Here is a 55,792-nt window from a genome sequence, read left to right on the forward strand (position 1 = left end):
GCTCGCCGGCCAGCTGCGCGCCTTGATCGGCGCTGCATTGACGCTGGCAGAGCGCGAGAAGGCGACGCTGATCGTCGCCTATACCCATGGCCAGCCGGCCCAGCCCTCGACCCTCGGCCACTACCTCTCGGCCGCGATCGAAGTGATGCTGCGCGACCACCGGCGCCTGGTGCAGGCGCGCGAACTGCTCGACCTCTGCCCGCTCGGGGCCGCCGCGATCACCACCTCGGGCTTCCCGCTCGACCGCCACCGCACCGCCCATCTGCTCGGCTTCAAGGCGCCCTTGCAGAACTCCTATGGCTGCATCGCCGCGGTCGATTACGTCACCGGCGTCTTCAGCGCGGTCGAGCTGGTCTTCCTGCATCTCGGCCGGCTGATCCAGGACCTGCAGTTCTGGACCGCCTTCGAGGTCGGCCAGGTCTATGTGCCGAATGCTTTCGTGCAGATCTCCTCGATCATGCCGCAGAAGCGCAACCCGGTGCCGATCGAGCATCTGCGCCATCTCGCCTCGCAGACGGTGAGCCGCGCCCGGCTCGTGCGCGACGTCGTCCACAACACCCCGTTCACCGACATGAACGACAGCGAGGGCGAGACGCAGGAAGCCGGCTACCAGAGCTTCGAGAGCGGCGGACGCGTGCTCGACCTGCTGGCAGCACTGCTGCCGGCGCTTTCGGTAGACAGCCGCCGCGTCGCCGAGACCATCCGCCGCTCCTGCATCACCATCACCGAGCTCGCCGACACGCTGGTGCGCAAGGAGGGCCTCTCCTTCCGCGCTGCCCATGAGGTTGCCTCGGCGGTGGCGCGCGCCGTCGTCGCGGGGGATGGCGACCTGCCGCGCGATGGCTACGAGCCCTTCGCCGAGGCCTTCCGCCATGTCGCCGACCGCGAGCCTGGTCTCAGCCGCGAGGATTTCGCCACCGCCGTCTCGCCGGAGAACTTCGTCGCCCTGCGCGAGCGTTTCGGCGGACCGGGGCCGAAGGCGCTGGGCGAAGCCCTTGCCGGCTATCGCGCCGAGCTCGCCTCGGCCGAGGATGCCGCCAGCGCGATCGCCAGCCGCGAGGGCGCTGCGCGCCGCGAACTGGACGCCGCCTTCACCGCTCTTGCAGGAGCCGCCTGATGGCCGGGATCGCGATCGAAAAACTGGTCAAGCGCTATGGCACGACGCAAGTCGTGCACGGCATCGACCTGACGATCGAGGATGGCGAGTTCGTCGTCTTCGTCGGCCCCTCCGGCTGCGGCAAGTCGACGACCTTGCGCATGATCGCCGGGCTCGAGGACATCAACGACGGCACGATCTCGATCGGCGACAGGATCGTGAACCGGCTCGAGCCGAAAGAGCGGAACATCGCGATGGTGTTCCAGAACTACGCGATCTACCCGCATATGAGCGTCGCCGAGAACATCGCCTTCGGCCTCTACACCGCCAAGCTCGACAAGGCCCAGAAGCGCAAGCGCGTCGAGGAGGTCGCCGAGGTGCTCGGCCTGACACCGCTGCTGGAGCGCCGCCCCTCCGCGCTTTCGGGCGGCCAGCGCCAGCGTGTCGCCATCGGCCGCGCCATGGTGCGTGATCCCGCCGTCTTCCTGTTCGACGAGCCGCTCTCCAATCTCGACGCGCAATTGCGGGCGCAGATGCGGCTCGAGATCAAGCGGCTGCATCAGCGGCTCGGTACCACCATCGTCTTCGTCACCCACGACCAGGTCGAGGCGATGACGCTCGCCGACCGGATCGTGGTGATGCGCGACGGCCATATCCTCCAGGTCGGCGCGCCGATGGAGCTCTACGAGAAGCCGGCCGATGTCTTCACCGCGCGCTTCATCGGCTCGCCGACGATGAACGTCGTTCCCGCAAAGGCGACCGCAGAGGCTGGCCGCAGCGCGCTGCAGCTCGGCGAAGCGCCAATCGCCTGGCCTGCGGCGCTGCCGGAGGATGTCCTCGTCGGCGTCCGTCCGCAGGAGCTGCGCGTGCTCGGGCAGGGCGAAGGCGCCGATCTCGTCTTGTCCGGCACGGTCGCCGTGGTCGAGCCGCTCGGCCCGGAGACCTTCGTCCATGTCGAGGCTGAAGGCGGACTGTTGCTCGCCTCGGCCTCGGCCAAGAACCCGCCTGCCGTCGGCAGCGCTGTCAGGCTCGGCTCTCCGGCTTCGGCGCTGCGCCTGTTCGACGCCAAGAGCGAGCGCGCCTTGTGACGTCCCGGCTACCTCGGCCGGATGGGCTCGTGCTCAGCACCGGGCGGCTCTATTGCGATCTCGTCTTCCGCGGGCTGGACGCGATGCCGCGCCTCGGCGAGGAGCGCTTCGCCGAGGATGTCGCGGTCGTGCCGGGTGGCGGCGGCTTCATCACGGCAGCCCATTTCGTCGGGCTCGGCTGCTCCGCCGCTTTGCTGGCGCGCCTTGGCGAAGACCCGTTCTCGCAATCACTCCTGCCGGCGCTCGAAGGCAGCGGTATCGATCTTACCTTTCTGGAGCGTGCGGCCGATGCCGGCCCGCAGCTCACCGTCGCGATGGTGCAGGATGGCGAGCGCGCTTTTCTCTCCCGCCGCGCCGGTCCGGCCCGGCCAGCGACGCTTCCCGCCGCGCTCGGCGATGTCCGTGCCTGCCATCTGCATATCGCCGAGTTCGCGACGCTGGCTGAAATTCCGCGTCTGGTGACCGACGCCAGGCATCACGGCCTCACCGTCTCGCTCGATCCGAGCTGGGACGACGCACTGATCCGCTCGCCGGACCTCGTCGCGCGCTGCACTGGCGTCGACGTTTTCCTGCCGAACGCTGCAGAAGCGCGCGCGATCGCCGCCTGCGACGATCTCGACGCCGCCGGACATAAACTTGCCGGGCACTTTTCGCTGGTGGTGATCAAGGATGGCAGCGCAGGTGCCTGCCTCTACCAGGGCGACGAGTGCATCGCGCTTCCAGCTGCGCCCTGCCCGGCGGTGCTCGACACGACCGGCGCCGGCGATGCCTTCAACGCCGGCTTCCTCTCAGCCTGGCTTGCCGGGAAGGCGCCCGAGCGCGCCCTCGCCGAAGGTATCGCCTGTGGCACACTCTCGGTCCAGAGCATTGGCGGCGCCGGCCGCAAGCTGGACCCGCGCCAGGTCGCCCGCATTGCCGATCAGTTGCTCGAAACCCCGTTGCGTCGCCATGGCTAAGACCCTGCTCACCAGCGAAGCAGCCGAAGCCGCCGCCGTCGCGCGCCGGCAGCTTGCCGAGAACGCGGCGATCATCACCGATCTCGTCCAGCGCCTGCGCATCAAGCGGCCGGCCTTTGTCGCGACCTGCGCCCGCGGTTCCTCTGATCATGCCGCAACCTATGGCAAATACCTGATCGAGCGTGCGCTCGGCCTGCCTGTCGCCTCGCTGGGGCCCAGTCTCGCCTCGGTCTATGGCGGTGAACTCGACCTCTCACGCGCCTTGTTCATCGCCGTTTCGCAATCCGGCCGCAGCCCCGATGCGCTGCTGTTGACCGAGGCGGCCAAGCGGGCTGGTGCACTCGTGATCGGCTTCGTCAACGACGAGGGCTCGCCGCTTGCGGGGATGGTCGACATGCTCGTGCCGCTGCGGGCGGGGCCCGAGCGCAGCGTCGCCGCGACCAAGAGCTTCCTCGCCACCTGCCTCGCCTTTTTGCATCTGACGGCGGAATGGGCCCGGGACGACGCCCTGCGCGCCGCGCTCACGCAGGCGCCCGATGGGCTGGACGCCGCCGGGCGCTGCGATTGGACACCCACTTTGCTGTCCTGGCGCGAGGCTCAGAGCCTCTACGTGATCGGCCGGGGCTTGAGCTTCGGCATCGCCCAGGAAATCGCGCTCAAATTCAAGGAAACCTGCCGCATCCATGCCGAGGCCTTCAGCGCCGCCGAGGTGCTGCATGGACCGCTGGCGCTGGTCGGGCCCGGCTTCCCGGCGCTGGCACTCGACCCGGGCGATGAAGGCAGCGAGAGCGTACGCGCTGCGGCTAAAGCCTTCACCGGCCTCGGCGCCGATCTGCGCTATGCCGGCGGCGACTCCGGGGCTGGAGAGGGCCTGCCTCTGCCGCCAGACCTGCACGCCGCGCTGCTGCCGCTGGCGCAGGTTCGCGCCTTTTACGGAGCGCTTGCGGCGCTTGCACAAAGCCGCGGTCTCGACCCCGACCGTCCGCCCCATCTCTCCAAGGTGACGCGGACGGTGTGAGCCTGCCTCACTTGCCGAGCACGAGGTTCGGCAGCCAGGTCGTCAGCGGCGGCCAGAGCGTGATCGCGGCCAGCACCGCGAGCAGCGGGATCAGCCAGGGCACGATCGCCCGCGACATCGCCTCGAACGAGATCTTGGCGATCTTCGACGTCACGAACAGCACAACCCCGACCGGCGGCGTGATCGTGCCGATCATCAGGTTGAGCACGAAGATCAGGCCGAACTGAATCGGATCGATGCCGAACTGCGCCGCGGCCGGCGTCAGGATCGGGATCAGGATCAGCATCGCCGCCAGCGCTTCCATGAAGCAGCCGACGAAAAGCAACAGCAGGTTGACGATCAGGAGGAACATCAACGGGTTACCGGCGAGATCGACGATCATCGGCCCGACCGTCTGGGGAATGCGCGAAATCGACAGGCACCAGCCGAGCGCCGCCGCCGTCATCACCAGCGCGAGGACGACGCCGGTGGTCTCGACCGTCTGCACCACCAGCTCGGGCAGGTCGTTCAGCGAGAAGCTGCGATAGACGAAGAGGCCAAGCACGATGGCGTAAGCAGTCGCCACTGCCGCCGCCTCCGTCGGCGTGAAGATGCCTGCCATCATCCCGCCGAACAGGATGACTGGAGTCATCAGCGCCCAGTGCGCCTCCTTATAGGCGACCCAGAGCTGCGCCGCGCCGGGGAAGGGGTGGCGCGGCAGGTCGCGCTTTCCGGCGATATAGACCACCATCGCCATCAGCGCGCCCGCCATCAGCAGGCCGGGAATAACGCCGGCGAGGAAGAGCCCGCCGATCGAGACATCGGCCGAGACGCCGTAGATCACCATCGGCAGAGAAGGCGGGATGATCGGCCCGATCGTCGCGGATGCCGCCGTGATCGCGGCCGCCGTCTCGGCGTCGTAGCCCTCGTCCTGCATCGCCTTGATCTCGAGCGTGCCGACGCCGCCGGCATCGGCTACCGCCGAGCCCGACATGCCGGCGAAGATCACGCTGGCGAGGATGTTGGCGTGGCAGAGCCCGCCGCGCAGCCAGCCGACGCAGGCCGTGGCGAAGGCGAAGATCCGGTCGGTAATCCCGGCCGAATTCATGATGTTTCCCATCAGGATGAAGAGGGGCGCCGCCAGCAGCGGGAAGGAATTGGCCGATTGCGCGATCTTCTGCGGCACAATCCCGAGCGGGAAGCCGCCGAAGAAGGCGAAGGCGATCGCCGCCAGCCCCATCGAGACGAAGAGCGGCACACCCATCAGCAGGGCAATGAACCAGACCGGCAGGATTTGCAGCATCAGCGTCGTCATAGCGGCTGCGTCCCCGGCTCGGCGGTTTCGATCTTGCGGCCGGCGAGCACGTCGCCGATCTCGGCCAGCGCCTGCAGGATCAGCGCGAGGCCGGCGAGCGGCATCACCACGTAGAGCGCCGCGCTAGAGACCGGCAGCGCGATCGACTCGACATCCCAGGTCCGCTCGATCAGCCCGAAGGAATAGCGGACCAGGATCGCGGCGAAGAGGATGATCGCGGCTTGCGTCGCAATCTCGAACAGCCGGCCGGCCGATTTCGGCAGGAGGTCGGCGAAGACCGTGATCCGGATATGAGAGCGCCGCCTGGCAGCGATGATCCAGCCGACGAAACCGGTCCAAACCAAGAGGTACTGGGCCAGTTCGTCGGTCCAGGCGAGCGGGGCGTTGAGTTGGCGCGAGGCGACGCCGAGGAGAACCGCGACGAGCAGTGCGAGCAGCAGGCCGACCGCGGCGGCGCGGACGAGACGGTCGGAGAAAGCGACGAGGGATTTCATTGCGATCGGGCCTTGAGCCGCAGGGAACCCCTCTCCTGGAAGGGGAGGGGTAGGGGTGAGGTGTTCGGAGCGGAAACGTTGGCTTGAACCCGACCGCGCGGTGAGCGCTCGCGGAACTGGTCACAGGGCCTACACCTCACCCTGCCCTCTCCTTCCAGGAGAGGGTTCCCCACGCCCATCACGGCTATCGAGCAACCCGTCACAGCGCCGCGAGCGCGTCCCAGGTGCCCTTGCCCCATTTGCTCTCGAACTGCTTCGGCAGAGTGGCGAGCACCGGCTTGCTGAAGCTCTCCAGATCGGGCTCGGTGACGCTCATCCCGGCCGCCTTCAGCGTCGCGACGAGGCTGCCCTCCTGGTTCGCCAGCTCCGCATCCTGCCAGGTTACGCCGTTGGCGATGGCGGTCTCGACGATCGTCCGGTCGGCGTCTTTCAGACCCTTCCAGAACTCCTCGTTGATGACGATGAGGCGCGGCGTGATGATGTGGCCGGTCAGGATCAGGTGCTTCTGCACCTCCTGCAATTTGGCACTGTGGATCGTCGGCAGCGGGTTCTCCTGGCCGTCGACTGCGCCCTGGCTCAGCGCCAGATAGAGTTCGTTGAAGTTGACCGGCGTCGCCTTGGCGCCCCAGGCCTCGACCATGGCGCGGAAGGTGTCGACCGGCGGCACCCGCAGCTTCAGGCCGACCACGTCGGCGGCGCTCTTCACCGCCTTGGAGCCGGTGGTCAGGTGGCGCTTGCCGTAATAGGTCACCGCCGCCATGCGCAAGCCGCGCTTCTTGATGAGGTCGTCGTTCATCTGGGTGAAGACCGGCGCCTTGGCGACCTTGCTCATATGGGCCGGGTCGCGCCAGAGATAGGGCGCCTCGACCACCGAGAGCTGCGGCAGGAAGGAGCCGAGCGCGGCGGCGCCGTCCGTCGTCATGGTCAGTGCGCCCGAGGCGACCGATTCCATCATGTCCTTGCCGGAGCCGAGCTGCCCCGCCGGGAAGGACTGGATATCGACGCGGCCCGAGGTCTTCTCCTTCACCTCCTTGGCGATCCGGTCGACCATCTGCACCTGCGGATGGGTGGTCGGCAGCATCTCGCCCCAGCGCATCACGGTCGCCTGCGCCCGCAGCACAGTCGGCATCGCGATCATGGCACCGCCAGCGGCCGAGCCGGCGAGAAAGGCGCGTTTCGTCAGCTTGGTCATCGTTCTCTCCTCCCTAAGCGGCCGGTTCTCCGGCTCGGTATTCCAGCACCGCCCGTTGTGGGCCGGCGCCCGTTCGCTGGTCAGTAGCTCATCGCCCTCGTCCGGGCGTTGTTGATGTGCGCACTCATCTCCGCTGCAGCCGCCTCCGGATCGCGCGCCTCGATCGCGGCGATGATCTTGAGATGGTCCTGCATCACCGGGATCAGGATGTGGTTCTGGATCCGCGTCTCGTATTGCCGGATCAGCCTGATCTTCAGCCAGGTGACGCGGAAGGCCTGGCTGACGATGTCGTTGTCGAGATGGTCGATGATCATCTCGTGCATCAGCCGGTCGACATCCTCGGCATCCTCGATCAGCGTCTCGTCGCCGCCGGATTCGGCCCGGCGGATGATCGCCTCGTGCCGCTCGCGCTGCTCGGCGATCTCGGCATCGGTCGCGTTCCTGGTATAGGCGGCGGTCGCTTCCTTCTCGAGGAAGAGGCGGAACTGGAAGGCGTTGCGGATCAGGTTGAGGTCGACATGGGCGACCTGCATGCCGCGTTGCGGCACGGTCTTGATCAGCCCCTCCGCCTCAAGCCGCGGGATCAATTCGCGAATCGCCCCGAGCGGGAAGCCCGTCATCGCGACGAGCTCGCGCTGGGTGACGAACTGGCCCGGCCGGATATCGCGCGCGAGCAGCCGCTCGGTGAAGCTGGCATAAGCCCGCTCCCTGAGCTTCAGCGGCTCGCCCTCGCGATCCGGTTCGGACTGGCTCATCGTTCTCTCCCTCAGGCCGCCTTGGCTCGGGTGATCCGGTCGAAGGCGGCGAACAATGCCTTGCGCTGGCCCTCGTCGAGCGCGGTCAGCGGCGCCCGCATCGGGCCGTAGCCGGCATCGCCATGGATATGGCCGACCAGCGCCTTGACCGCAGGCAGCACCGGATAGGAGCAGATCTCGTCGACGAGCGCGTTCACCACCGCATCCTCGGCGCCCTCATAGACGATCGGACGCAAGAGGTGCGGCACGAGATTGGCGGCACCGCAGATCGAACCCTGCGCGCCGGCGCGCACGGCGCGGCCGAGCAGGCGCTCGTCGCCGACGAGGATGGCAAGCTCGCCATGCGCCTTCAGGAAGGCCTCGGTCGTCGGATAGTCGCAGGAGGAATCCTTGACGCCGGTGACGACGCCCGGAAACGCCGTCTTCAGCCGCTCGACCAGCCCGACCGAGATCTCGACCGCCGTCACCGAGGGGATGTGGTAGAGGATGGTGTTGCGGGCGGAGGCGCCGAGCTTCTCGAAGAACTGCGAGAACCAGGCATAGAGTCCCTCGTCGCCGACGCCCTTGAAGTAGAAGGGCGGCGCGACCAGCAGGCCCTTCGCTCCGACGTTCAGCGCGGTCTGCGCCTGGTCGATCGCCTCGTGCAGCGACGACGCGGCGACGCCGGCATAGATCTGCCTGGCCGGATCGATGCCGGCACCGACCAAAGCGCCGAGCATGGCGGTGCGGGCCGGGCCGCCGAGCGCCGCGCCCTCGCCGGTCGTGCCGAACAGCGTGACCGAGTCGCAGCCATGGCTAAGGACATGCCTGGCATGATGGACGAGCCGCGGCAGGTCGACGGCGCCGCCTTCCCGCATCGGCGTGGTGATGGCGCAGGAGAGGCCGAAGCGGTTGGGATTCAGAGCCATTGCGAAGCGTCTTTCCGTGAGATGTTCGATTGGAATGTCGGGGCAATCGGGCGAGGGGCGATGTCAGCCATCCTTGAGCCCTCCGGCGGAGAGGCCGGCGACGATCTGGCGCTGGGCGAGGACGGTCAGCAGCAGCACGGGCAAGGTGACGAGCAGGGCGGCTGCCGCCAGCGGCCCCCAGGAGATCTGCTCGAAGGTCAGCGAGTTGTAGACGGCGGACGGGAGCGTGCGGCTCGCCTTGCCGCCGAGCACGACCGAGAAGATGAAGTTGTTCCAGGAGAAGATGAAGGCGAGGATGCCGCCAACGACGATGCCGGGCCTGGCCAGCGGCAGCGCGACATGGCGGAAGGCCTGCCAGGTCGTGGCGCCGTCGATGCGGGCGGCGTCCTCCAGCTCCATCGGCACGTTCTCGAAATAGCCGATCATGATCCAGACGATGATCGGGATGGTGATGACGAGATGGGTGATCACCAGCGCCGTGATCGTGCCGACCAGCCCGGTGATCTGGAACAGCAGGAAGAGCGGGATCAGGTAGGACAGTGCCGGCGTCATCCGCGCGACCAGGATCAGGATCGCGAATTTGTGGGCCTTGCCGCGCGCGATGCCGTAGCCGGCGGGCACGCCGACCGCGAGGCCGACCAGCACCGCCCCGCCCGTGACCAGGATCGAGTTCCAGAGATAGAGCGCGAAATTGTTCTTCTCGAACACGTCGAGATAGTTCGCGAAAGTCGGCGGGCTCGGGATGAAGACCGGCGGAAAGGCGGTGTTGTCGAGCTCGTTCTTCAGCGACAGCGAGATCATCCAGAGGAAGACCAGCACCGCCGGCGAGACCAGCACGAAGACCGAGGCGTAGAAGCCGAGTTTGGTGGCGAGGCGCTTCATCACGCGTTCCACTTTGACTTCTGGCGCGCGTAGAGCAGCAGCAGCGACAGCATGATGATGATCACGAAGAAGATCACCACGACCGCCGAGGCGTAGCCGATCTTGTAGAACTGGAAGGCCTGCAGATAGAGGAAGATGTTGAGCGTCTCCGACGCCGTCCCCGGCCCGCCCTGGGTGATCACGAAGATCGTGTCGAAGGCCTTCAGCGCATCGATGGTGCGGATCACGATCGCCACCATGATAAAGGGCCAGACCAGCGGCAGCGTGATGTGGCGGAACATGTGCCAGGCATTGGCGCCGTCGATCAGCGCGGATTCGTAAGGTTCGCGCGGCAGCCCGGCCAATCCGCCGAGCACGATCAGCATGACCAGCGGCGTCCAATGCCAGACCTCGACCAGGATCAGCGTCGGGATCACGGTGTTCGGCGAATAGACCCAGGCCTGCGGGCCAATGCCGACCAGCGAGAGCAGATAGTTCAGCACGCCGAGTTGGGGATGGAACATCATCGTCCAGACCAGCGCGACGGCGACCGGCGTCGCCATCATCGGCATGACGAAGATGGTGCGCAGCAGGCCGCGGAACGGGAATTCGCGATGGAAGACCAGCGCCGCGGCCGTGCCGAACAGGATCGGCAGCACGACGGCAAGCACCGTGTAGTACAAGGTGTGCCCCATCGACTCGATGAAGCGCGGGTCACGCAGGAGCTCGACGAAATTCTGCAGGCCGACGAATTCCTGCCCGCCGCCGATCTTCCAGTCCTGCGTCGACATGTAGAGCGTGAACAGCCAGGGGAAGACGATCACGCTGGCGATGATCAGCACCGCCGGCAGCGAGAACAGCCAGTAGCGCGGCGTGAAATCCCGCGAGTCGGCCGCGGGAAGCGGCGTCGGGCTCGCGAGATCGCTGACTGGCAGGGTGGTGCTGGTCATTTGCTGGAACCGTCATGCCCGGGCTTGACCCGAGCATCTCTTTGAAACTGCGAACTGGTCATGAGATGGCCGGGTCAAGCCCGGCCATGACGCGTAACGACGAGCCTCAACCCTGCTCGCTCTTCACCAGCACCGGGGCGAAGGTTTCCGTCGCCTTCTTCAGCTCGGCCGCGACATCGGCGCCGCCGATCGCATTGGTCAGCGCCACCCCGAAGACGTCGCGGAACTCGGTGACCGGGACGATCTGCGGCAGCGCGGCGCGGGCGATCTTGGCCGAGTTCAGCAGGCAGTCGAAATACTGCTTGCCGAACTTCGACGCCTCGATCGTCGCGGTGTCGAGATAGGCCGAGGAGCGCGCCGGAGCGCCGGCACCGGCCTTCAGCATGGCGAGCTGCTGCGCCTTGTTGGTGATGAACTGGATGTAGAGCCAGGCGGCCTCCTTCTTCGCGGAGCCGCGCGAGATGCCGATGCCGTCGCCGAACATGCCGGCATGGTGCGCCTTCGGGCCGGGCGGGGTGACGCCGTAGCCGACCTTGCCGACGATGCGCGACTTGGAGGGATCCTCGAGCGGCGTCGCGAAGCCGATGCCGTCGAGCCACATCGCGGCGCGGCCCTGCATGAAGGTGGTCTGGCACTCGTTCCAGTTGAAGCCGACCGAGCCGACCGGGCCGGTGTCCTTGTTGAGCTTCTTGTAGAGCTCGCCGGCCCAGATCGCCTCCGGGGTGTCGGTCAGGAGCTTGCCGTCAGCCGAGGTGGTCTCGACGCCCTGGCCGAGCAGCAGGCAGGCCCAAACCGGGACGTTGGCGTTCTTCAGGCCGCGCGAGACGAAGCCGGCGACGCCCTTGGCCGGGTCGTGCAGCTTGGCGGCGGCGACCGCCATCTCGTCCATGGTCTTCGGGAAGGCGACGCCCTTCGCGTCGAACAATTCCTTGTTGTAGTAGACCATCCAGTAATCGACGAAATAGGGCAGCGTATCGAGCGCCCCGTCGGCCTGGCGGGCATAGGCGACCGCACCGGCGCCGAAATCCTCGAAATTGAAGTCGGGCGAGGTCAGCGAGGCGTCCTTGATCAAGGGCGACAGGTCGGCGAACCATTTGCCCTTGGCCGCCATGCGCTTCTGCACGTGCAGCGAGATCGCGCTGACGTCGAAGCTCGGCTTGCCCGAGGCGAACTCGATCACCGCCTTCTGGCGCTGCTGCTGCTCCGGCACCTGCTCGGAGGAGACCTTGATGCCGGTGAGCTCGATGAACTCCTTCTCGGCGGCCTGGAACAGGTCCGAGCGTGGGTTCTTGACCAGCAGCACGTCGATCGACTGGCCGGAGAAGCGCTTCCAGTTGAAGGCGGCCTGGGCATGCGCCTCGCGCAGCACCAAAGGCGAGGCGATGGCGCCGGTCGCGCCGAGCGCGGCAGCGCCGCGCAGCAGGCCACGCCGCGTCGGCTTCAAGATCTCGGTCATTGATGTCCTCCCCTGGACTGATGCGCGGCCTTTGCAGGCCGTCTTGATCCCGTTCCGGCAGACTGGCTCAGCATCGCCCGAGCCCGCCGGAATGGTGCGCACGCTAGTCCGGAACGGAGGCGGTTGCAAGCTGACATGTTGGCGTGCACATAGTGATGCAACGCGACCGAGCACCCGGCTTCCGATGACCACTTCCACGCTCCCCGTTCGACCGCTCGGCCGCTCCGGCCTCGCCGTCACGACGCTTGGCTTCGGTGGCGCGCCACTCGGCGATCTCTATGCCCATCTGGGCGAGGCGACCGCGATCGCGACTGTCGAGGCGGCGCTGGCGGCCGGCATCAACCTGATCGATACCTCACCGCTTTATGGCCATGGCCTCTCCGAGCATCGCATCGGGGCGGCCTTGCGGCGCTCGGGGCGCAAGGACGTGGTGATATCGACCAAGGTCGGCCGCGTCGCCGAGCCGTTCGCCGGCTGCGGCGACGGCTCGGGCTACCGCGGCGGCCTGCCGCACGGAATGCGCTTCGACTACTCCTATGACGGGGCCATGCGCTCGCTCGAACAGTCGGCGCTGCGCCTCGGCGTCGACCGGATCGATGTCGTGCTGATCCACGACGTCGATGTCTGGACGCATGGCGCAGGCATGATTGAGCGGCGCTTCACTGAAGCCATGGACGGCGCCTATCGTGCTCTCGACAAGCTGCGCGCCGCCGGCGCGGTCAAGGCGATCGGCGTCGGCGTCAACGAAGCTGAGATGTGCGAGCGCTTCGCCCGCGCCGGCGATTTCGACACCATGCTGCTGGCCGGGCGCTATTCCCTGCTGGAGCAGCCGGGGCTCGCCTCCTTCATGCCGCTGGCGCAGCAGAAGGGCATTGGCCTGATGCTGGGCGGCGTCTTCAATTCCGGTATCCTCGCCACCGGCCCGGTCGCCAGTGCGAAGTACAATTATCAGCCGGCCCCTCCCGAAATCCTCGCCCGCGTCGCGGCGATCGAGGCGGTCTGCACGCGCCATGGCGTGCCGCTGCGCCGCGCCGCCCTGCAGTTCCCGCTCGGCCATCCCGCGGTGGCGAGCCTGGTGATGGGCGCGGTCAAGCCGGAGGAGGTCATGGATCAGGTCACCGAGCTCTCTGCCCCGATTCCTGCTGCCCTCTGGACAGAGCTGAAGGTCGAAGGCCTGCTCGGCACCGATGTCCCGGTCCCGGTTTAGCGCCATGCGCATCGACGCCCATCAGCACTTCTGGAGCCTGGCACGCAGCGATTATGGCTGGCTGACGCCGGCGCTGGGCGTCATCCATCGCGATTTTGGCCCCGCCGATCTGGCGCCGCTTCTTGCCGCGCATGGCGTTGAACGCACCATCCTGGTCCAGGCGGCGCCGACCGGGGCGGAGACGACTTACCTGCTCGAGATCGCGGCAAAGACGCCCCTCGTCGCCGGCGTCGTCGGCTGGACTGATTTCGATGCACCCGATGTGGTGCAGCACATCGCGGCCCTGACCAGTGATCCGCTGCTCGTCGGGTTGCGGCCGATGGTTCAGGACATCGCCGACGGCAACTGGCTGGCGCGCCCTGAACTGGCGCCGGCCTTCGAAGCCATGATCGCGCACGGTCTCGTCTTCGACGCGCTACTGAAGCCGCGCCATATCGCGCCGATGCTGACGGTGCTGGAACGGCATCCGGGCCTCGCCTGCGTCATCGACCACGGCGCCAAGCCCGACCTCGTCACCGGCGATCTCGCAGCTTGGCGTGACGGCATGAGCGCCCTGGCCAGACATCCCCGCCTCACCTGCAAGCTCTCCGGGCTCGTCACCGAGGCCGGCCCGGACTGGACGCTGGAGACGCTGCGGCCGGTTGTCGAGCATCTCCTAGCCACCTTCGGGCCCGAGCGGTTGATCTTCGGCAGCGACTGGCCGGTGGTGACGCTGCGCGCCTCCTATGCGCAATGGATCGAGGCCTGCGAGATGCTGCTGGCGGGCCTCTCAGAAGCGCAGCGCGCGGCCGTTTTCGGCGGCAATGCCGCAGAACTCTACCTCTCGCAGCGCGGGCGTCAGTGACATGTTGAAGAACATCGACCCGGTCCTCTCCGCCGATCTGCTCTGGGTGCTCGCCGCCATGGGCCATGGCGACGACCTCGCGCTCGTCGACGCCAACCACCCGGCCGAGAAGATCGCCCGCGCGACGACGAGCGGCCGGCTGGTGCGCCTGCCGGGTCTCACCATGGCGCGGGCGGCCCGCGCCATCCTCTCGGTGCTGCCGATCGACGACTTCGAGCCGCAGCCGGCAAGGCGCATGCTGGTCGTCGGCGATGCCGCCGCGATCCCGGATGTCCAGCGCCAGGTCCAGGCCGAACTCGACCGCGCACTCGGCCGCTCCGAGCCGCTTGCCGGCATCGAGCGCTTCGCCTTCTACGAGGCGGCGCGGCAGGCCTTTGCCGTGGTCCAGGTCGGCGACCCTCGCCCCTATGGCTGCTTCCTGTTCCGCAAGGGCGTGATCGCCGGCCAACCTGGCTGAGCAGGCCATTCGGGTCCCATCGAGACCGAGCGCCCGACCGGATGATCCGGCATGGACGCAGTGAGCCGAGGGCGCCAGCTAGAGCATTTTCGAGCGAAGTGGACACCGGTTCGCGTGAAGACAATGCGATAAAACAAAGGTCTAGAGCAGTTGTGCGATTCGGAGAAACGCGGAACTGCTCTAGACGCGCGCCCGACCGCCAGGAAGGAGCCGAGCGCGATACGACAACGCCTTTCGCAGCTCACTCAACTGGAGCTGCGAGGCGGTGGTGTGCTTGATCGCCATTCGGACATCCCCTTCGAATGGCACATTGGCAACGATCTTCGACACAAACGGGCGGTACTTTGTCTTGTCCTGCCCATCGACCAATCCTCGCTGCAGCAAATACTGCGCAGCCTGACCATGATCATTCCAATCATGGCTATCGGCGCCATAGTGATCGAACACCTCATACTGCAGGGTTCCCTTGTAGGTGCCGTCAGGTTGTCCGACGAATTCGATCAGATTGACCCTGAGCCCCTGAATGGCGCCGAAGCCGTATGCCATCGCGTCACCCAATGCGCGCTTCTTGTCATTCTTGAAGCTGAAGTCGATGACCACGGCATGCCGTTCGAGCGTCGAGGGCTGCGATCCGATACGCAGAACCGAGATGTCCGCAAACTTTCTCTGATGATCGGCCATTTCAGAGATGACACGCGTTATCTCCCCGACGAGATTTTCGTGAGGCCTGATGAAACCCTTGTCCTTCTTCATCTGCGTTGACCAGAAATCCGCCACGCCGAAAACCCGGTCGCCTTCCATCCTAGGTGGTGCCGACGAGTTATCGATCTGGAATTGCGCCATGTCGGCGGCATTGATTCCGCCGATCCCCGCAAACCCCTTCCATATTCTCTCATAGTCGGACGGGCCCTTGGGCGGATTATGGTGCGTCATGAGCCCGATGATGAAATGAGCCTTCCTGGTGGCGGAGGCATCTGTTTCGACCGTACTGAGATCATCCTTGTCCGCCTGATGATCTCCCCTCTTCACGACCAGGGGAAGGGTCGGAACGCCGAACGTCCAACCGGCTGCACTCGGGTTCGGCGGCGGGGTCGGCGATGGAGCCGGCTTGGGTTTCGGACCGCTGGCCAGCAGGTCGTTGTCGATCTGTGAGATCGTCATACGGCCGATGATGTTGTCCACGCGCTGCTGGTGCGACCGCCTGACCCCGTTGAACTCCTTGTACCATTGCACCGCTGCCTTCGTGCCTTCGTCATAGGCTCCCGTTTCCGGGCTGCGCGGCATCCCCGGCGTGACACCATCAGGACCGACGCCCCACTGGAACTTGTCGCGAATGCCGTTCAGAGATCTTTGCAAAATCAAGATTGCAGCAGACAGCGTTTTATTTGGCTGGCTATGCGGGCCTATATTGAATGCATCACTCTCCAGGCACTGCTTCAGTCGACTTTTGACGTCCTGCGCCGGATCCGTCGCTAACCGGGCCGACTGAAGCTTAGCTTTGATTTGAGGATTGGCCATAGAACCCAAAGCTCCCCATCTTCCGTCGGCATATGCACCGTGCAGCAGATCAATCTGGCAGCAGATCGCACTCTCGGCATCATGCAAAAGAATGAGGGCATCAGGGTTTGAGGCGCCTGGGCGCGCGGCCCCGCGGAGCGTTCAGCCCCTGCTGTTGGGCGTGCCTCGACCACGCCGGCCCGCCCTCAATGGAGAATGGTGGGATACCTTCCGCGGCGGTTCCTGCCGAGCCAGTGCACGGCCCTATGGTCGCGACGCACTCTAAGAGTCGGGACTGGCAACGGCCTCGGATGAACGGTTGCTACGGCTTTGCTCCGCCCGCTCCCGGCATCGAGATCACCCGGCCGTCGGGCAGGATGACGTCGCCGGGCTTCTCTCCCGGCCCGCACTCGCCGACGCGCTTGGCCTCGACCACCAGCCTGCGCTCCACCGGCCCCGGCTGCCCCGGCATGCCGGTGAGCTTTGTGGTGCCTTCGGTACGCACGGTCGCCTGGAAATCGCCGGTGACCACGCTGTTGCCGACCGCCTTGATCTGGCCGACCATGCACTCGGTCGCGACCGTATAGCCGGCCCCGGCCTTCTTCACCTCGACCTTCGAACAGGCACCGCCGGTCATCCCGCCCAGCATGGCGCGATCGGTGCCCGGCCCGACGCATTGCTTGGCGACGGTCTCTCCCTCGGCGCTCGTCGACCTGGTCTCCCACAATCCCGGCTTGCGCTGCGGAAGTTCCTCGGCGAAGGCCGGAATGGTCGCCAAAACGCTGGCTGCGACGGCGATGGCGACTGCCCTCATGCGATGACTCCTCGTCTGTCCGTCCTGAACGATTCGGACGTAGACAGAGCCAGCGCGAACGGCGATTTTGGGGCGGCCGCCCGAACGAGGCGGCATACCGTTCCGTCAGGCGCCACCCTCTTTGCGGGCATCGAGCCAGACATGCTTGCGCCAGGTCGGCGGCAGGAGCCGGTCGCCGAGACCATAGCGCTCCTCCAGGCCGATCATGAATCGCTGCCCGGCATTCTTGGTCTTGCGGCTCTCATAAGCAGCGTTCACGGCGAAGACCTCGACAGGCTTCAGCCCGAGCATGCCGGGAAGCGCCTGGAACTCCGACAGCGTGTACTCGCGATGGTGGCCGATGAAGGGATTGCCCTCGTGGAAGAAGTAATCGAAGGTCTCGTGGACGGTTTTTCCGCGAAGCAGCCGCAGCCGCATGTCGATGCGGGCGATATTGGGCGTCGACAGGCACAGCCGGCCGCCCGGAACGAGCGCATCCACCATCGCGGTCAGCACCGGCTTCGGCGAATGGTCGAAATGCTCGATCGTCTCGAAGGCGACGGCGACGTCGAAGGTCGCGGGAGGCAACGGCGTCGCGAAGATGTCCGAACGCCGGATTTCGATGCCGAGCTTGTCGAACAGCGCCAGCCGGCGCCTGACTTCGTCCGGAAAGCCCGGCGTGTCGTCGTCGGCATAGGGCAAGGTGTCGACCACGGTCACGGCGGTGCCGAGCACATGCGCGACGACGAGATAGGCCGAGGTGCTGCCGCCGACATCGCAGAGCCGCCCGCCCGGATGCGCCGACAGCGCCGCGGCGACCTGCATGCGCGCGCTGATCGCGGACTGGTCGCCGAGCAGGCGAAGGGCTTCGGTGACGGCCGCGCTGAAATCGGCCACCGGAATATTGCGGCGGCGCAGAATTCTCTCGACTGTGGGATGCATGGCGCTGACCGTTGAATCCGGCCGGTGCCGAATTGTGGAGACTCGAACTGAATGGTGCCCCTGGCCGGAATCGAACCAGCACTCCTTGCGGAACTCGATTTTGAGTCGAGCGCGTCTACCAATTCCGCCACAGGGGCCCCTTTCGGGCGGGCGGACTATAGCGATCGGCAAGGGCCGGTCAATCTCGCGTGATCGTCTTTCCCCGTGGCGTCGGAGCCATGGACGGAAGGCCCGGCGCCCGCTAAGGGGCGGCATGTTCGAACGCCTCTATCTCTGGACGCTCTCGCTCGCCGCCCGCCGCAGCGCGCAGGCCTGGCTCGCCGTCGTCGCCTTCATCGAGAGCTCCTTCTTCCTGATCCCGGCCGACGTGCTGTTCGTGCCGATGGCGCTGGCCAAGCCCGAGCGGGCCTATCGCCTGGCGCTGATCGCGACCGTGTTCTCGACGCTGGGCGGCATCGCCGGCTATGCGCTCGGCTACTATGCCTTCGACGCGCTGGCGCGGCCGGTGCTCGCCTTCTACGGCAAGCTCGATGCCTTCGAGCAGTTGCGCGCCTGCGCCGGCCCCGACACCACGCTGCTTCTGCTCACCACCTCGGGCCTGGCCCATCTGCCGCCGATCAAGGTGGTGACGATCCTGGCCGGCGCCGTCCATATCGGACTCGGCTTCTTCATATTGTCCTGCATCCTGGCGCGCGGTGCCCGCTTCCTTGCCCTCGCCTTCCTGCTGCGCCGCTATGGCGAGACGATCCGGCACTTCATCGAGAAGCGGCTGAAGCTGATCGCGCTCGGCGGCGCGGCTTTCCTGATCCTGCTCTATTTCGGCCTCAAGCTGCTGACAGGCTCGGGCCAGATGTTCTCCTGCTGAAGCGACCCATGACCGGCTTCCTCCCGCGCCTCCTCGCCGATCCCCGCCGCCTGATCGCCCTGATCGGGCTTGCGAGTCTGGCCCTGATCGCCGGCGCCTGGTTCTTCGAGCTGGTCCTGCATCTGCGCCCCTGCAAGCTCTGCCTCGAGCAGCGCGCGCCGCATTACGCCGTGATCGGCCTCACCACGCTCGCCCTCATCTTCGCCCGCTCGCGTCGGCTCCAGGTCGCCGCGCTGATCATCCTCGCCTTGCTGATGGCCTGGAGCACCGGGCTCGGCGTCTACCATTCCGGCGTGGAATGGGGCGTCTTCGCCGGCCCTAACGATTGCGGCGGCACGCCTGCACCCGCAGCCGCCGGCGTCCAGGACCTGATGAAGCAGCTGCAGACGACCCGCATCGTCTCCTGCACGGAAGCCGCCTGGCGCTTCCTCGGCCTGTCGCTCGCTGGTTGGAATGCGCTGGCCTCGCTCGCGCTGCTGGCCCTCGCGCTTCTGGGGCTGAAGAGGGCCGCGCAGCGCTCGGAATTCCCGCAAAACTAGCCCGCCGAAGCGACCGCCGGCTGCCCAAGCCGAGCCGCTGCGCAACCGGCCGCCATCATCGGCGGTTGGAATAATCGCGCGAATCATCTGTATTGCAGCAGAGAATCGGACGGTCGGGCCGCATTGCCGATGCACAGCGGACAGTAAGCTCGCGTTAACCTGTATTAATCGATGGTCAACATATGACGATGCCGACCAGATTCGGACCGGCGCGCCAATGAACGTCGCAGGGCAGGGTCCAGCCATACGTTCGGGAAGGTGCCATCCGGCGCAGCGGCGCGCGGCGATATCTGTCGTGGCCGGCTGCCTGAGCTTGGCCGTCGCAGGCTGCGGCGAGCAGCGACTTGCCGATTCCGAGCTGGTCACCGCGACGCGCTCGCTCTCCGTCGACCCGAGCCGGGCGATGATCGTCCTGCCGCCCGGCAGCCCCCCCGTGGTCGGCGTCACGCAGCGCAGCTACGAAAACGCGGTTGCGCAGACGATCTCGCTGGCGACGCGCGGCCGGACGCCCGGCGAGAACACGATCCAGGTCGCCTTCTTCACCGCGGCCGACCTGCCGGAGAGCACCGGCGTCGAGGGCAACCTGCTCAAGCTGCCGGGGATCGACGACTTCGCCGTCGCGCAGGACATGGACGAGCACCTGCCTGGCATCGCCATGGCGCCATCGGCCGTCTTCGTCCAGAACAAGTATGGGCCGTTCGGCTACGCCTTCGGCCGTGGTACCGGCGGCGACGCCTGCCTCTATGCCTGGCAGCGCATCGCCGATGGCGACAGCGTCTTCCGGCCGAAATCGGGCGCAGTCTCGGTCCGCATGCGCATCTGCAATCCCAAGGCGAGCGAAGCCTCGCTGCTGCGCCTGGCCTACGACTATTCGCTGAACGCCTCGCTGCGGCGCAGCGGCTGGAACCCGGCCGGGGACGCGCCCGCCCCTGCGCCCGAGCTCGGCAAGGCCGGCGCGCCGATCTATCCGCTGCTGCAGGCGCCGGAAGCTGCTGCGCCCCGACGGGCCGCGCCGCCGCGGCCGGCGCGGGCTCCGCGGGCCGAAACCGACCGTCTCCACGATCCTCAGCCAATCTCGGACAGGCCGCTGGAGGGATACCCGACCGTTCCACCGCCCCCCACGCCCTGAGGTAAAGAAGCGTCACAACAACCGATGCGAACCGCGAGCTACATCATCTTCTGGGCCATCGCGACCGCCGTGGTCGTGGCGTTGATCACGCTGCCGATCAGCCTGCAGGCACATCTGATCGCCGGGACGATCGTGGTCGGGGCGATGATCCTGCTCAAGTTCCTGCGACCCTATGGCGTCTGGCGTCTGATCGCGCTCGGCCTCGGGACGGCGATGGTGCTGCGCTATGTCTACTGGCGCACGACGAGCACGCTGCCGCCTGTCAACCAGCTCGAGGACTTCATCCCCGGCCTGATCCTCTATCTGGCCGAGCTCTACAATATCGGCATGCTGTTCCTCAGCTTGTTCGTCGTGGCGATGCCGCTGCCGCGGCGCAAGAGCGCACCGCCGATCCCCGCCGATGCCCCGACGGTCGACGTCTTCGTGCCCTCCTACAACGAGGAGCCCGAACTCCTGGCGACGACGCTGTCGGCGGCGCTCGCCATGGACTATCCGGCCGGGCGCCTTACCGTCTATCTGCTCGACGACGGTGGCACCGACGAGAAATGCAACGCCGACAACTTCGTCGCCGCCAGCGCCGCGCGGGAGCGGCGGGCGCAGTTACAGAAGCTCTGCGAGGGGCTCGGCTGCACCTATCTGACGCGCGAACGCAATGTCAGCGCCAAGGCCGGCAACCTCAACAACGGCCTCGCCAATTCCAGCGGCGACCTCATCGTCGTCTTCGACGCCGACCATGCGCCGGCGCGCAACTTCCTGACCGAGACGATCGGCTATTTCGGTGAAGACCCGAAGCTGTTCCTGGTGCAGACGCCGCACTTCTTCATCAATCCCGACCCGCTGGAGCGCAACCTCAAGACCTTCAAGGCGATGCCGTCCGAGAACGAGATGTTCTACGGCATCATCCAGCGCGGCCTCGACAAGTGGAACGCCTCGTTCTTCTGCGGCTCGGCCGCGGTCCTGCGCCGCGCTGCGCTGCAGACGACCAGCGGCTTCTCCGGCCGCAGCATCACCGAGGATGCCGAGACCGCGATCACCCTGCACGCCACCGGCTGGAACAGCATCTATGTCGACAAGCCGCTGATCGCCGGGCTCCAGCCCGCCACCTTCGCGAGCTTCATCGGCCAGCGCTCGCGCTGGGCGCAGGGCATGATGCAGATCCTGATCTACCACCGCCCGATGCTGAAGAGCGGCCTCTCTTTGCCGCAGCGCCTGTGCTACTCCTCCTCGGCCCTGTTCTGGCTGTTCCCCTTCGTGCGCCTGACCTTCCTGGTCGCGCCGCTCTGCTACCTCTTCTTCGGACTGGAGATCTTCACCGCCTCGGGCGCCGAGTTCATCGCCTATGTCTTCAGCTACATGGCGGTGAACCTGATGATGCAGAACTACCTCTATGGCCGCTATCGCTGGCCGTGGATCTCCGAGCTCTACGAATTCATCCAGTCGGTCTATCTGCTGCCGGCAGTGATCTCGGTCCTGCTCAATCCCGGCAAACCGACCTTCAAGGTCACCGCCAAGAGCGAGGAGCTCGGGACGCGGCGCATCTCCGAGCTCGGCCTGCCCTTCTTCATCATCTTCGCCGTGCTGGCGCTCGGCGTCGTCGCCACCTATTGGCGCACCATCGCCCAGCCCTACAATGCCGACACCACCCTCGTGGTCGGGCTATGGAATATCCTCAACCTGCTGATGGCGGGCTGCGCGCTCGGCGTCGTCTCGGAACGGCCGGAAGGCCGCGGTGCCCGGCGTTTCCCGGTGAAGCGGCGCGGCGAGATCAGTATCGACGGCCGGACAGCGCCGGTGATCACCGAGAACGTCTCCGTCGACGGCGTCGCCATCCGGGTCCTGTCCAAGGGCTTCGACAAGCTGCCGGTGAACAGCAAGGGCGAGATCACCTTCGAAACCTCGATCGCGATGCCAGCAGGCGCCCTGCCCGTGCGCGTCGTCCGCCTCGGCGCGGACGAGAAGGGGCTGGTGCTCGGCTGCCGCTACGAACCGAGCGAGCCGCTGCACAGCCGTATCATCGCCGACCTCGCCTTCTCTGACGCCGGGATCTGGAGCAATTTCCAGAAGGCTCGGCGCCAGAACATGGGCGTCATCTATGGCACCTTGCGCTTCCTGCGCCTGGCCGTGTTCCAGACCAGCCGCGGCCTGTCCTATTTCTTCGGCCTCTCCCGCTTTGCCCGCTCCAACCCCTCGCGGAGACCGGCGGAATGAGGACGCGCTTCCTGCATATCCTCGCCGCAGCGGCGATCGTCCCGATCGGCAGCCTGAGCCTCCCGGCGCAAGAGGCCCAGCCGGCACCGCCGCGGGAGCCGGCACCGTTCATGATCGCGCCGCCGGGCCAGCAACCGGCGACCTCACCTTCGGCCGAGCCCAGGCCACCGGCCGTGCCGGCGCCCGTCGCGCCGGCCGTTCCCGCCAGCTTCGCCTTCAAGCCGCTGCTGCCGGCCCCCCGCGTCACGCTCGAAGGCGAGAGCGACACGCGCAGCTGGGCCTTCTACCTGACCCAGGACGAGGCGAGCGCCGATCTCAATCTCGACGTCGCCTTCCAGAATGCGCTGGTCGTGATGCCCGAGGCCTCGCGCCTGACGGTACGCATCAATGGCGAGCGCATCATGGAAGCGCCGATCGCCTCCTCCGACCGCCTGAAGCGGACCTCCACCGCGATCCGCAAAGGCCTGCTCAGGCCCGGCCAGAACACGATCCGCTTCGAGGCCGCCCAGCGCCACCGCACCGACTGCACGATCGCTTCCACCTATGAATTGTGGACGCGCGTCGACGGCGCCGGCACGCGGCTGTCCTTCCGGAATCCGGCGCAGCAATCGCGCCTGCGCAGCATCGACGACCTGCCGGCCGTCGGCGGCGACGAGACCGGACAGACGACGATCCACATCGTCGCGCCGGGCGCGACGCGTTCCGTCGCGGCAAACAGCATCCTCGCGGTGGCGCAGGGCGTCGCGCTGCGCGGCCGCTACAGCCAGGCGGCGGTGCGTGTCTCCGAGCGTTTGCCGGAGCGCATCCGCCCCGGCGTGCTCACCGTCCTGCTCGGCACGAGCAAGGAGCTGCGCGAGCTGCTCGGCACGCTGCCGGCGGAGGCGGGAGCCGGCAGTTTCCTCGGCTTCGTCGCCAATCCCAGGCTCGGGCCGGCCACTCTCCTTGTCACCGGCGAGACCTGGCCGGACCTCGAGGCGATCATCGCCAAGCTACTGACCGGACCGGTCTCGCGGCCGACCAACATCAACCGCAAGACGATGGACACGTCGAGCTGGCACGTGCCCGACGCGCCCTTCATTTCCGACCAGCAGGTGCTGCGCTTCTCGGAACTCGGCGTTTCGACCCAGGAATCCTCCGGCCGGCGCATGCGCGTGCGTGCCGTCGTCGCCATGCCGGGGGATTTCTACGCCAACGCCTATGGCGAGGCGACGCTCTATCTCGACGGCGCCTATTCGGAGGAGGTCCTCCCCGGTGCCAGCCGCATCGAGGTCTTCGTCAACGGCAATGTCGCGGCGACCGTGCCGCTCAATGCCGCCAATGGCGGGCTCTTCCAGCAATCCCCGATCACCATATCGCTCCGGCACTTCCGGCCCGGGATCAACGAGATCTGGTTCGAGACGGTCACGCTGACGCGCTCCGACCTCGCCTGCGGGCCGGGTGCGACCCTGCCCGGCAAGAACCGCTTCGCCCTGTTCGACACGACCGCGCTGGCGATCCCGGACTTCGCCAAGATCGGGGTAAGCCCGAACCTTGCCGCCGTGGCTGGCACCGGCTTCCCCTATTCGATCGCAGCGCATGTCGGGCTGATCATCGGCCGGCAGGACCTGCCCAATCTCGGCGCCGCCGCGACCCTGCTCGCCAGGCTGGCCCAGCGCGCCGACCGGCCACTCCCCATCGACCTCCTCGGCAGCGCCGCGACCGTCGGCAACCGCCCTGCTCTGATCGTCGGCGCTGCCGGCCAATTGCCGGCCGGGCTGCTGCCGCGCGTCGGCATCGCCGACAACATTCGCAACACCTGGCCGCAGCGCGCAGACGCGGTCGTCGTCGTGCCGGAAACCGAGGGTACCGCCGTGTTCGACGCGGTGATCAACCGCTTCCAGGGCCGGCAGACGACGCCGGAGGCTTCCGGCGGCGCCGCGCCGACGACCGACGCGATCCGCGACCGCTGGCGCGGTTCGCTCGGCGGCCCCCTCGCCCGCTACTTCATCGGCTTCGACCAATGGCTGCAGCGCACCTTCGACCTGTCCTTCGCGCAGCTGCGCACGCCTTCGCGCGCGCCCTCGCTCTATGAGCCGGCCGAAGGGGCCGAGCTGATCGCCGCCCAGGCGACCGATCCCGATACGCGCCAGGTCTGGACCGCCTTCGTGGTGCGCCAAGAGGAGGCTCTGGAGAAGAACATCGACAGGCTCGTAACCCCCGGCAACTGGGCCGGGATGGCCGGCAAGATCACGGCTTTCCGCAGCGGACAGGACAATCACGTCATCTCGGCGGACAGCACCTCCTTCGTCATGACCCGGGCGTTCAGCCTCGCCAATATGCGCCTCGTCTTCGCCAACTGGATGTCGAGCAATATCGGCATCTACGCACTGACCTTGCTCGCAGCCTGCATCGGCCTCGGTATCGGAACCTTCCTGTTGTTTGGCCGGCTGGGGAGGCGCTCATGAGACGGCTTCGCGCTGCCCTGGCCGCGACCCTGCTCAGCGTCACGTCCAGTGCGCAGGCAGCCCTGCCCGCGGGAGCCTGGGAACTCTACCGGCAGAAATTCGTGACCGCCGAGGGCCGCGTCGTCGACGATGCCAATGGCGGCATCAGCCACAGCGAGAGCCAGGGCTACGGGCTGCTGCTCGCCTGCCTCGCCGGCGATCGTGGCAGCTTCGCCAGCATCCTCTCCTTCACCCGGACCGAGCTGCTGATCCGCGACGATGGGCTCGCCGCCTGGCGCTGGGACCCGAAGACAACGCCCCGCATCAGCGACATCAACAACGCCAGCGACGGCGACCTCCTGATCGCCGAGGCGCTCGCCTGCGCCGGCACGCGCTGGGCGATGCCGGCCTACACCACCGCAGCCCGCCAGATCGCCCGCTCGCTCGCCAAGGCCGCGCTGGTGAAGCGCGGCAGCGAGACCTGGCTGATGCCGGCGGCCAAGGGCTTCTCGGAGCAGGAGCGTCCGGACGGGCCAGTGATCAATCCGTCCTACTGGGTGTTCGAGGCCTTTCCGATCCTGGCCCGCCTGACCAACGATCAGAGCTGGATGCAGGCACAGGCGACCGGCCTGAAACTGCTCGATGATCTCGCCAAGCGAAAGGCGCTGGCGGCCGACTGGCTCTCGCTCAAGGGCGAGCCGAAGCCGGCCGAGGGGTTTCCGCCGCAGTTCGGCTACAACGCGCTGCGCATTCCGCTCTATCTCCTGCGGGCCGGTCTCGCCGACAAGCAGCGCCTCGAGCCGTTCCGCCAGGCCTGGGCCAACGGCACCGCCGTGATCGACGTTCCGAGCGGCAAGCCGGTCGAACCGCTACCCGATGCCGGCTACCGCGTCCTGGCGGCCGCTATGGCCTGCGCGCTCGACCGCACCCCAATCCCGGCTGAGCTGAAGACCTTCCAGCCAACGCTCTACTACCCGTCGACACTGCACCTGCTCGCCCTCTCGATGCTCAGCGAGAGGTACCCGCAATGCATGTGAAACCCGCGCTGATCGCCCTCGCGGCCTCCGGCGCCGCTTTCTACGCTCTGGGCCGCTATGGCCATGACCTCACCTGGCCTGCGGCTCCGGTGCCCACCATCCAGCAGGCCCAGGCCGAGACGCATCCCGACCCCGCCCAACCAGTCGTGCCTGCCGCCGAGCCGGCCGAGACCGAACTGGCTCAAGCCCCCGCAGCACCCGGGCGGCCGGCAACGCCGCCAGGGCAGCAGCAGAGGGTCGACGAGACGGCTCTGCGCTATTTCGCGAGCCAGGGCGACACCCGGCGCTACGAAGCGGAGCTCGCCCGGCTGCGCGCACTCTATCCCGAATGGAAACCGCCGACCGATCTGAATACGCCCTTGCCAACCGGCGATCCCGAGCTGGAGCGGATGTGGCGGCTGTTCGCCGAGGGCAAGTTCGGCGAAGCGCGGGCAGCGATCGCCCAGCGCAGCAGCGCCGATCCGAACTGGCAGGCACCAGCCGACCTCATCGCCCAGATCGATCGGGCCGAGGCCGGCCAGCGCCTGGTCAACGCCGCCAATGCCAAGCAATGGGAGCAGGTGATCCGGATCGGCACCGAGACTCCGGCGCTGCTGACCTGCGCCAATGTCGACGCGCTCTGGCGCGTGGCGGAGGCCTTCGTCCAGACCGGCGCGCCGGAACGCGCGCGCGACGCCTATTCCTACGTGCTGACCAACTGCACCAATCCGGCCGAGCGGGTCGGCACCATGCAGAAGGCGCTCGCGACCTTGCCCGAAGCGCAGCTTGCCCCGCTGCTGGCGCAGGAGCGGCAAAGCGAATTCTCGGGAATCCGCGACGAGATCGCGCGGCGGCGCGTCGGCAAGGCGGCGGATGATCCCACGCTGACGGCGACGCCGGAGGACCTGCGCCGCATCGAGGCGCTCGCCAATGCGGCGACGACGCCGGACGATCCGATCCTGCTCGGCTTCTATTTCTTCCGCCACAACGACGCGGCCAAGGCGGTGACCTGGTTCCAGACCGCGCTCGCGCGCAATGGCGGCGCCAAGGCGGCGGAAGGAGCGGTGCTCGCGCTCGGCGCGCAACAGAAATACCAGGAGGCCGAAACCCTCGGCGCACAATGGCTCGAAGCCGGCCCGGCGAACCGGAAAGCCTATCTCGACGTCGCGACCGCGCTGATCGCCCAGGAACCGGCGCCGCGGCTCGAACGCGCCGTGATCGAGCGCATCGCCAGGACGGTCGGCGTCGACCGCTATGCTCCGGGCGGCGCCGCCCTCGGCTGGTATGCCTACAACTCCGGGCAGCTCGCCCCGGCCGAGACCTGGTTCGAGACCGCGCTTTCCTGGGATCGCAGCTATGAGCCGGCGGCCTATGGGCTCGCTCTGGTGCATCAGCGCCTGCGCGACCAGGGGGCCTTGCGTGCCATCATCGCCGAATGGCGCAGCCGCTCGCCGCGCATCGCCGACCTGCTGAACCCGGCGCGAAGGCGCATTGAAACGCGAGAAGCGCGCCCCCTGCCCGATGTTGGCCAGGGCGATCGGCTGGTTCCGGCGCCCGAGCCCGTTGAACGGGCACCGCGCCGTACCGTTCGAGCCGAGCCTGCACCGTCGACGCACTACGAGGACGACTTGCGCGACGCCGCTGTCGCGCGGCGCCCAGCGCCCGAACGGCCACGGAGCAGCTCTTGCGGCACGGGCGTGACCGGGGCGGCTGCGCTCCAGCGCGGCTGGTGCCTGCTCAACCTGAAACGGCCCGCCGCCGCGGCCGAAGCCTTCGACGCGGCGCAGCGCAGCGGCAATGCCCAGATCGCCGCCGACGCCGCCGCCGGCAAGGCCTATGCGAAGCTCCAGCAGGGACTGACGGCGGAGGCCGGCGCCGCGGCCGCCAGTACCAACCTGCCTCCAGCCCGCCGCAAGGAGCTGCAGGCTCTGCTCCTGTCCGAGCGCTTCTATGCCCAATACGACGCCAAGGATTTCAACGGCGCGCTGATCACGCTGGGCGCACGGGCGCGTTTTGCGTCCGAGAGCACCGACCTGATGCTGATGCGCGGCTGGTCTTACTTCAATCTCGGCCGCTTTGACGACGCCGCCCAAGTCTTCCAGGCGCTCTACCGGGCCAATGGCTCGCCCCAGGCGATGTCCGGCCTGACCGCGATCCGGGACATCACCCAGCGCAACCGCTACTGAGCTTCATTCCCCTCCACGGCGATCGGGAACGCGGGTAGCGGCCAGCACCATAACCACGCAGAATACCTCATCCCAGATTTCGACTTGGACAGACTGGGATGTCGGTCCCCACTATCGTGCCAATAAATGGTCGAGGGGATCAAACCATGAAGACGCATGTCGCCGGGCTTGCGGGCCTGATGCTGTTCGCGGGCCTCCAGGGACAGGCGCTGGCCCAGGAAACGATCCTCAGGGTCAGCTCCGGCGCCAGCAATGTCTCGACCCTCGATGCCCACCGCGCCAGCGCGACCGACGACAAGTCGCTGATCGGCTGGCTCTATAACGGCCTCGTCCGCTTCAAGCCCGGCAGCGCCGATCCCAAGGATCTGGAGCCCGATCTCGCCGAGCGCTGGGAGACTTCGCCTGACGGCAAGGCCTGGACCTTCCATCTGCGCAAGGGCGTCAAATTCCATGGCGACTGGGGCACGCTCAATGCCGACGACGTCGTCTATTCCCTGCAGCGCGCCGGCGACCCGAAGCGCTCGACCTTCTCCTCCGATTTCTCGGCGATCGACAAGGTGGAGAAGGTCGACGACCTCACCGTCCGCGTCACGCTGAAGTATCCGGATGTCAACTTCCTTGGCCGCGTCTCCAACTATCATGGCGGCAACATCGTCAGCCGCAAGGCGGGCGAGGAGCTGGGCGACCGCTACGGCGCCAAGCCGGTCGGCACCGGCCCCTTCATCTTTGTCGAGCAGGTGACGCAGCAATATGTGAAGCTCGCCGCCAACCCCGATTATTTCCGCGGCAAGCCGAAGATCGACACGATCATGATGCGCGCCATTCCCTCGGACAGCGCGCGCGAACTCGCCTTCACCTCCGGAGAGCTCGACCTGTTCTACGCCAAGCGCGAGCAGCGCTGGGTCGATTCCGCCCGCCGCCGCCCCGGCTTCAACGTCGAGATCTTCCAGCCCGGCGAGTACCGCTTGCTGCATATCAACCGCAGCCAGCCGCCGCTCGACGACATCCGCGTCCGCCGCGCCATCGCCGCTGCCGTCAATGTCGACGATCTCGTGCGCTTCGTCGGCAAGGATGTCGGCCCCAAGGGCTGCTCGATCGTCCCGCCCGGCTATCTCGGCGAGGATTGCTCGGTCCGCTACGGCTTCGACCTCGCCAAGGCGAAGGCCCTGCTCGCCGAGGCCGGCCACAAGGACGGCATCACCATCAAGGCGATCGTCTCCAACATCTCGGCGCAGCAGCCCTTCATGGAGATCATCCAGGCGCAGCTCGCCAAGGCCGGGATCAAGCTGGAGATGCAGGTCGTCGACCATGCGACCTATCAGAGCCAGAGCCGCAAGGACCTGAGCGGGCTGGTCTTCTACGGCGCGGCACGCTTCCCGATCGCCGACACCTATCTCAGCGAGTTCTTCCACTCGCGCGCGACGGTGAACACCCCGACCGCCGCGACGAACTTCTCGCACTGCGCCGTGGCCGACAAGGAGATCGAGGACGCCAGGGTCGCAGCAGACCCGGAGGCCCAGAAGACGCTCTGGAAGGAAGCCCAGCGCAAGATCATGGATGATGTCTGCGCGATTCCCCTGTTCGAGCTCCGCCAGGTCTGGGCCCGCAGCGACAAGCTAGATTTCGGCTATGAGCTGAAGGGCGCGCTCAACCTCGCCCCACCGATCACCGAGGCGACCACGCTGAAGGCACGCTAAAACCTACCGATTTTTCACGGAACCTCGCTGTCATCCCGGGTGCGCTTCGCTCCGCCCGGGATGACCCGTGTTTCCACGAAGACGCAGCGCGCCCCAAGCCTCGCGAAAATCAGGCTGGGTTCGGCGTCAGGACCGTCCTCGATATCTCCGTCGCCGCCTCGCGCGCGCTTGCCAGGAAGGCATCGACCAGCCTTGCATTGCGGCTATCGCGGTTGCGGCAGAGCTGGAATTCGAGCTGGAACTCCGGCTCGAAGCGGCGGATGGCGATCTTGCCGCGCAGGCCGCCGACGATCAGCGGATGCACCAGGGAAACGCCGACACCGGCCGCGACGAACTCGCACAAGGTCGGCGAGACGTTGGCGACCATCACCACCTCCGGCGTGACGCCATGACCTTCGAGCACCCGGCTGATGCTGCGATGGGTGTGGCTCTCCGGATCGAACGAGATGAACGGAACCCCGGCGAGATCCTCGGGAACGATGACCTCCTTCGCCGCGAGCGGATGGCCGAGCGGCAGGATGCAGACCACCGGATGGCCCATCATCGGCTCGGCGGCGACATAGGGGTTGTCGACCGGGGCGATGATCAGACCGACGTCGAGCTTGTGGGTGACGAGGGCGTCGGCGATCCATTGCGAGCTGCGCGACTGGACCGAGCAGAACACGCCGGGCTGCCGCGCGAGGAAGCGCGAGGTCGCCTCCTGGATGAAGGAGCCGGAGAGCGCCGGCATGACGCCGATCAGCAGGCGGCTCTGATCGTCGCGCCGGATCGCCTCCACGGCATTCTCGACCTGGCGCACGCCGGCAAAAATCCGGTCGATCTCCTCATAGAGCCGCATGCCGCGCCGCGTCGCCACCAGCCGCCCCTTCACCCGGTCGAACAGGCGCAGGCCCGTATCCTCCTCCAGATGGGCGACGAGCTTGCTCATCGCCGGCTGCGAGACATTCATCATCTCGGCCGCGCGGCTGACGGTGCCGTACTCAATCACCGCCTTGAAAGCCTCGACCTGCCGCAGGTTGAGCCGCCTCACCATTGCATAACCCCTGGGAATAGAGCCGAGAGAAAAACGACTTTGACGAAATACAATGTCGCTCCCTAACGTCCAAGAGCGCGTTCCGATCAGCTTGCCGCGCAAGCAGATCGGAACGCGCTCAAAACTCTGAGTGAGAGACGGATTCACCGATCAGGCTGCATCAGCCTGATCGGATCCGGCTCTCGCCAACGAGGGAATTTCATGCGGCCGGACATCGTCGTCATCGGGGGAGGAACGGTCGGCGCCGCCATCGCCTACGGCCTTAGCCGCAAGCGGCAGAAGGTGCTGCTGCTCGACGGCGACGACGGCGATTTCCGCGCGGCGCGGGCGAATTTCGGGCTGGTCTGGCTGCAGGGCAAGGGTCTCGGCATGCCGGCCTATCAGGCCCTGACCCGCGACAGCATCGCGCTATGGCGGGACTTCACTGAAGAATTGGAGACCGAGACGGCAATCGATCTCGCCTATGAGCAGAATGGCGGCCTCGCCTTCTGCCTGGGCGAAGAGGCCTTCGAGAAGCGCCGTGTCGACCTCCTGCGCCTCCATAACCAGCGCGGCGACAGCGAGCCGGATTGGGAGATGCTGGATCGCCCGGCGCTGGAGCGTCTGCTGCCGAAGGTGAGGCTCGGCCCGGATGTCGCCGGCGCCAGCTTCGGGCGGCATGACGGGCACGCCAATCCCTTGCGACTGCTGGCCGCCCTGCATGCCGGCGTCCTCAGCCATGGCGGCGCGCTGCGCCATCGCGCCCGGGTGCAACGGATCGAGCGTGCCGGCACTGACTTCAAGCTCGTGCTCGACGGCGAGACGCTGGTGGCGCCGCGGATCGTCATTGCCGCCGGGCTCGGCTCGCCGGAACTGGCGCGTCAGGTCGGGCTCGACGTGCCGCTCCGGCCGGAGCGCGGACAGGTGCTGGTCACCGAGCGGCTCGAGCCTTTCCTGCCCTTGCCGGCGAGCGGCCTGCGCCAGACCGGCGAAGGCACGGTGATGATCGGCGCCACCAAGGACGATCCCGGCTTCGACGTCTCCACCACCGGCGAGGCGGCGGCGCGGCTCAGCCGCAAGACGGTGCAGATCGTCCCTGCGCTCGCGAAGGTCGGCCTCGTCAGGCAATGGGCCGGCCTACGCATCCTGACGCCGGACAGCTACCCGATCTATGCGCAGTCGCAGAGCCATCCCGGCGCGTTCGTCGCGCTCTGCCATTCCGGCGTGACGCTCGCAGCCTTCCACGCCGAGGTGTTGGCCGAGGCCATCGCCGCAGGCAGTCTGCCCGCGCGCTTTTCTCCCTTCCACCAGAGTCGCTTCGATGTTCCGCAAGCTGCATGACCCCGGACCGCAGGCGGTCACCATCTTCATCGACGGGCGCCCCGTCGTCGCCGAGCTCGGCGAAAGCGTCGCTGCGGTGCTGCTGCGCCAGCAGGAAGGTTGGAGCCGGACCACGCCGGTCTCGGCAAGCCCGCGCGCGCCCTATTGCATGATGGGCGTCTGTTTTGAATGCCTCGTCGAGGTCGACGGGCAGGGCTCGGTGCAGAGTTGCCTGACGCCGGTCGCCAACGGCATGCGCATCGCCCGCCAACAGGGCCGCCGGAGCCTGTCGGCATGAGCGATCACACCGATCTCTTGATCGTCGGCGCCGGCCCGGCCGGCATGGCCGCCGCGATTACCGCCCGCCGCCACGGCCTCTCCGTCCGCGTCGTCGACGACCAGCCGGCGCCCGGCGGCCAGATCTGGCGGGGAATCGAGACCGTCGCCGCGACGCCGCGCGCCAAGCGGCTCGGCGAGAGCTATCTTTCCGGTATTGAGCGCGCCGCCCCCTTCCGCGCCTGCGGCGCTACTTACGAGCCCGCAAGCCAGCTCTGGCAGATCGAACCGGGCTTCCGTGCCTTCTTCACGCGTGGTGGCAAGGCTCGCTCGGTGACCGCTGAGGCGATCATCCTTGCGACCGGCGCACAGGAGCGTCCCGTACCCTTCCCCGGCTGGACACTGCCGGGCGTGCTGACCGTCGGGGCCGCGCAAATCCTGCTGAAGACCGCCGATTCCGTACCGGACAAGCCGGTCTGGATCGCCGGCTGCGGACCGCTGCCGCTGCTTTACATGACCCAGCTGTTGGCCGCCGGCGGCCGCATCGCCGGCTTCCTCGACACGACCCCGCGCGGGCGCCTCGGTTCGGCGCTTCGCCATCTGCCGCAGGGCCTCGGACGCCTCGGCGACCTCATCAAGGGCCTGTCCTGGTCGCTGGCACTGCGCCGGGCCGGCGTCCCGATCATCCGCCATGTCACCGAGCTGCGCGCCGAAGGCGAAGGCCGATTGCAGCGCCTGCGTTATCGCACAGAGGCCGGGCAGGAAACCGAGGTTCCCGCCGAGGTGCTGCTCGTCCATGAGGGCGTGGTGCCGAACATCCATGCGCCGCTCGCGCTCGGCTGCGCGGTGAGCTGGCATGCCGGCCAGCACTGCTATGTCCCGGTGCTCGACGCCTGGGGCGAGACCTCGCAGGCCAATATCTTCGTCGCGGGCGACGGCGCCGGTATCGGCGGGGCAGAGGCGGCCGAACCGCGCGGCCGGCTCGCGGCGCTACGGGTCGCGGCAAAACTCGGCCGGCTCGACGACGCCACCGCCGAAGTCGCCGCGGCGCCCGAACGACATGCCCTCGCCAGTGCGCTCGCTTTGCGGCCCTTCCTCGACGCGCTCTACGCGCCGCGTTCGCAGCTCTATGCGCCGCCGGACGAGACGCTGGTCTGCCGCTGCGAGGAGGTCACAGCCGGCGAATTGCGGGCCCGTGCGGTCGAGGGGCGCCCCGGCCCCAACCAGCTCAAGGCCTTCACCCGCGCCGGGATGGGGCCCTGCCAGGGCCGGCAATGCGGCTACACCATGGCCCACATTATAGCAGCCGCGCAGGGCCGATCCGTCGAGGAGGTCGGCTTCTACCGGATCAGGCCGCCGCTGAAGCCGGTGACGCTCGGCGAGCTCGCCAGCCTCGACGAGCAGGAGCCGGCGGCATGACCGACGCCGTCTTCGACGTCATCGTGGTCGGCGGCGGCCTGCATGGGCTCTCCGCTGCATTGCATCTGGCGCGCGCCGGCCGGCGGGTGGCTCTGGTCGAGCGGCGCTGGACCGGTCGCCACGCCTCCGGCGCCACGGCTGCGGGCGTGCGCACCCTCGGCCGCGACATCGCCGAGATCCCGATCTCGCTCGAAGCGATGGCGATGTGGCACCGGATCGAAGCGATCGTCGGCGACGATTGCGGCTTCCACGCCCATGGCCAGATGCGCGTCGCCGAGAAGGCGGAGCATATGCCGGCTTTGATCGAGCGGCAGGCACGCACTCGCGCTCTCGGCTATAGCCATGAAGAGATCATCGACAGCGCCGAACTGCGCCGGCTCGTGCCGGCTCTGAGTCCGCATTGCGTCGGCGCGCTGGTGGCGCGGCGCGACGGCGCAGCCGACCCGCATCGCACCATTGCCGCCTTCCGCCGTGCCTGCGAAGCCGAAGGCGTCGTCATCGCCGAGGGCTGCGGCGTCGAGGCGGTCGATCGGCAAGGCGACGATTGGCTGCTTGTCTGCGGCAGCAGGCGCTTTCGCGCGCCCCAGATCGTCAACGCCGCCGGCGCCTGGGCCGGGCGGCTCGCGGCCCTGTTCGGCGACGCGATCCCGCTCGGCGTCCGCGCCTCGATGATGATCGTCACCGAGCGGCTCGCGCCCCTGCTCGACCCCGTCGTCAGCGTCGTCGGCCGCGCGCTCTCCTTCAAGCAGGCGGGCCAGGGCACGCTGGTGATCGGCGGCGGCCTGCAGGGCTCGGCCGATCTCGACCGCGAGCGCAGCAGCGTCGACTTTCGCCAGCTCGCCAGGGGCGCGCGCGCCGCCAGCGATCTCTTCCCGGCCGTGCAGGGCGTGCGCATCGCCCGCTGCTGGACCGGCATCGAGGCTGAGACGCGTGACCACATACCGGTCATCGGCCTGTCGCCGAACGCGCCCGGCCTCGTCCACGCCTTCGGCTTCTCCGGGCACGGCTTCCAGCTCGTACCCGTCGTCGGCTCGATCATTGCAGACCTCATCTGCGAGGGGCGGACGCGCCGCGAGATCGCCGCCTTCGCGCCGGCGCGGCTGATGCAGGAAAGGGCGGTGGCATGATCGGCAATCTGGTCAGGCGAATCCTGCTCGCCATCCCCACCCTGTTCGTAATGCTGACCGCGATCTTCGTGCTGGTTCGTCTGGTGCCCGGCGATGCCGCCTCCGTCATCCTCGGCGACCAGGCCAGCGCCGCCTCGCTCGCGGCGCTCAGGGAAAAGCTCGGCCTCGACCAGCCGGTCCACGTCCAGTATCTCAGCTTCCTCGGCAAGATCCTCACCGGCGATTTCGGTCAGTCGCTGTCGAGCGGGCGCAGTGTCATCCGAGAGGTACTGCTCGTCCTGCCCTCGACGATCGAATTGACCGTCGCCGCCATCACGATCGGCCTTCTCTTCGGCCTGCCGCTCGGCATCGCCGCCGCGCTCAGCCGCAATGGCTGGGTCGACTATGTCTCGCGCATCGTCTCGCTGGTCGGCCTGTCCTTCCCGGCCTTCGTCTCCGGCATCCTGATGCTGATCGTCTTCTCGATCCAGCTCGGCTGGTTCCCGGTGCTCGGCAACACCAGCGGCGCCGGCAGCCTCAGTGAGCGGATGCGGGCGCTGGCCCTGCCCGCGCTCAACCTCGGCATCATCATGACCGCCTATGTGATGCGGGTGACCCGCGCCGCGATGCTCGGCGTGCTGACCGAGGACTATATCCGCACCGCCCGCGCCAAGGGCGTCGGCCCGACCCAGCTCGTCGTGACCCATGCGCTTCGCAACGGGCTGATCCCGATCATCACCGTGGTCGGGCTCTATTTCGGCACGCTGATCGGCAATTCCGTGCTGACCGAGATCATCTTCAACCGCCCCGGCCTCGGCAAACTGATCATCGGCGCGCTCAACGCCCGCGACTACACCCTGCTGCAGGGGTTGATGATCATCTTCGCGATCTGCGTGATCGTCGTGAACACGCTGACCGATCTCGCCTACGGCCTCGTCGATCCCAGGGTGAAATTCTCATGAGCGCCGCCGACACCCCCGTCGCGATCCAGCCGGGCGGGCTCTGGCTCGCCTTCACGCAGAACCGGCTCGCCTGGGTCGGGCTCATGCTGCTGGCGCTTATCGTCTTCGTCGCGCTGTTCGCGCCCTGGCTCGCGCCGCATGATCCGCTCGAGCAGAACATCGTCGCGCGGCTGGAGCCACCCTCCGCCGAATTCTGGCTCGGTACCGATTCCTATGGCCGCGACGTGCTCTCGCGGCTGATCTACGGCGCGCGCATCTCGCTCTTCGTCGGCTTCGTCGCCATCCTGATCGCGATGCTGGTCGGCACCGCGATCGGCGTGCTCGCCGGCTATATCGGCGGCGTCTTCGACCAGCTCGTCATGGGGGTGCTCGACGTATTGCTCGCCTTCCCGACCCTGCTGCTCGGCCTGATGATCGCCGCCATGCTCGGCGCGAGCCTGGAGAACCTGATCATCGCCATCGCGGTGACCGAGGTCGCGCCCTTCGCCCGCGTCGCCCGCGCGCCGACGATCACCCTGCGCCAGCGCGATTTCGTCGAGGCCAGCCGCTCCTATGGCTGCGGCCCGTTCCGGATCATGACCCGGCACATCCTGCCGAACATGATCTCCGACGTGGTGGTGATGAGTTCGCTCTGGCTGGCCTCGGCGATCCGCACCGAGGCCTCGCTCAGCTTCATCGGCCTCGGCGTGCCGCCGCCGGCGCCGACCTGGGGCGCGATGATCCGCGAGGGCTTCGAGAACATCCTCGACGCCTGGTGGCTCGCGGTCTTCCCGAGCCTGGCCATCCTCGTCACCGTGCTGGCGCTGAACCTGCTCGGCGACGCGCTGCGCGACGCCTCGGACCCGCGCTCGCGGACGCGCTGACGGGGCTGGAGCTCACGGCTCCAGCTCAGAATCCCAGTAGAGATAGTCGAGCCAGCTATCGTGCAGATAGTTCGGCGGGAACAGTTTGCCGTTGCGATGAAGGTCGTTGATCGACGGCGCGAACGGCCTCTGCATCGGGATCATCCCGACCGCGGTCGGCATCTTGTCGCCCTTCATCAGATTGCAGGGCGAGCAGGCCGCGACGACGTTCTCCCATGTGGTGAGCCCGCCCTTGGAGCGCGGCACGACATGGTCGAAGGTCAGTTCGTCGCGCGTGCCGCAATACTGGCAGGCGAAGCGGTCGCGCAGGAAGACATTGAAACGGGTGAAGGCCGGGGTGCGCGAGGGCTTGATATAGGTCTTGAGCGAGACCACCGAGGGCAGCTTCATGTTGAAGCTCGGACTGCGCACCACGGTGTCGTATTCGGACACGATGTTGACCCGGTCCATGAAGACCGCCTTGATCGCGTCCTGCCAACTCCACAATGACAGCGGGTAGTAGCTCAACGGCCGAAAATCGGCGTTGAGCACCAGCGCCGGACAACCGTCCGGCGAGGCCATCGGATGCATCACATGCGCCGTCACCCGTATCGCGCCTCCGCTTATTAGGCCGCACGAATCCTGTAACGCATCAATGTAAGCGCGAGACGACAGGAATGTGAAGCGGCGATGTTGCGGCGCGAATAAGCACCTGCCGCGCGCGAACGGGCGGAAGCCCTGGGATTGCGGAGAACGGATCCAGGAGGAGGCGCCCGGCTCGGAAGCTCGGGCGCTATCGCCGGTTTCAGCGCGTCGGGACGGGCTTTTCGCCGCGATAATCGTAGAAGCCGCGCTGGGCCTTGCGGCCGAGCCAGCCGGCCTCGACATACTTCACCAGCAGCGGGCACGGCCGGTACTTCGAATCGGCGAGCCCGTCATGCAGCACCTGCATCACCGACAGGCAGGTGTCGAGGCCGATGAAGTCGGCGAGCTGGAGCGGCCCCATCGGGTGATTCGCGCCAAGCCGCATCGCGGTGTCGATCGCCTCGACCGAGCCGACGCCCTCATAGAGCGTGTAGACGGCTTCGTTGATCATCGGCAGCAGGATGCGGTTGACGATGAAAGCCGGGAAATCCTCGGAGACCGACGCCGTCTTGTGCAGCTTGGCGACGAAATCCTTGGCGCGCTCGAAGGTGCCATCGTCCGTGGCGATGCCACGAATCAGCTCGACGAGCTGCATCAGCGGCACCGGATTCATGAAATGAATGCCGATGAAGTGCTCGGGGCGATCGGTCGCCGCAGCGAGCCGCGTGATCGAGATCGACGAGGTATTCGAGGCCAGGATCGCGTCGGGCCGCAGATAGGGGCAGATCGCGGTGAAGATCTTGCGCTTCACCTCCTCGCTTTCGGTCGCGGCCTCGATCACGAGGTCGCACGGCCCCAGATCCTCCAGCTTCGGCGCTGCGATGATCCGGCTCATCGCGCCACGGCGGTCCTCATCGGCGATGGCGCCCTTGGCGACCTGCCGGGCCATGTTGCCGTCGATCGTCGCCAGCGCCGCGTTGATGCGCTCCTCGGCGATGTCGTGCAGCCTGATGTCGAAGCCCGCGACCGAGGCGACATGGGCGATACCGTTGCCCATCTGCCCGGCCCCGATGATGCCGACGGTCTTGATCTGGTGGTCCATGTGACGCTTCTGTTCCCCGAGGGAGCTGGCGCGAGCGGCTGATCGCCGCCCGCGACGCGACTTACTTTACCGGTTACTTGCCGGCCTTTTCGAGCTCTTTGTCGAGCTCGGGCATGATGGCGAAGAGATCGCCGACGAGGCCGTAATCGGCGATCTGGAAGATCGGCGCCTCCTCGTCCTTGTTGATGGCGACGATGACCTTCGAATCCTTCATGCCGGCGAGGTGCTGGATCGCGCCGGAAATGCCGACCGCGACATAGAGATCGGGCGCCACGACCTTGCCGGTCTGTCCGACCTGCCAGTCATTCGGGGCGTAGCCGGCGTCGACCGCGGCGCGCGAGGCGCCCATCGCGGCGCCGAGCCGATCCGCCACCGGCTCGATCACCTTGGCGAAGTTGTCGGCCGAGGCGAGCGCCCGCCCGCCGGAGACGATGATCTTGGCCGAGGCCAGCTCCGGCCGGTCGGACTTGGCGACCTCCTCGCCCTTGAAGGACGAGGTGCCCGGGTTCTGCGCCGCGGCGACGCTCTCGATCGGAGCGCTGGCGGAGCCGTCGCCGGTCGCGGCGAAGGAGGCGCCGCGCACCGTGATCACCTTCTTGGCGTCGGCGGACTGCACCGTCTGGATGGCGTTGCCGGCATAGATCGGCCGCTCGAAAGTGTCGGCTGAGACGATCTTGGTGACCTCCGAGACCTGCATCACGTCGAGCAGCGCGGCGACGCGCGGCATCACGTTCTTGCCGGTTGTGGTGCCGGGCGCGACCAGCGCGTCATAGCCAGGCGCAAGCGAAACGATCAGCGCCGCCAGCGGCTCGGCCAGGCGATGCTCGTAAGATCCATCGTCGGCGAGCAGCACCTTCTCGACGCCGTCGAGCTTGGCGGCGGCTTCGGCGACGGCCTTGGCGTTATGGCCGGCGACCAGGACATGCACGGGCGCGCCGAGGTCCTTGGCGGCGGTCAGCGCCTTGCGGGTGGCCTCGTTGAGGCTCTTGTTGTCGTGCTTGGCGAGCAGCAGCGTGGTCATCAGATCACCCCGGCGGTCTTGAGCTTGGAGACGAGTTCGGCGGCATTGGCCACCTTGACGCCGGCGGAGCGTCCGGCCGGCTCGGCCGTCTTCAGCACCTTGAGGCGCGGGGAGGCATCGACGCCGAGCGTCTCGGGCGTGGTCTCGTCGAGCGGCTTCTTCTTGGCCTTCATGATGTTGGGCAGCGAGGCATAGCGCGGCTCGTTGAGGCGAAGGTCGGTGGTGACGATCGCCGGCAGCTTGAGCTGGACCGTCTGCAGGCCGCCATCGACCTCGCGGATGACCTCGACCGAGCCGTCCCCGACCGTAACCTTGGAGGCGAAGGTGCCTTGCGGCCAGCCGAGCAGGGCTGCCAGCATCTGGCCGGTCTGGTTGCAGTCGTCGTCGATCGCCTGCTTGCCGAGGATGACGAGCTCGGGTGTCTCCTGCTCGACGATCTTCTTCAGGAGCTTGGCGACCGCGAGCGGCTCGATCGTGCCGTCGACCTTGACCAGGATGCCGCGGTCGGCGCCCATGGCGAGGCCGGTGCGGATCGTCTCGGCGGCCTGCGCCGGCCCGACCGAGACCACGATCACTTCGCTCGCCTTGCCCGCTTCCTTGAGCCGTAGCGCCTCTTCGACGGCGATCTCGTCGAAGGGATTCATCGACATCTTCACATTGGCCAGCTCGACCCCGGAACCATCGCCCTTCACCCGGATCTTCACGTTGAAGTCGACCACACGCTTCACTGGCACAAGTATCTTCATCAGGGCGTCACCGGTTTCGGAAAGATGATGCGATCGGATGCCGATCCGCCGGCCTGACGATGACCGGCATCGCGGCGCTCGGCTGAAATGCGGACGGACCGTAGCGACGGGGATTTGCGCTTGTCAACGCCATGAAAGTCACGGCAGCCCCCGCATGCCGCGGCCGAACAGGCGCAGCTCGCGCCGGATCAGGAGCGGCGTCAGTGCCGCCCCGGCACCGAGCCCGCCGAGATGCGCCCACCAGCCCACGGCCCCCTGCTGATCGAACAGCGCCGAGAGCAGCTGGAACAGGATCCAGGCGCCGAGCGCGTACATCGCCGGGATGTGCAGCGGGATTGCCTTGAAGGCGAGCCCCCAGACGCGCACCCGCGGATAGAGCATCAGATAGGAGGCGATCACACCGGAGATGGCGCCGGATGCGCCGATCAGCGGCTGCTCCGATTCGGGGTTCATCAACGCGTGCAGCAGCGCCCCGGCCATGCCGCAGAGCAGGAAGAAGACGAGGAAGCGCAGATGCCCCATCGCATCCTCGACATTGTCGCCGAAGACCCAGAGGAACAGCATGTTGCCGATCAGATGGGCGAAGCTGGCATGCAGCATGATGCCGGTCACCAGCGTCAGCCAGGGCGGCGCCCTGAGCAATTCCGGCGGCAATTGCGCCTCGCCGAACAGCACCACGGGAATCGTGCCGAAGCCGGCCATGACCGCGATCTCGCTGGCCTCGCTGGTCCAGTGCATCAGGACCAGCCGCAGCACGATGCAGAGCGCGACCAGCGCATAGGTGACATAGGCGACGCGGATGAAGCGCATCGGCACGCCGTCATGCAACGGAACGAACATCGGATCAGCGGTTCTGGCCGGGCGTCCAGAGCACGTCGCCCCCAGCCCTGGCATTGAGGTGGCGCGAGGCGACGAAGAGGAAATCCGAGAGCCGGTTGATGAACTTCAGCGCCGGCTGGGCGACATTCTCGCCCTCGCCCTGCGACAATTCGACCATCAGCCTTTCGGCCCGGCGGCTGACCGTACGGGCGAGATGCAGGTGAGCCGAGCCCGGCGTTCCGCCGGGCAGCACGAAGGAGCGCAGCGTCCCGAGCGGCCGGTTGAGCTGGTCGATCTCGGCCTCGAGCCGGTCGACCTGCGCCTGCACGATCCGCAGCGGCTCCCATGCCAGCTTCTCACCGGTATCGGGCGAGGCGAGCTCGGCGCCGAGATCGAAGAGGTCGTTCTGGATGCGGCCGAGCATCGCGTCGAGCTCGGGATCCTCGCTCGCGCAATGCAGCCGCGCCATGCCGATGCAGGCATTGGTCTCGTCGACGGTTCCATAGGCGGAGACGCGCAGATCGAATTTCGGCCGGCGCGCGCCGGTGGCGAGCGCTGTGGTGCCGTCGTCGCCGGTGCGGGTGTAGATGCGATTGAGAACGACCATGTCCGAGTTATAGCGCGCTGCAGCATCGGCGGAAGGGGCAATCTCACCCCATCGCCAAGGGTAGAAGCCCCGGCTCCTTCAGTGTCTCCAGCGCGATCTCCGAGCGCACCCGGGCGACGCTCTCATGCGGCAGCAGCACCTCGTTCACCAGGCGCGCCAGCTCCTTGAGGTCACCGACCGCGACCTTCAGCATGTAGTCGGCCTCGCCGGTGAGCGCATGCGCCTCGAGCACGGCTGGTGTCAGCTTCACCAGGTCGCGAAAGCGCCGGGCGTTGTCACGCGAATGGGTGTTGAGCGCGACATGAATGAAGACTGTGACGGAGAGCCCGATCGCCTCCGGATCGATCAGCGCGCGATAGCCGCGGATGGCACCCGAGTTTTCCAGCGCCTGCCGCCGCCGCGAGACCTGGCTGGCGGAGAGGCCGACGCGCTCGGCAAGCGCGCCATTGGTCAGCGAGGCATCCTGCTGGAGAGCATCGAGCAGGCGCCAGTCGAAAGCGTCGAGCTGCGGCATTTCGTGAGCCTTCCTGCTTCTTGATGCACGATCTGTGCAAATCCAATCCGAGAGCGCGGGATTTTGCAAACCTTTCGCCTCACCGATGCGCGAGGATCGGTCAACCATGCAATTGAGGAGGACGCACGATGGGACCGTTTCCGCACGACGCCGAGCCGCCGGCTATTTCCGCCGCAAATCCAATGGGCACCGACGGCTTCGAGTTCGTCGAATACGCCCATCCCGAGCCCGAGAAGCTCGGCGCGCTGTTCGAGACCATGGGTTTCACCAAGGTCGCCAGGCATCGCTCCAAGAAGGTGACGCTCTACCGCCAGGGCGACGTCAATTTCATCGTCAACGCCGAGCCGGAGTCCTTCGCGCAGGGCTTTGCCGCCGAGCACGGCCCCTGCGCCTGCGCCATGGCCTTCCGCGTCGTCGATGCCAAGCACGCCTTCGAGCGCGCGGTCTCGCTCGGCGCCGAGCCCTATGAGAGCAAGGTCGGCCCCGGAGAACTGCAGATTCCCGCGGTGAAGGGCATTGGCGGCTCGCTGCTCTATTTCGTCGACCGCTATGGCGAGAAGGGCTCGATCTACGATGTCGACTTCGAATGGCTTGGCGAGAGCGATCCGCATCCCGAGCAGGCCGGGATGTATTATCTCGACCATCTCACCCATAACGTCCAGCGCGGCCGCATGGACCATTGGGCCGGCTGGTACGGCGATCTCTTCAATTTCCGCGAGATCCGCTTCTTCAACATCGAGGGCAAGCTCACCGGCCTGATCTCGCGGGCGCTGACCTCGCCCTGCGGCAAGATCCGCATCCCGATCAATGAATCCCTCGACGACAAGAGCCAGATCGAGGAGTACCTGCGCCAATACAAGGGCGAGGGCATCCAGCATGTCGCGCTCGGCGCGCGCGACATCTATGCCAATGTCGAGCAGTTGCGAGCGAACGGCCTGCCTTTCATGCCCGCGCCACCCGCGACCTATTACGAGAAGGTCGACGGCCGCGTGCCGAACCATGGCGAGCCGGTATCGCGCCTGAAGGCCAATGGCATCCTGATCGACGGCGAGGGCGCGGTCGCGCTCGGCGACAAGGCCGGCCGGATGAGCAAGGTGCTGCTCCAGATCTTCTCGGCCACGGTGGTCGGCCCGATCTTCTTCGAGTTCATCCAGCGCAAGGGCGATGACGGCTTCGGCGAGGGCAATTTCCGCGCTCTGTTCGAGTCGATCGAGGAAGACCAGATCCGCCGCGGCGTGCTGAAGCCGCAGGCGGCCGAGTAGCGCATTCGCGCTGCGAATACTTGTAGCCTTCTCCCGTGCAAAGGGAGAAGGCTCTCGCTTTCAAGTGATCGGCACGTTTCAACCTGAACTTGCCGCCTCCCGGGAATGGGCGTAGCCCTTTACTGACGCGCCGCACAAAAGGCGCGTCAGCAAGGGGAAACGGCCATGGCGACAGCGTCGGCAGAGGTCTTGCGGGGTCATCAGGGCCCATGGTGGACCCATCTTTATGTCCAGGTGCTGACCGCGATCGCCATCGGCGTGCTGCTCGGCCATTTCTATCCCCAGACCGGCGAAGCGATGAAGCCGCTGGGCGACGCCTTCATCAAGGCGATCAAGATGATCATCGCACCGATCATCTTCCTCACCGTCGTCCACGGCGTCGCCTCGATGGACGACATGAAGAAGGTCGGCCGGGTCGGCCTGAAGGCGCTGATCTATTTCGAGGCCGTCACCACGCTGGCGCTGATCGTCGGCCTCGTCGTGGTCAATCTCTGGAAACCCGGCGCGGGCATGAACGTCGACCCCTCGACGATCAACACCGCCGGCATCGCCGCCTTCACCTCCAAGGCACACGACCAGAGTACGCTGGCCTTCCTGATGGGGATCATCCCCGAGACGGTGGTCGGCGCCTTCGCCAATGGCGAAATCCTGCAGGTGCTGTTCTTCGCCCTGCTCTTCGCCTTCGGCCTGCAGATGCTCGGCGAGCGCGGCAAGGCGGTGCTGCACTTCATCGACGACATCGCCCAGATCTTCTTCAAGATCGTCGGCATCATCATGAAGGCCGCCCCGATCGGCGCTTTCGGCGCCATGGCCTTCACCATCGGCAAGTTCGGCGTCGGGACCCTGCTCTCGCTCGGCTCCTTCATGGCCGCGTTCTACACGACCTGCCTGATCTTCATCTTCCTGGTGCTCGGCACGATCGCGCGGCTCGCCGGCTTCTCTATCCTGAAGTTCATCGCCTTCATCAAGGAGGAGCTGCTGATCGTGCTCGGCACCTCCTCCTCGGAGAGCGTGCTGCCGCGCATGATCGCCAAGATGACCCATCTCGGCTGCAAGGAGAGCGTGGTCGGCCTGGTCATCCCGACCGGCTACTCCTTCAACCTCGACGGCACCTGCATCTACCTGACCATGGCCGCCGTCTTCCTGGCGCAAGCGACCAATACCGACCTCTCTCTGTCGCAGGAGATCGGCATCATCGCCGTGCTGCTGCTGACCTCCAAAGGCGCGGCCGGCGTCACCGGCTCGGGCTTCATCGTGCTTGCAGCGACGCTCGCCACGGTCGGCCATATCCCGGTCGCCTCGATCGCGCTGATCCTCGGCATCGACCGCTTCATGTCAGAGGCGCGCGCCCTCACCAACCTGATCGGCAACGGCGTCGCCACCATCGTCGTCTCGAAATGGGAGAACTCGCTCGACGAGGCCAGGATGCAGCGCATCCTCGCCAAGGAGACCGGCTTCGACGCCGACGAGCCCGAGCGGATCGCGGTCTGAACGAGCTGGCAAAACAGATTTCAATCCGGACGTTTTGAACTCTGTCGTCCCGGGCGTAGCGAAGCGAAGACCCGGGACCCATGCCGGAACGGTTCAGGCATGGGTCCCGGATCAGCGCCGCTCCGCGGCTTGTCCGGGACGACACCAATTCCTGATAGCCTTCAAGCGACAAGGCGCGGCGTCGCCATCGCTTCCCGCAGCGCCTGCGCGAAATGACGCGCAGCGATACTCGCCTGCGGCGCGATCACCAGCGCGACCGAGAGCTCGAACAGCGACGGCAGGTTCTCCGACGGCTCGAGCCGGCGCAGGGACGCCGGCGCCGCGCTCTCGGTGATCGCAGTGACGCACAGACCAGCCTCCACCGCCGAGAGCAGGCCGGCCATATGCGATGACGAAAAAACCAGCCGGTGCGGCCGCTCCGACGCCTGCAGCGCGTTCAGGATGCGCGGACGGGCCCGGCAACCCTCGTTGAACAGGCCGAGCGGCAGCACATCGCTGAGTTCCGGCCGATGGCCACGGGCGGCAACCCAGACCAGCGGCTCGCGCCTGAGGCGCTCGCCCTTCGGCCGGCCGGGATCCTGCGTGATCACCGCCAGGTCGAGCTCGCCTGCCGCCACCGCCGGCTCGATCCGTTTCGAGAGCTCGCAGTGCACCTCGATCTCGACGCGCGGATGTTCCTCGGCGAAGCGCACGATCAGCGGCCTGAGGTAAGCGTCGACATAGTCGTCGGGCAGGCCGATGCGCAGGCGGCCCACGGCCTTGTCGCCGTCGAGCTCGGCCCGCGCCTCGCGCTCGATCGCGAGCAGGCGCCGCGCCTGCGCGAGCAGACGCTCGCCGGCCTGCGTCGGCGTGACGCCGCGGCGCGAGCGCTCGAGCAACTGCTTGCCGAGCGCGGCTTCCAGGTCCTGGATGCGGCCGGAAACCGCCGATTGCGTGCGCCCGAGCCTTTGCCCGGCGGCAGTGAAGCCGCCAGTCTCGGCCACGGCGACGAGCATGGCGAGCGCATCGAGATCGAGATGGGCTGACATCGTCCTCTCCATCGGAAATGGCGATAGATAAATCAGGATAATCCGTTTTTCCGATTGCTGGAAGCGGGCTATGTTGGGAGCGACGAAACAGCCCCCATCCCGAGGAGCGATCGCAGATCGCGGCTCCTCAGGATGGGGGCTGTGGATTTCACGACCTGAAAGCCCGCCCGATGTCCGCCCCGAGCCTCTCTTTGCCCGACCGGCCCGCCACCCCGGCGCTCGGCATGTTCCTGGCGCTGCTGCTCGGCGCGACCTGCATCGGCTTCTCCGGCATCTTCGTGCGCTTCGCCGATGTCGGCCCGGCCGCCGCCGGCTTCTGGCGCATGGCCTTCGCGCTGCCCGTGCTCGCCGCCTGGATGGCGCTGGAGGACCGCCGCAACGGTGCTGGCGGCGTGAGGCCCGGCGCGATGCTACCGATCGCGCTCGCCGGCCTCGCCTTCGGCGTCGACGTCGTGCTGTATAACGCCTCGCTCGGCTTCACCTCGATCGCCAATGCCTCGCTGCTCGGCAATCTCTCGCCGGTCGGCGTCATCCTCGGCGGCTGGCTGCTCTTCCGCGAAAAGCCGACCCGGCGCATCCTCGGCGCGCTGCTGCTCGCCATCGGCGGCGCCGGCATGCTGGTGCTGCCGAAGCTCGGCGCGACAACACCGCCCTCCGGCGGCATGCTCGGCGACGGCCTGGCCATCGGCGCCGCCTTCTCCTATGCGGCCTATATCCTCGCTGTCCGCCGCGCCCGTAACCGCGCCGCCGCCGGCCGTATCGGGCTGATCTCCAGCGCCATCTGCGCCGTGTTCTGCCTCGTCGCAGCGCTCGGCCTCGGCGAAACCATCCTGCCGCAGACGCTGACCGGCTGGCTCGCCGTCGCCGCGCTCGGCCTTGTCTCGCATGCCATGGGCCAGGGCCTGATCACGCTGGCGCTCGGCCATTACGGCGCCAATGCCGCCTCATTGGTCATGGTCTGGCCGGCGCTGGTCTCGGTGCTGGCCGCCTGGGCGATCTTCGCCGAGCAGCCCTCCCCCGCCCAGGCCTTCGGCGGCGTCGCGATCCTGGCGGCGGTGCTGCTGGTGCGGAAGGGCTGAATCCCGCCTAGAACCGCGCGATCAACCGAGGACGGGACGGATTTCTCCACGTTGCTCTCTATCGCCGCCGTGTCGAATTGCGCAATGCAAACTAAAATGCCGTTTGACCCCTGATATTTCCGGCGCAAAGTTCGACCAGCCTCATTCTGAGGCGGGGGAGAACTAGCCATGATCGCTCGGGTTTCCGCTTTTGTCTTCGCTTGCCTCCTGGCCAGTGCTCCAGCAAGCGCGCAGTCGCGGCAGTTCGGTCCGGCCACCGGAACCGTCTCCATCCGACAGGTGCAGGTCGCCTTCATCGGATCGGGCGCGATCGGCGGCGGCACGCTCCGCTTCAACAAGCGCAATTACGACATCACCGTCGGCGGCCTCGGCATCGGCGGCATCGGCGCCTCGCGCCTGACCGCGACCGGTTCGGTCTATCGCCTGAGCAATGTCGAGGATTTCACCGGCGCCTACATCCAGATCCGCGAGGGCTGGGCGATCGGCGACGAAGGCCGCGGCACGCTCTGGCTGCGCAATGCCAAGGGCGTGGTCATGCGCCTCGCGACGAAGCGTCGGGGCCTGCAGCTCTCGCTCGGCGCCGACGGCGTACTGATCGGCTTCAAGCAATAGACCGCCGCGGCCAAGCAGGCACGGGAGGCAGACGCTGCGGAGGGTTGGAAGCCCATCCCTTCCGCAGCGGATCGCCATCCCATCAGTTTGCCGGCGCGTAGCGCAGGATCACCGTGCCGTTCTTAAGCGGCCTGTTCTCCAGCAGATCGAGCTTCTGGCGCTCGCTGCCGGCCTTGAAAAACAGCGTGCCCACGCCGAGCCGCACCGGCACTATAGCCAGCATCAATTCGTCGACCTGCTTTTCCTTGAGCAGCGTGTCGCAGAGTTCCGCGCTGCCAAAAACCAAAACGTCCTTGCCCGGCGCGGCCCGGAGCTTGGCGATCTCACTGACGATGTCGGCCGTGACGCGGGTGTTGTTCCAGTCCGAGCTCTGAACGCTGCGCGAGGCGACGAGCTTGGGCAGCGCGTTCATATAGTGCGTCACCTCGCCGTCCTCGGCGGTGGCGCTGGTCCAGTATGCCTTCATCCCGTCATGGGTGACTCGGCCGAACACCAGCACCTGGGCGCGCTTGCCGAACTCCTTGCTGAGCGCATCGAGCTCCTCGCCCCAGGCGTCGTTGTGAAACGAAAGGTCCCACTTCTCCTTGCCCTCGAAATAGCCATCCAGCGTCATGAGATTCCAGACGATCACCTTGGCCATCGCATCCTCCATGCGGGCGCCGTTGTGGCGCCTCAAAACCGCTTGCGATCTGCAAGCGGTATCTGTTTAGCGAAACCAGTTTCGAAATGCAATCGGTTTTACATGAAGGGGCGACTCGACATGCCGGAGGTTCCGGCCGATCGCTCATCGCGCATCCGAAGTGATCAAAACCGCTTCTGAGACGTTTAGCCGGCAGGAGGATTATTCATGACGCGACATCACATGGCGAAGGCGCTCACCGCGACGGCGCTCCTGGCCCTGGTGCAGCCGACCTCAGCCGAACAGGACACCGGCAACGACGAGACGGGCTTCCTGAGTTCGCTTGAAGGCCGCTTCAGCGGCAATGGCACGCTCCAGAATGCCGGCGGCAGCAGCCGGTCGCTGAAGTGCCAGTTCAATGGCGACCAGGAAGGGCCCCGCCTCAGCCTCGACGGCAGTTGCACCGCCGCGGCCATCTTCAGCGCCACGATCAAGATCGATCTCCGCCATGATCCGAAGAGCGGGCGCTATGCCGGCACATTCAGGGAGAGCACCGGCACGGTGGCTAATCTATCCGGCACACGGCAGGGCCAGCGATTGACGCTCGCCTTCAACGAGACGGCCGAAAGCGTCCGCCCGAACCCGCCCGCGACCCTGACGATTTCTCGCCAGCAAGGCGAGGTCGCGCTGACCCTGCGCGGCAGCCCGCCGGGCAAGGGGCAGAACCTCGACCTGTCGTTGCGGGAGAATTGATGGGGAAAGCAGAAGGGCCCGCTCGAAGGCGGGCCCTTGGTTTCTCTCACTCCGCCGCCAGCCGCGGCGGCGGCAGCTTGCCCGCCATCGCCTTGGCGCTGGCTTCGCCGGGGGTCTCCTCGCCGCTGATCGGCGCCCAGGTGCTCTCGTCCTCGGCCTTGCCCAGGAAGCGGCCGAAGATCCAGCCGGTGAGCCGGCCGAGATCGTCCATCACCACATAGAAGGACGGCACGAAGACGAGGCTGAGCACGGTCGAGACGATCAGGCCGCCGATCACCGCGATCGCCATCGGCGCGCGGAACTCGCCGCCATCGCCGACGCCATAGGCCGAGGGCAGCATGCCGGCCGCCATGGCGATCGTGGTCATCACGATCGGCCGGGCGCGCTTGTGGCCGGCTTCGAGCAGCGCCGTCAGCCGGTCCTTGCCGCGCGCGACCTCCTCGACCGCGAAGTCGACCAGCATGATGGCGTTCTTGGTGACGATGCCCATCAGCATGAGCAGGCCGATATAGACCGGCATCGAGACCGGGTTGTGGGTGGCGAGCAGCGCGATCACCACGCCGCCGAAGGAGAGCGGCAGCGAGAGCAGGATGGTGATCGGCTGGAAGACCGAGCCGAAGAGCAGGATCAGCACGGCGAGCACCAGCATCAGGCCGGTGGTCATCGCGGTGATGAAGCCCTCGACCACCTCGCCCTGGATCTCGGCGTCGCCGGTCGCGGCGATGCGCACGCCCTCGGGCAGGCCGACCTCCTTGACGATCTCTTGGAACTTCTCCTGCGCCGTGCCGAGCTCGAAGCCGCGCTTCAGATCGGCGCCGATGGCGGCGCGGCGGACGCGGTCATAGCGGTCGATCGAGGACGGGCCCTCGCCGAAACCGATCTCGGCGACGGCCGTGAGCGGGATCGAGACGCCCGAGGCGCTGGTGACGCGCAGCGCCGCGATGTTGCGGATATCGGTGCGGGCCTGCTCGTCGAGCTGAACGCGGATCGGCACCAGCCGGTCGCCGGCGTTGAACTTTGCGAGGTTGGGGCCGATGTCGCCGATGGTGGCGACGCGCAAAGCCTCCGAGATCGCCTCGGGCGTGACGCCGAGATTGGCGGCCTGCTCCAGCTTCGGCGTGACGCGCATCTCCGGCCGGCTCAGCGAGCCGGCGGTGGCGACGTTCAAGTAGCCGTCGACCTGGCGCATGCGCGCCTCGATCTTCGCCACCGTCTCGTCGAGCGCGTCGCCATCCTTGGACAGGATCGAGAACGCCATCTCGCGCTCGCCGCGCTCGTTGACGTACCAGGCGCGGACATCGGGCACCCCGGCCAGCTTCTCGGCGATGGTGACCTTGAGCTCCTTCTGGGGGACGTCGCGCTCGGCCTTCGGCGTCAGCAGGATGAAGACCGAGGCGCGGCGGACCTCGCGCTGCCCGGTAGGCGAGGCCCCGCCGAGCACGAAGACGTTCGTCACCTGCGGAATCTCGCGCAGCTTGTCGACGATCTTGTCGGTGGCGACGGTGGTGTCCTCCAGCGTCGCGCCGGGCGGCAATTCGACCGAGGCGACGATGCGGGCGGTGTCCTCCTCGGGGAAGAAGCCGGTCGGCAGCAATGCTGTCGCCTGGATCGAGACGAACAGGAAGCCGAAGCCCGCGATCAGCGTCAGATAGGCGGTGTTGAACGGCAGCTTCCGCCACGTCCGGGAGCCGTCGAAACGCGGCAGCACCGGGATGCGCCTTTTCTTCAGCGAGGCCTCGAGCAGCCAGGAATAGCCGCGCATCACAAAACCGTCCTTGGCATCGTGATGCTTCACGGGCTTGAACAGATAGGCCGCCATCATCGGCGTGATCAGGCGCGCCACCAGCAGCGAGAACAGCACCGCGATCGCGACGGTGAGGCCGAACTGGCGGAAATACTGGCCGGCGATGCCGCCCATGAACGAGACCGGCGCGAAGATCGCGACGATGGTCAGCGTGATCGCGATGACCGCAAGGCCGATCTCGTCGGCCGCCTCCATCGCGGCACGATAGGGCGACTTGCCCATCTTCATGTGCCGGACGATGTTCTCGATCTCGACGATGGCGTCGTCGACCAGGATGCCGGTCACCAGCGTGATGCCGAGCAGGCTGACCAGGTTGAGCGAGAAGCCGAGGAGCTCCATCGCCCAGAAGGTCGGGATCGCCGACAGCGGCAGCGCGATTGCGGTGATCAGCGTCGCCCGCCAGTTGCGCAGGAAGACGAAGACGACGAGCACGGCGAGCGCCGCGCCCTCCAGCAGCGTCTCCATCGCCGCCTTGTAGTTGCCGTGGGTGTAGGCGACGGCGTCGTCGATCGGCGCAAGCTTGATCGTCGGGTAGCGCTTGTTGAGATCGTCGAGCTTGGCCGAGACGACGTCCTTGACCGAGAGCTCGCTCGAGCCCTTCGAGCGGAACACGGCGAAGGAGACGACCGGCTGCTTGTTCAGTCGGCCGAAGGCGCGTGGCTCGGAACTGCCGTCCTCAACGCGGCCGAGCTCCTTCAGGCGGACCTCGCGTCCACCGGTGAGCTGGATCTTGCTGTCGGCGAGCTCCGCGACAGTCTTCGCGCTGGCGAGCGTGCGGATCGCCTGCTCCTGCCCGCCAACCTCGCCACGTCCACCGGCGAGATCGACATTGGTGGCGCGGATCTGGCGGTTGACCTCGCCGGCTGTGGTGCCGAGCGCGAGCAAACGGTCGGGATCGAGCGATATCCTGATCTCGCGGTCGACGCCGCCATAGCGCTCGACGCGGCCGACGCCTTTCAGACCCTGCAATTCGCGCGAGACGACATCGTCGACATGCCAGGAGATCTGCTCCAGCGTCATGCCGGGCGAGGAAGCGCCATAGGTCAGGATCGACTGGCCCTCGACATCGATGCGCTGGATCACCGGCTCGTCGATGGTCCGCGGCAGCTCGGCCCTGATCTTGGCGATCGCATCCTTGACGTCGTTGACGGCCCGGTCGGTGTTGGTTTCGAGCCTGAACTCGACCAGCGTCACCGAGGAGCCATCGGTCAGCGTCGACATCACATGCTTGACGCCGGTGATGTTGGCGACCGCGTCCTCGACGCGCTTGCTGACCTGGCTCTCGAGCTCGGCCGGGGCAGCGCCAGACTGGGTCACCGTGACCGAGACGAAGGGTACGTCGATGTTCGGGAAGCGCGTTACCGGCAGCTTCGAGAACGAGAGCAAGCCGAGCACGCAGAGCACGACGAAGAGCAGGATCGCCGGAACCGGCTTCCGGATCGACCAGGCGGAGAAATTGACGTTCACGAACGGCTCCGTCGATTCAGTTCGTCGGGATCGGCGTGATCATGTCGCCGTCGCGCACGAAGGTGCCGGCACGCGCGACCACGCTCTCGCCCTCGGCGAGGCCCGAGGCGATCTCGGCGCGTCCACCGCCGATCAGGCCGAGCGTGACCTTCTTGGTCGTCACCTTGCCGTCCTTGACGGCCTGGACCATGGCGCCGCCGCGCGCATAGGTGATCGCCGACAGCGGCAACAGGATGCTGGTCTTGCGGCCGGTCTCGATCACGCCGCGCGCGAAGGAGCCGATGGCGACCGGCGGATTGCCCGTGAGTGTGATCCGTAGGCGCCCGAGCCGCGAGGCCTTGTCGACCTCGGGCGAGATCAGCCGAATCTGGCCGGCGAGCGGCTTGTCGGCGCCAGCCGGGGTGACCGCGACCGCCTGCCCGATCTTGAGATTGGGCAGCTCGACCTCGGCGACCTCGGCTTCGAGCTCGATGGCACCGTCGGCGATGATCTTGAACAGCGGCTCGGCTGCCGCCATCGTCGCCATGGCGCCGAGCTTGGCGTTGCGGCGGCTGACGATGCCGGCCTTCGGTGCCTTGATCTCGGTACGCGCCAGCTTGACCTCGATGTCGCGGCCTTGTGCCTGGGCCAGCGACAGGTCAGCGGTGGTGATCGCAAGCGCCTGCTTCATCGAGTTCAGTCGCGCTTGCCCGCCCCGCGCCGCGGCGGCGCGCTGGTCGAAGGTCTCGAGGCTGGCATTGCCGTTGTCGCGCAAGGCCTTGGTACGGTCGAAGGCATTGTTGGCCTGGACGAGATTGGCCTCGGCCTCGACGATCTGCGCCTTGGCCTGGTCGACAGCCGCCTCGGCGCGCTTGACCTGCGCCTCGTTCTGGGAGCGCTGCACTTCGAGCGTGGTGCGCGACAGCCGCGCCAGCACCTGCCCGGCGGCGACACGGTCGCCTTCCTCGGTGAGCAGCTCGGTGACGACGACGCCGTCGATCTCGGGCGCGACCATGACCTCGTCGCGCGCGATCATCGAGCCGGAGACGACGACGCTCTGCACGATCTCATCGCGCTTGGCCGATGTCACCGTGATCGCGGGGCCGGCGGAGGGTTGCTGGGTGGTGGCGGCGGAGGCCGGAGCCTGGGCGAAAGCCGCCATGGGCGCGCAGGCGAGCGCGACGAGCGGCAGCAGGATCAGGTTTTTGGTCGAGATGGGCATGGTTAAGTCTTCTTATGAGGTTTGGCCGCCAGCGGGCGGCAGCAGCATGGTCTGCGCCAGACCGCGCATCGCGGCGAACAGGGCTTCGGCGCCGGCAGCGGCGTCGAAATTGGGATCGACGGCGCGCCGGCAGAAGAAGCCGTCGGCCATCATGAACAACGCCAGCAGGAAGCGCGCCTGATCGAGATTGCTCGGAAGTTCCCCGCTTTGCTTGGCGGCTTCGACGGCAGCGCCGAGCCCCTGCTCGACCGTTTCGTCGAAGCCGGCGCAAATCTGCGCCATCGCGGGCGTACGAGAGGCTTCCGCCCAGATCTGCAGCGCGATGATCGCCTTCTCGCGCGGCTTGCGCACCATGTGCTGGCGGCCGAGCTCATCGAGCTGATCGAGCAACCGACCCTTGCTTGGATCGAGCTGGGCGAAGTCGGCCGCGATCTCCATGCGGTCGCGTTCGCTCATCCCGGCGATAATCGCGTCCTTCGAGGAGAAGTAGCGATAGAGATTGCCCGGGCTCATCCCGGCTTCCATGGCGATGTCGTTCATTGTCGCCGCGTGGAATCCGGCGCGCGCGAAGACGCGTTCGGCCGCATCGAGAATGCGGACATGGCGTTCCGACAGGCCACGCTCGGCCGAGGAAGTGGTGACGACCTGCGACATGCTTCTTCTGAACAATGAGAATGAATGTTCATTCTCATGCCTGAGCCCGACTCGAAAGTCAACCGACATCGTCACTGGAGGTTGCATTGCCAGAAGACTATTGACGGAAGATTGCACGAAGCATGCACGGCGCTGGCCCCGGCCATGCCCGCCATGGCGCATAATTTGCTTGCTGGAAGGACCGGCAAACCGCATTTTAGGGACCGGTCCGGTGCGGGAATCCGGCCTCGGGAGCGCAATCGAACGCCGCGATGAACGATCTGTCCTATCGCTTCGCGGCCCCTCGCCGGCTCCGCACCCGCCTCGACAGCTTGCCGCCGCCGCGCAAGCCCGTGCTGATCGTGCTCCATCAGGAACATTCGACGCCCGGCCGTGTCGGCCGCCTCATCGCCGAGCGCGGGCATGCCCTCGACATCCGCAAGCCCCGTTTCGGCGACCCGCTGCCGCAGACCATGCGGGACCATGCCGGCGCGGTGATCTTCGGCGGGCCGATGAGCGCCAACGACCCCGACGACTTCGTCAAGGCCGAGACCGACTGGATCGGCGTCTGCCTCAAGGAGGACGCGCCCTTTCTCGGGCTCTGCCTCGGCGCGCAGATGCTCGCCCGTCATCTCGGCGCGACCGTCTACACCCATGCCGAGGGCCGGGCCGAGATCGGCTATTACCCGCTCAGCCTGACCGAGGCCGGCCATGCCGACGCGGCGACGAGCCGCAGCCCCTGGCCCGGAACTGTCTACCAATGGCACCGCGAGGGCTTCGACTGCCCGACCGGGGCCGAGTGCCTGGCGACCGGCGGCGACTTCCCGGTCCAGGCGATCCGGACCGGCAGCAAGGCCTATGGCCTGCAGTTCCACCCCGAGGTGACGCTGGCGATGATGTGCCGCTGGTCGGTGCGCGCCCATGAGCGCACGCTGATGCCCGGCGCCCAGCTGCGCCATCAGCATCTCGAGGGCTGGTACCAGCACGACCCGGCGGTGCGTGCCTGGCTCGACGGCTTCCTCAATCACTGGCTCGCCGAGCCGGCTCTCTCCCCGGACCCATCCAAGTGAGCCGCAGCGTTTTCGTCCTCGGCGCCGGCATGATCGGCGTCTCCTGCGCGCTCGCACTGCAGAAGCGCGGCCTCAAGGTGACGCTGATCGACCGCCGCGAGCCCGGCCGCGAGACCTCCTATGGCAATGCCGGCGTGATCAGCCGCTCCTCGATCATGCCGCTCAACAATCCCGGCCTGTGGAAGAACCTGCCGAAATACCTCGGCAACCGGCACGCGGCGGTGCGCTACCGGCTCGGCCATCTTCTGGCCAATCCCGGCTGGATCCTCGGCTTCCTCAACGAGGCCAAGCCGGACCGGCTCGCTCCGCGCGTGGCAGCGCTGGAAAGCCTGATCGTTCCCTCCCTGCCCCTGCATAAGCGCCTGATGACCGAGGCCGGCATCGCCTGGCGCCTGCGTGACACCGGTTTCCTCGAACTCTGGCGCAGCGAGGCCGGGCAGGCTGCCGCAGCAGCACGCCGGACCTTCCTCGAAGATCATGGCGTCCGCGTCGAGCCGCTCGATCGCCAGGCCCTCTCGACGCTGGAGCCGAGCCTGAACCCGATCTTCTCAGCCGCGCTGCACCACAAGGA

General features: G+C 67.1%; 52 protein-coding genes and 1 tRNA gene (2 of these 53 cut by a window edge). 28 read left to right on the plus strand and 25 right to left on the minus strand.

The window, feature by feature from the left end:
• The 4 genes from ASE66_RS04940 to ASE66_RS04955 form a co-directional block, all read left to right on the plus strand.
• On the plus strand, positions 1-1,117 hold the 3' portion of the coding sequence (locus ASE66_RS04940; RefSeq protein ID WP_057188412.1) for an argininosuccinate lyase. The gene continues 401 nt to the left of window position 1, outside the view; only the last 1,117 of its 1,518 coding nucleotides appear in the window; its start codon lies off the left edge, out of view; it ends in the stop codon at positions 1,115-1,117.
• On the plus strand, positions 1,117-2,184 hold the full coding sequence (locus tag ASE66_RS04945) for an ABC transporter ATP-binding protein (protein WP_057188413.1): 1,068 nt from the start codon (positions 1,117-1,119) through the stop codon (positions 2,182-2,184). Before ASE66_RS04940 ends, ASE66_RS04945 begins: the two co-directional genes overlap by 1 nt.
• An 83-nt stretch (positions 2,185-2,267) precedes the next feature.
• Positions 2,268-3,140 (plus strand): carbohydrate kinase family protein, encoded by an 873-nt coding sequence (locus tag ASE66_RS04950; protein WP_082613242.1) that lies wholly within the window; start codon positions 2,268-2,270, stop codon positions 3,138-3,140.
• Positions 3,133-4,158: an SIS domain-containing protein gene (locus tag ASE66_RS04955; RefSeq protein WP_057188415.1), complete on the plus strand. Its 1,026-nt coding sequence runs from the start codon at positions 3,133-3,135 to the stop codon at positions 4,156-4,158. Before ASE66_RS04950 ends, ASE66_RS04955 begins: the two co-directional genes overlap by 8 nt.
• Before the next feature lie 7 nt (positions 4,159-4,165).
• On the opposite strand, the gene ASE66_RS04960 is transcribed toward ASE66_RS04955, so the two are convergent.
• The 8 genes from ASE66_RS04960 to ASE66_RS04995 form a co-directional block, all read right to left on the minus strand.
• Positions 4,166-5,452 (minus strand): TRAP transporter large permease, encoded by a 1,287-nt coding sequence (locus ASE66_RS04960; RefSeq protein ID WP_057188416.1) that lies wholly within the window; start codon positions 5,450-5,452, stop codon positions 4,166-4,168.
• Positions 5,449-5,946 (minus strand): TRAP transporter small permease, encoded by a 498-nt coding sequence (locus ASE66_RS04965; protein ID WP_057188417.1) that lies wholly within the window; start codon positions 5,944-5,946, stop codon positions 5,449-5,451. Before ASE66_RS04965 ends, ASE66_RS04960 begins: the two co-directional genes overlap by 4 nt.
• Positions 5,947-6,145: 199 nt before the next feature.
• Positions 6,146-7,138, minus strand: coding sequence for a sialic acid TRAP transporter substrate-binding protein SiaP (locus ASE66_RS04970; protein ID WP_057188418.1), 993 nt, complete (start codon positions 7,136-7,138; stop codon positions 6,146-6,148).
• A gap of 80 nt (positions 7,139-7,218) precedes the next feature.
• The gene (locus ASE66_RS04975) at positions 7,219-7,893 is read right to left on the minus strand and encodes a GntR family transcriptional regulator (RefSeq protein ID WP_057188419.1); all 675 of its coding nucleotides are present in this window, start codon (positions 7,891-7,893) and stop codon (positions 7,219-7,221) included.
• Positions 7,894-7,904: 11 nt separating this feature from the next.
• Positions 7,905-8,801 carry a dihydrodipicolinate synthase family protein gene (locus ASE66_RS04980; RefSeq protein ID WP_057188420.1) on the minus strand — a complete coding sequence of 299 codons (897 nt, stop codon included), beginning with the start codon at positions 8,799-8,801 and terminating at the stop codon, positions 7,905-7,907.
• Between the two features lie 63 nt (positions 8,802-8,864).
• The gene (locus ASE66_RS04985) at positions 8,865-9,683 is read right to left on the minus strand and encodes a carbohydrate ABC transporter permease (protein WP_057188421.1); all 819 of its coding nucleotides are present in this window, start codon (positions 9,681-9,683) and stop codon (positions 8,865-8,867) included.
• Complete coding sequence (locus ASE66_RS04990; protein ID WP_057188422.1) at positions 9,683-10,612, minus strand: carbohydrate ABC transporter permease; 930 nt, start codon at positions 10,610-10,612, stop codon at positions 9,683-9,685. The genes ASE66_RS04985 and ASE66_RS04990 overlap by 1 nt, the downstream gene beginning before the upstream one ends.
• Positions 10,613-10,718: 106 nt before the next feature.
• A complete protein-coding gene (locus ASE66_RS04995) occupies positions 10,719-12,068 on the minus strand; it encodes an ABC transporter substrate-binding protein (protein ID WP_057188423.1) in 1,350 nt (449 codons plus the stop codon).
• A 184-nt stretch (positions 12,069-12,252) separates the two neighbouring features.
• On the opposite strand from ASE66_RS04995, the gene ASE66_RS05000 reads away from it, so the two are divergent.
• Genes ASE66_RS05000 through ASE66_RS05010 form a run of 3 tightly spaced genes read left to right on the plus strand, consistent with a single transcriptional unit; the run spans position 12,253 to position 14,576 of the window.
• Entirely contained in the window at positions 12,253-13,275 is a 1,023-nt protein-coding gene (locus ASE66_RS05000) for an aldo/keto reductase (protein ID WP_057188424.1), read from the plus strand.
• Positions 13,276-13,279: 4 nt separating this feature from the next.
• A complete protein-coding gene (locus tag ASE66_RS05005) occupies positions 13,280-14,119 on the plus strand; it encodes an amidohydrolase family protein (protein WP_057188425.1) in 840 nt (279 codons plus the stop codon).
• Between the two features lies 1 nt (position 14,120).
• Complete coding sequence (locus ASE66_RS05010; protein WP_057188426.1) at positions 14,121-14,576, plus strand: RbsD/FucU family protein; 456 nt, start codon at positions 14,121-14,123, stop codon at positions 14,574-14,576.
• A gap of 180 nt (positions 14,577-14,756) precedes the next feature.
• On the opposite strand, the gene ASE66_RS05015 is transcribed toward ASE66_RS05010, so the two are convergent.
• The 4 genes from ASE66_RS05015 to ASE66_RS05030 form a co-directional block, all read right to left on the minus strand.
• Positions 14,757-16,094 (minus strand): hypothetical protein, encoded by a 1,338-nt coding sequence (locus tag ASE66_RS05015; protein WP_057188427.1) that lies wholly within the window; start codon positions 16,092-16,094, stop codon positions 14,757-14,759.
• A 301-nt stretch (positions 16,095-16,395) separates the two neighbouring features.
• The gene (locus ASE66_RS05020) at positions 16,396-16,887 is read right to left on the minus strand and encodes a DUF3617 domain-containing protein (RefSeq protein ID WP_057188428.1); all 492 of its coding nucleotides are present in this window, start codon (positions 16,885-16,887) and stop codon (positions 16,396-16,398) included.
• Positions 16,888-16,992: 105 nt separating this feature from the next.
• On the minus strand, positions 16,993-17,808 hold the full coding sequence (locus ASE66_RS05025) for a class I SAM-dependent methyltransferase (protein ID WP_057188429.1): 816 nt from the start codon (positions 17,806-17,808) through the stop codon (positions 16,993-16,995).
• A 52-nt stretch (positions 17,809-17,860) separates the two neighbouring features.
• A tRNA-Leu gene (locus tag ASE66_RS05030) sits at positions 17,861-17,945 on the minus strand.
• Between the two features lie 116 nt (positions 17,946-18,061).
• On the opposite strand from ASE66_RS05030, the gene ASE66_RS05035 reads away from it, so the two are divergent.
• The 8 genes from ASE66_RS05035 (at position 18,062) to ASE66_RS05070 (ending at position 29,871) form a co-directional block, all read left to right on the plus strand.
• Positions 18,062-18,673 carry a YqaA family protein gene (locus ASE66_RS05035; protein WP_057188430.1) on the plus strand — a complete coding sequence of 204 codons (612 nt, stop codon included), beginning with the start codon at positions 18,062-18,064 and terminating at the stop codon, positions 18,671-18,673.
• An 8-nt stretch (positions 18,674-18,681) separates the two neighbouring features.
• Entirely contained in the window at positions 18,682-19,212 is a 531-nt protein-coding gene (locus ASE66_RS05040; protein ID WP_057188431.1) for a disulfide bond formation protein B, read from the plus strand.
• Between the two features lie 295 nt (positions 19,213-19,507).
• Positions 19,508-20,341, plus strand: coding sequence for a cellulose biosynthesis protein BcsN (gene bcsN / locus ASE66_RS05045; protein WP_057188432.1), 834 nt, complete (start codon positions 19,508-19,510; stop codon positions 20,339-20,341).
• Between the two features lie 24 nt (positions 20,342-20,365).
• On the plus strand, positions 20,366-22,549 hold the full coding sequence (gene bcsA, locus ASE66_RS05050; RefSeq protein WP_057188433.1) for a UDP-forming cellulose synthase catalytic subunit: 2,184 nt from the start codon (positions 20,366-20,368) through the stop codon (positions 22,547-22,549).
• Entirely contained in the window at positions 22,546-24,993 is a 2,448-nt protein-coding gene (locus ASE66_RS05055; protein ID WP_057188434.1) for a cellulose biosynthesis cyclic di-GMP-binding regulatory protein BcsB, read from the plus strand. The genes bcsA and ASE66_RS05055 overlap by 4 nt, the downstream gene beginning before the upstream one ends.
• Positions 24,990-26,009, plus strand: a complete 1,020-nt coding sequence (locus ASE66_RS05060) for a glycosyl hydrolase family 8 (RefSeq protein ID WP_057188435.1) — start codon at positions 24,990-24,992, stop codon at positions 26,007-26,009. Before ASE66_RS05055 ends, ASE66_RS05060 begins: the two co-directional genes overlap by 4 nt.
• Positions 26,000-28,174, plus strand: a complete 2,175-nt coding sequence (locus ASE66_RS05065; protein WP_057188436.1) for a hypothetical protein — start codon at positions 26,000-26,002, stop codon at positions 28,172-28,174. The genes ASE66_RS05060 and ASE66_RS05065 overlap by 10 nt, the downstream gene beginning before the upstream one ends.
• A gap of 146 nt (positions 28,175-28,320) precedes the next feature.
• Positions 28,321-29,871: an ABC transporter substrate-binding protein gene (locus ASE66_RS05070; protein WP_057188437.1), complete on the plus strand. Its 1,551-nt coding sequence runs from the start codon at positions 28,321-28,323 to the stop codon at positions 29,869-29,871.
• Between the two features lie 109 nt (positions 29,872-29,980).
• On the opposite strand, the gene ASE66_RS05075 is transcribed toward ASE66_RS05070, so the two are convergent.
• Entirely contained in the window at positions 29,981-30,904 is a 924-nt protein-coding gene (locus ASE66_RS05075; RefSeq protein ID WP_057188438.1) for a LysR substrate-binding domain-containing protein, read from the minus strand.
• Positions 30,905-31,105: 201 nt separating this feature from the next.
• On the opposite strand from ASE66_RS05075, the gene ASE66_RS05080 reads away from it, so the two are divergent.
• Genes ASE66_RS05080 through ASE66_RS05105 form a run of 6 tightly spaced genes read left to right on the plus strand, consistent with a single transcriptional unit; the run spans position 31,106 to position 36,829 of the window.
• Positions 31,106-32,224, plus strand: a complete 1,119-nt coding sequence (locus ASE66_RS05080) for an NAD(P)/FAD-dependent oxidoreductase (RefSeq protein ID WP_057188439.1) — start codon at positions 31,106-31,108, stop codon at positions 32,222-32,224.
• Positions 32,205-32,501: a (2Fe-2S)-binding protein gene (locus ASE66_RS05085; protein ID WP_057188440.1), complete on the plus strand. Its 297-nt coding sequence runs from the start codon at positions 32,205-32,207 to the stop codon at positions 32,499-32,501. The genes ASE66_RS05080 and ASE66_RS05085 overlap by 20 nt, the downstream gene beginning before the upstream one ends.
• Positions 32,498-33,898, plus strand: coding sequence for an NAD(P)/FAD-dependent oxidoreductase (locus ASE66_RS05090; RefSeq protein WP_057188441.1), 1,401 nt, complete (start codon positions 32,498-32,500; stop codon positions 33,896-33,898). The genes ASE66_RS05085 and ASE66_RS05090 overlap by 4 nt, the downstream gene beginning before the upstream one ends.
• A complete protein-coding gene (locus ASE66_RS05095) occupies positions 33,895-35,025 on the plus strand; it encodes an NAD(P)/FAD-dependent oxidoreductase (protein WP_057188442.1) in 1,131 nt (376 codons plus the stop codon). The genes ASE66_RS05090 and ASE66_RS05095 overlap by 4 nt, the downstream gene beginning before the upstream one ends.
• Complete coding sequence (locus ASE66_RS05100) at positions 35,022-35,966, plus strand: ABC transporter permease (protein ID WP_057188443.1); 945 nt, start codon at positions 35,022-35,024, stop codon at positions 35,964-35,966. The genes ASE66_RS05095 and ASE66_RS05100 overlap by 4 nt, the downstream gene beginning before the upstream one ends.
• On the plus strand, positions 35,963-36,829 hold the full coding sequence (locus tag ASE66_RS05105; RefSeq protein WP_057188444.1) for an ABC transporter permease: 867 nt from the start codon (positions 35,963-35,965) through the stop codon (positions 36,827-36,829). Before ASE66_RS05100 ends, ASE66_RS05105 begins: the two co-directional genes overlap by 4 nt.
• Positions 36,830-36,841: 12 nt before the next feature.
• On the opposite strand, the gene ASE66_RS05110 is transcribed toward ASE66_RS05105, so the two are convergent.
• From ASE66_RS05110 to ASE66_RS05140, 7 genes are all read right to left on the minus strand, one after another.
• On the minus strand, positions 36,842-37,399 hold the full coding sequence (locus tag ASE66_RS05110) for an HNH endonuclease (protein WP_057188702.1): 558 nt from the start codon (positions 37,397-37,399) through the stop codon (positions 36,842-36,844).
• A 214-nt stretch (positions 37,400-37,613) separates the two neighbouring features.
• Positions 37,614-38,495, minus strand: coding sequence for a 3-hydroxybutyryl-CoA dehydrogenase (locus ASE66_RS05115; protein ID WP_057188445.1), 882 nt, complete (start codon positions 38,493-38,495; stop codon positions 37,614-37,616).
• A gap of 73 nt (positions 38,496-38,568) precedes the next feature.
• Positions 38,569-39,516, minus strand: a complete 948-nt coding sequence (locus ASE66_RS05120; protein WP_057188446.1) for an electron transfer flavoprotein subunit alpha/FixB family protein — start codon at positions 39,514-39,516, stop codon at positions 38,569-38,571.
• Positions 39,516-40,262 (minus strand): electron transfer flavoprotein subunit beta/FixA family protein, encoded by a 747-nt coding sequence (locus ASE66_RS05125; RefSeq protein WP_057188447.1) that lies wholly within the window; start codon positions 40,260-40,262, stop codon positions 39,516-39,518. Before ASE66_RS05125 ends, ASE66_RS05120 begins: the two co-directional genes overlap by 1 nt.
• A 138-nt stretch (positions 40,263-40,400) precedes the next feature.
• Complete coding sequence (locus ASE66_RS05130; RefSeq protein ID WP_057188448.1) at positions 40,401-41,102, minus strand: rhomboid family intramembrane serine protease; 702 nt, start codon at positions 41,100-41,102, stop codon at positions 40,401-40,403.
• Between the two features lie 4 nt (positions 41,103-41,106).
• A complete protein-coding gene (locus tag ASE66_RS05135) occupies positions 41,107-41,688 on the minus strand; it encodes a cob(I)yrinic acid a,c-diamide adenosyltransferase (protein WP_057188449.1) in 582 nt (193 codons plus the stop codon).
• 43 nt (positions 41,689-41,731) lie between these two features.
• The gene (locus ASE66_RS05140) at positions 41,732-42,202 is read right to left on the minus strand and encodes an Lrp/AsnC family transcriptional regulator (RefSeq protein WP_057188450.1); all 471 of its coding nucleotides are present in this window, start codon (positions 42,200-42,202) and stop codon (positions 41,732-41,734) included.
• Between the two features lie 128 nt (positions 42,203-42,330).
• Here ASE66_RS05140 and hppD point away from each other — a divergent pair, with 128 nt between their 5' ends.
• Both hppD and ASE66_RS05150 read left to right on the plus strand, forming a co-directional pair.
• A complete protein-coding gene (gene hppD / locus ASE66_RS05145) occupies positions 42,331-43,464 on the plus strand; it encodes a 4-hydroxyphenylpyruvate dioxygenase (RefSeq protein WP_057188451.1) in 1,134 nt (377 codons plus the stop codon).
• A 165-nt stretch (positions 43,465-43,629) separates the two neighbouring features.
• Positions 43,630-44,955 (plus strand): dicarboxylate/amino acid:cation symporter, encoded by a 1,326-nt coding sequence (locus tag ASE66_RS05150; protein ID WP_057188452.1) that lies wholly within the window; start codon positions 43,630-43,632, stop codon positions 44,953-44,955.
• A gap of 161 nt (positions 44,956-45,116) precedes the next feature.
• Here the strand turns inward: ASE66_RS05150 and ASE66_RS05155 are convergent, their stop codons facing one another.
• Positions 45,117-45,983 (minus strand): LysR family transcriptional regulator, encoded by an 867-nt coding sequence (locus tag ASE66_RS05155; RefSeq protein WP_057188453.1) that lies wholly within the window; start codon positions 45,981-45,983, stop codon positions 45,117-45,119.
• A 170-nt stretch (positions 45,984-46,153) separates the two neighbouring features.
• On the opposite strand from ASE66_RS05155, the gene ASE66_RS05160 reads away from it, so the two are divergent.
• Both ASE66_RS05160 and ASE66_RS05165 read left to right on the plus strand, forming a co-directional pair.
• A complete protein-coding gene (locus ASE66_RS05160) occupies positions 46,154-47,062 on the plus strand; it encodes a DMT family transporter (protein WP_057188454.1) in 909 nt (302 codons plus the stop codon).
• Between the two features lie 168 nt (positions 47,063-47,230).
• Positions 47,231-47,674 carry a hypothetical protein gene (locus tag ASE66_RS05165; protein WP_057188455.1) on the plus strand — a complete coding sequence of 148 codons (444 nt, stop codon included), beginning with the start codon at positions 47,231-47,233 and terminating at the stop codon, positions 47,672-47,674.
• Between the two features lie 82 nt (positions 47,675-47,756).
• Here the strand turns inward: ASE66_RS05165 and ASE66_RS05170 are convergent, their stop codons facing one another.
• A complete protein-coding gene (locus tag ASE66_RS05170) occupies positions 47,757-48,314 on the minus strand; it encodes a dihydrofolate reductase family protein (protein ID WP_057188703.1) in 558 nt (185 codons plus the stop codon).
• 207 nt (positions 48,315-48,521) lie between these two features.
• Between ASE66_RS05170 and ASE66_RS05175 the strand changes: the two genes are divergently transcribed.
• A complete protein-coding gene (locus ASE66_RS05175; protein ID WP_156412008.1) occupies positions 48,522-49,046 on the plus strand; it encodes a hypothetical protein in 525 nt (174 codons plus the stop codon).
• Between the two features lie 46 nt (positions 49,047-49,092).
• Here the strand turns inward: ASE66_RS05175 and ASE66_RS05180 are convergent, their stop codons facing one another.
• Genes ASE66_RS05180 through ASE66_RS05190 form a run of 3 tightly spaced genes read right to left on the minus strand, consistent with a single transcriptional unit; the run spans position 49,093 to position 54,172 of the window.
• On the minus strand, positions 49,093-52,317 hold the full coding sequence (locus ASE66_RS05180; protein WP_057188457.1) for an efflux RND transporter permease subunit: 3,225 nt from the start codon (positions 52,315-52,317) through the stop codon (positions 49,093-49,095).
• A 16-nt stretch (positions 52,318-52,333) separates the two neighbouring features.
• Complete coding sequence (locus ASE66_RS05185; protein WP_057188458.1) at positions 52,334-53,518, minus strand: efflux RND transporter periplasmic adaptor subunit; 1,185 nt, start codon at positions 53,516-53,518, stop codon at positions 52,334-52,336.
• 12 nt (positions 53,519-53,530) lie between these two features.
• The gene (locus tag ASE66_RS05190; RefSeq protein ID WP_057188459.1) at positions 53,531-54,172 is read right to left on the minus strand and encodes a TetR/AcrR family transcriptional regulator; all 642 of its coding nucleotides are present in this window, start codon (positions 54,170-54,172) and stop codon (positions 53,531-53,533) included.
• Positions 54,173-54,423: 251 nt separating this feature from the next.
• Here ASE66_RS05190 and ASE66_RS05195 point away from each other — a divergent pair, with 251 nt between their 5' ends.
• Positions 54,424-55,221 carry a glutamine amidotransferase gene (locus ASE66_RS05195; protein ID WP_082613204.1) on the plus strand — a complete coding sequence of 266 codons (798 nt, stop codon included), beginning with the start codon at positions 54,424-54,426 and terminating at the stop codon, positions 55,219-55,221.
• Positions 55,218-55,792: the start of an NAD(P)/FAD-dependent oxidoreductase gene (locus tag ASE66_RS05200; RefSeq protein WP_082613205.1), read on the plus strand. Its footprint extends 670 nt past the window's final position; only the first 575 of its 1,245 coding nucleotides appear in the window; it begins with the start codon at positions 55,218-55,220; its stop codon lies off the right edge, out of view. The genes ASE66_RS05195 and ASE66_RS05200 overlap by 4 nt, the downstream gene beginning before the upstream one ends.

This window comes from Allobosea sp. Root483D1, from assembly GCF_001429505.1.
Lineage (GTDB): Bacteria > Pseudomonadota > Alphaproteobacteria > Rhizobiales > Beijerinckiaceae > Allobosea.

Bases quoted from the DNA above. Each gene is read 5' to 3' on its own strand.
- ASE66_RS04955 (WP_057188415.1), top strand. From the start codon at position 3,133: ATGGCTAAGACCCTGCTCACCAGCGAAGCAGCCGAAGCCGCCGCCGTC.
- ASE66_RS05155 (WP_057188453.1), bottom strand. From the start codon at position 45,983: ATGTCAGCCCATCTCGATCTCGATGCGCTCGCCATGCTCGTCGCCGTG.
- ASE66_RS05125 (WP_057188447.1), bottom strand. From the start codon at position 40,262: ATGAAGATACTTGTGCCAGTGAAGCGTGTGGTCGACTTCAACGTGAAG.
- ASE66_RS05015 (WP_057188427.1), bottom strand. From the start codon at position 16,094: ATGGCCAATCCTCAAATCAAAGCTAAGCTTCAGTCGGCCCGGTTAGCG.
- ASE66_RS05035 (WP_057188430.1), top strand. From the start codon at position 18,062: ATGTTCGAACGCCTCTATCTCTGGACGCTCTCGCTCGCCGCCCGCCGC.
- ASE66_RS05135 (WP_057188449.1), bottom strand. From the start codon at position 41,688: ATGGTCGTTCTCAATCGCATCTACACCCGCACCGGCGACGACGGCACC.
- ASE66_RS05170 (WP_057188703.1), bottom strand. From the start codon at position 48,314: ATGGCCAAGGTGATCGTCTGGAATCTCATGACGCTGGATGGCTATTTC.
- ASE66_RS04950 (WP_082613242.1), top strand. From the start codon at position 2,268: ATGCCGCGCCTCGGCGAGGAGCGCTTCGCCGAGGATGTCGCGGTCGTG.
- hppD (WP_057188451.1), top strand. From the start codon at position 42,331: ATGGGACCGTTTCCGCACGACGCCGAGCCGCCGGCTATTTCCGCCGCA.
- ASE66_RS05025 (WP_057188429.1), bottom strand. From the start codon at position 17,808: ATGCATCCCACAGTCGAGAGAATTCTGCGCCGCCGCAATATTCCGGTG.
- ASE66_RS04975 (WP_057188419.1), bottom strand. From the start codon at position 7,893: ATGAGCCAGTCCGAACCGGATCGCGAGGGCGAGCCGCTGAAGCTCAGG.
- ASE66_RS05120 (WP_057188446.1), bottom strand. From the start codon at position 39,516: ATGACCACGCTGCTGCTCGCCAAGCACGACAACAAGAGCCTCAACGAG.
- ASE66_RS05130 (WP_057188448.1), bottom strand. From the start codon at position 41,102: ATGTTCGTTCCGTTGCATGACGGCGTGCCGATGCGCTTCATCCGCGTC.
- ASE66_RS04960 (WP_057188416.1), bottom strand. From the start codon at position 5,452: ATGACGACGCTGATGCTGCAAATCCTGCCGGTCTGGTTCATTGCCCTG.
- ASE66_RS05190 (WP_057188459.1), bottom strand. From the start codon at position 54,172: ATGTCGCAGGTCGTCACCACTTCCTCGGCCGAGCGTGGCCTGTCGGAA.
- ASE66_RS05175 (WP_156412008.1), top strand. From the start codon at position 48,522: ATGACGCGACATCACATGGCGAAGGCGCTCACCGCGACGGCGCTCCTG.
- ASE66_RS05085 (WP_057188440.1), top strand. From the start codon at position 32,205: ATGTTCCGCAAGCTGCATGACCCCGGACCGCAGGCGGTCACCATCTTC.
- ASE66_RS04995 (WP_057188423.1), bottom strand. From the start codon at position 12,068: ATGACCGAGATCTTGAAGCCGACGCGGCGTGGCCTGCTGCGCGGCGCT.
- ASE66_RS05000 (WP_057188424.1), top strand. From the start codon at position 12,253: ATGACCACTTCCACGCTCCCCGTTCGACCGCTCGGCCGCTCCGGCCTC.
- ASE66_RS05165 (WP_057188455.1), top strand. From the start codon at position 47,231: ATGATCGCTCGGGTTTCCGCTTTTGTCTTCGCTTGCCTCCTGGCCAGT.
- ASE66_RS05070 (WP_057188437.1), top strand. From the start codon at position 28,321: ATGAAGACGCATGTCGCCGGGCTTGCGGGCCTGATGCTGTTCGCGGGC.
- ASE66_RS05080 (WP_057188439.1), top strand. From the start codon at position 31,106: ATGCGGCCGGACATCGTCGTCATCGGGGGAGGAACGGTCGGCGCCGCC.
- ASE66_RS04965 (WP_057188417.1), bottom strand. From the start codon at position 5,946: ATGAAATCCCTCGTCGCTTTCTCCGACCGTCTCGTCCGCGCCGCCGCG.
- ASE66_RS05020 (WP_057188428.1), bottom strand. From the start codon at position 16,887: ATGAGGGCAGTCGCCATCGCCGTCGCAGCCAGCGTTTTGGCGACCATT.
- ASE66_RS05140 (WP_057188450.1), bottom strand. From the start codon at position 42,202: ATGCCGCAGCTCGACGCTTTCGACTGGCGCCTGCTCGATGCTCTCCAG.
- ASE66_RS05195 (WP_082613204.1), top strand. From the start codon at position 54,424: ATGAACGATCTGTCCTATCGCTTCGCGGCCCCTCGCCGGCTCCGCACC.
- ASE66_RS04970 (WP_057188418.1), bottom strand. From the start codon at position 7,138: ATGACCAAGCTGACGAAACGCGCCTTTCTCGCCGGCTCGGCCGCTGGC.
- ASE66_RS05185 (WP_057188458.1), bottom strand. From the start codon at position 53,518: ATGCCCATCTCGACCAAAAACCTGATCCTGCTGCCGCTCGTCGCGCTC.
- ASE66_RS05115 (WP_057188445.1), bottom strand. From the start codon at position 38,495: ATGGACCACCAGATCAAGACCGTCGGCATCATCGGGGCCGGGCAGATG.
- ASE66_RS05075 (WP_057188438.1), bottom strand. From the start codon at position 30,904: ATGGTGAGGCGGCTCAACCTGCGGCAGGTCGAGGCTTTCAAGGCGGTG.
- ASE66_RS05005 (WP_057188425.1), top strand. From the start codon at position 13,280: ATGCGCATCGACGCCCATCAGCACTTCTGGAGCCTGGCACGCAGCGAT.
- ASE66_RS05110 (WP_057188702.1), bottom strand. From the start codon at position 37,399: ATGCATCCGATGGCCTCGCCGGACGGTTGTCCGGCGCTGGTGCTCAAC.
- ASE66_RS05100 (WP_057188443.1), top strand. From the start codon at position 35,022: ATGATCGGCAATCTGGTCAGGCGAATCCTGCTCGCCATCCCCACCCTG.
- ASE66_RS04990 (WP_057188422.1), bottom strand. From the start codon at position 10,612: ATGACCAGCACCACCCTGCCAGTCAGCGATCTCGCGAGCCCGACGCCG.
- ASE66_RS05055 (WP_057188434.1), top strand. From the start codon at position 22,546: ATGAGGACGCGCTTCCTGCATATCCTCGCCGCAGCGGCGATCGTCCCG.
- ASE66_RS05160 (WP_057188454.1), top strand. From the start codon at position 46,154: ATGTCCGCCCCGAGCCTCTCTTTGCCCGACCGGCCCGCCACCCCGGCG.
- bcsA (WP_057188433.1), top strand. From the start codon at position 20,366: ATGCGAACCGCGAGCTACATCATCTTCTGGGCCATCGCGACCGCCGTG.
- ASE66_RS05060 (WP_057188435.1), top strand. From the start codon at position 24,990: ATGAGACGGCTTCGCGCTGCCCTGGCCGCGACCCTGCTCAGCGTCACG.
- ASE66_RS05090 (WP_057188441.1), top strand. From the start codon at position 32,498: ATGAGCGATCACACCGATCTCTTGATCGTCGGCGCCGGCCCGGCCGGC.
- ASE66_RS05010 (WP_057188426.1), top strand. From the start codon at position 14,121: ATGTTGAAGAACATCGACCCGGTCCTCTCCGCCGATCTGCTCTGGGTG.
- ASE66_RS05040 (WP_057188431.1), top strand. From the start codon at position 18,682: ATGACCGGCTTCCTCCCGCGCCTCCTCGCCGATCCCCGCCGCCTGATC.
- ASE66_RS04985 (WP_057188421.1), bottom strand. From the start codon at position 9,683: ATGAAGCGCCTCGCCACCAAACTCGGCTTCTACGCCTCGGTCTTCGTG.
- ASE66_RS04945 (WP_057188413.1), top strand. From the start codon at position 1,117: ATGGCCGGGATCGCGATCGAAAAACTGGTCAAGCGCTATGGCACGACG.
- ASE66_RS05150 (WP_057188452.1), top strand. From the start codon at position 43,630: ATGGCGACAGCGTCGGCAGAGGTCTTGCGGGGTCATCAGGGCCCATGG.
- ASE66_RS05105 (WP_057188444.1), top strand. From the start codon at position 35,963: ATGAGCGCCGCCGACACCCCCGTCGCGATCCAGCCGGGCGGGCTCTGG.
- ASE66_RS04980 (WP_057188420.1), bottom strand. From the start codon at position 8,801: ATGGCTCTGAATCCCAACCGCTTCGGCCTCTCCTGCGCCATCACCACG.
- ASE66_RS05095 (WP_057188442.1), top strand. From the start codon at position 33,895: ATGACCGACGCCGTCTTCGACGTCATCGTGGTCGGCGGCGGCCTGCAT.
- ASE66_RS05065 (WP_057188436.1), top strand. From the start codon at position 26,000: ATGCATGTGAAACCCGCGCTGATCGCCCTCGCGGCCTCCGGCGCCGCT.